29 protein-coding genes are annotated in these 40,853 nt (G+C 73.4%); 21 read left to right on the top strand and 8 right to left on the bottom strand.

The features are described from left to right. The 4 genes from ACOTKD_RS37570 to ACOTKD_RS37555 all read left to right on the top strand — a co-directional run. Positions 1-200, top strand: a 200-nt coding sequence (locus ACOTKD_RS37570; protein ID WP_424893502.1) for a flavodoxin-dependent (E)-4-hydroxy-3-methylbut-2-enyl-diphosphate synthase, incomplete at its 5' end; no start/stop codon positions are given. A gap of 237 nt (positions 201-437) precedes the next feature. Then, on the top strand, positions 438-1,283 hold the full coding sequence (locus tag ACOTKD_RS37565) for a GNAT family N-acetyltransferase (protein ID WP_424893501.1): 846 nt from the start codon (positions 438-440) through the stop codon (positions 1,281-1,283). A 44-nt stretch (positions 1,284-1,327) separates the two neighbouring features. Then, positions 1,328-1,861, top strand: a complete 534-nt coding sequence (locus tag ACOTKD_RS37560; protein ID WP_424893500.1) for a GNAT family N-acetyltransferase — start codon at positions 1,328-1,330, stop codon at positions 1,859-1,861. Positions 1,862-2,069: 208 nt separating this feature from the next. Continuing rightward, a complete protein-coding gene (locus ACOTKD_RS37555) occupies positions 2,070-3,767 on the top strand; it encodes a proline--tRNA ligase (RefSeq protein ID WP_424893499.1) in 1,698 nt (565 codons plus the stop codon). Between the two features lie 456 nt (positions 3,768-4,223). Here ACOTKD_RS37555 and ACOTKD_RS37550 read toward each other — a convergent pair whose 3' ends face one another. Genes ACOTKD_RS37550 through ACOTKD_RS37540 form a run of 3 tightly spaced genes read right to left on the bottom strand, consistent with a single transcriptional unit; the run spans position 4,224 to position 6,270 of the window. Beyond that, positions 4,224-5,153: an aminoglycoside phosphotransferase family protein gene (locus ACOTKD_RS37550; protein ID WP_424893498.1), complete on the bottom strand. Its 930-nt coding sequence runs from the start codon at positions 5,151-5,153 to the stop codon at positions 4,224-4,226. Between the two features lie 29 nt (positions 5,154-5,182). After that, entirely contained in the window at positions 5,183-5,692 is a 510-nt protein-coding gene (locus ACOTKD_RS37545; protein WP_424893497.1) for a ferritin-like domain-containing protein, read from the bottom strand. Next, on the bottom strand, positions 5,689-6,270 hold the full coding sequence (locus tag ACOTKD_RS37540; RefSeq protein WP_424893496.1) for a hypothetical protein: 582 nt from the start codon (positions 6,268-6,270) through the stop codon (positions 5,689-5,691). The genes ACOTKD_RS37545 and ACOTKD_RS37540 overlap by 4 nt, the downstream gene beginning before the upstream one ends. A 169-nt stretch (positions 6,271-6,439) precedes the next feature. Here ACOTKD_RS37540 and rimP point away from each other — a divergent pair, with 169 nt between their 5' ends. From rimP to ACOTKD_RS37495, 9 genes are all read left to right on the top strand, one after another. Continuing rightward, on the top strand, positions 6,440-6,985 hold the full coding sequence (rimP, locus tag ACOTKD_RS37535) for a ribosome maturation factor RimP (protein ID WP_424893495.1): 546 nt from the start codon (positions 6,440-6,442) through the stop codon (positions 6,983-6,985). Between the two features lie 2 nt (positions 6,986-6,987). Beyond that, positions 6,988-7,989, top strand: coding sequence for a transcription termination factor NusA (nusA, locus tag ACOTKD_RS37530; protein ID WP_424893494.1), 1,002 nt, complete (start codon positions 6,988-6,990; stop codon positions 7,987-7,989). Between the two features lie 119 nt (positions 7,990-8,108). Further along, on the top strand, positions 8,109-8,390 hold the full coding sequence (locus ACOTKD_RS37525) for a YlxR family protein (RefSeq protein ID WP_424893493.1): 282 nt from the start codon (positions 8,109-8,111) through the stop codon (positions 8,388-8,390). Between the two features lie 183 nt (positions 8,391-8,573). Further along, positions 8,574-11,621: a translation initiation factor IF-2 gene (gene infB / locus ACOTKD_RS37520; RefSeq protein ID WP_424893492.1), complete on the top strand. Its 3,048-nt coding sequence runs from the start codon at positions 8,574-8,576 to the stop codon at positions 11,619-11,621. A 147-nt stretch (positions 11,622-11,768) separates the two neighbouring features. Beyond that, positions 11,769-12,065, top strand: coding sequence for a DUF503 domain-containing protein (locus ACOTKD_RS37515; RefSeq protein ID WP_106679766.1), 297 nt, complete (start codon positions 11,769-11,771; stop codon positions 12,063-12,065). Between the two features lie 51 nt (positions 12,066-12,116). Then, positions 12,117-12,566: a 30S ribosome-binding factor RbfA gene (gene rbfA / locus ACOTKD_RS37510; RefSeq protein WP_106679768.1), complete on the top strand. Its 450-nt coding sequence runs from the start codon at positions 12,117-12,119 to the stop codon at positions 12,564-12,566. Beyond that, positions 12,563-13,465 carry a tRNA pseudouridine(55) synthase TruB gene (truB, locus tag ACOTKD_RS37505; protein WP_424893491.1) on the top strand — a complete coding sequence of 301 codons (903 nt, stop codon included), beginning with the start codon at positions 12,563-12,565 and terminating at the stop codon, positions 13,463-13,465. Before rbfA ends, truB begins: the two co-directional genes overlap by 4 nt. Before the next feature lie 382 nt (positions 13,466-13,847). After that, positions 13,848-18,023 (top strand): serine protease, encoded by a 4,176-nt coding sequence (locus tag ACOTKD_RS37500; RefSeq protein WP_424893490.1) that lies wholly within the window; start codon positions 13,848-13,850, stop codon positions 18,021-18,023. Between the two features lie 51 nt (positions 18,024-18,074). Continuing rightward, entirely contained in the window at positions 18,075-19,040 is a 966-nt protein-coding gene (locus tag ACOTKD_RS37495; RefSeq protein WP_424893489.1) for a bifunctional riboflavin kinase/FAD synthetase, read from the top strand. Positions 19,041-19,127: 87 nt separating this feature from the next. Here the strand turns inward: ACOTKD_RS37495 and ACOTKD_RS37490 are convergent, their stop codons facing one another. After that, positions 19,128-22,358: an SCO5717 family growth-regulating ATPase gene (locus ACOTKD_RS37490; RefSeq protein WP_424893488.1), complete on the bottom strand. Its 3,231-nt coding sequence runs from the start codon at positions 22,356-22,358 to the stop codon at positions 19,128-19,130. Positions 22,359-23,145: 787 nt separating this feature from the next. Between ACOTKD_RS37490 and ACOTKD_RS37485 the strand changes: the two genes are divergently transcribed. Then, positions 23,146-24,726, top strand: a complete 1,581-nt coding sequence (locus tag ACOTKD_RS37485) for a PQQ-binding-like beta-propeller repeat protein (protein ID WP_424893487.1) — start codon at positions 23,146-23,148, stop codon at positions 24,724-24,726. A gap of 93 nt (positions 24,727-24,819) precedes the next feature. Here the strand turns inward: ACOTKD_RS37485 and ACOTKD_RS37480 are convergent, their stop codons facing one another. Both ACOTKD_RS37480 and eccE read right to left on the bottom strand, forming a co-directional pair. Then, positions 24,820-25,587, bottom strand: a complete 768-nt coding sequence (locus tag ACOTKD_RS37480) for a hypothetical protein (RefSeq protein WP_424893486.1) — start codon at positions 25,585-25,587, stop codon at positions 24,820-24,822. After that, positions 25,587-26,867, bottom strand: a complete 1,281-nt coding sequence (gene eccE, locus ACOTKD_RS37475) for a type VII secretion protein EccE (protein ID WP_424893485.1) — start codon at positions 26,865-26,867, stop codon at positions 25,587-25,589. The genes ACOTKD_RS37480 and eccE overlap by 1 nt, the downstream gene beginning before the upstream one ends. Before the next feature lie 181 nt (positions 26,868-27,048). On the opposite strand from eccE, the gene eccB reads away from it, so the two are divergent. From eccB to ACOTKD_RS37455, 4 genes are all read left to right on the top strand, one after another. Next, the gene (gene eccB, locus ACOTKD_RS37470) at positions 27,049-28,668 is read left to right on the top strand and encodes a type VII secretion protein EccB (RefSeq protein WP_424893484.1); all 1,620 of its coding nucleotides are present in this window, start codon (positions 27,049-27,051) and stop codon (positions 28,666-28,668) included. A gap of 149 nt (positions 28,669-28,817) precedes the next feature. After that, positions 28,818-30,257, top strand: coding sequence for a type VII secretion-associated serine protease mycosin (gene mycP, locus ACOTKD_RS37465; RefSeq protein ID WP_424893505.1), 1,440 nt, complete (start codon positions 28,818-28,820; stop codon positions 30,255-30,257). Positions 30,258-30,509: 252 nt separating this feature from the next. After that, positions 30,510-30,896 carry a WXG100 family type VII secretion target gene (locus ACOTKD_RS37460; protein ID WP_424893483.1) on the top strand — a complete coding sequence of 129 codons (387 nt, stop codon included), beginning with the start codon at positions 30,510-30,512 and terminating at the stop codon, positions 30,894-30,896. Between the two features lie 76 nt (positions 30,897-30,972). Then, a complete protein-coding gene (locus ACOTKD_RS37455) occupies positions 30,973-31,281 on the top strand; it encodes a WXG100 family type VII secretion target (RefSeq protein ID WP_398383951.1) in 309 nt (102 codons plus the stop codon). Positions 31,282-31,405: 124 nt separating this feature from the next. On the opposite strand, the gene ACOTKD_RS37450 is transcribed toward ACOTKD_RS37455, so the two are convergent. Next, positions 31,406-31,636 carry a DUF397 domain-containing protein gene (locus tag ACOTKD_RS37450; RefSeq protein WP_106679788.1) on the bottom strand — a complete coding sequence of 77 codons (231 nt, stop codon included), beginning with the start codon at positions 31,634-31,636 and terminating at the stop codon, positions 31,406-31,408. A gap of 269 nt (positions 31,637-31,905) precedes the next feature. Then, positions 31,906-35,862, bottom strand: coding sequence for a type VII secretion protein EccCa (gene eccCa, locus ACOTKD_RS37445; RefSeq protein WP_424893482.1), 3,957 nt, complete (start codon positions 35,860-35,862; stop codon positions 31,906-31,908). Positions 35,863-36,102: 240 nt separating this feature from the next. Between eccCa and eccD the strand changes: the two genes are divergently transcribed. From eccD to ACOTKD_RS37430, 3 genes are all read left to right on the top strand, one after another. Continuing rightward, a complete protein-coding gene (eccD, locus tag ACOTKD_RS37440) occupies positions 36,103-37,557 on the top strand; it encodes a type VII secretion integral membrane protein EccD (protein ID WP_424893481.1) in 1,455 nt (484 codons plus the stop codon). A gap of 444 nt (positions 37,558-38,001) precedes the next feature. Beyond that, on the top strand, positions 38,002-38,289 hold the full coding sequence (rpsO, locus tag ACOTKD_RS37435) for a 30S ribosomal protein S15 (RefSeq protein ID WP_045934183.1): 288 nt from the start codon (positions 38,002-38,004) through the stop codon (positions 38,287-38,289). Positions 38,290-38,554: 265 nt separating this feature from the next. Further along, the gene (locus ACOTKD_RS37430) at positions 38,555-40,780 is read left to right on the top strand and encodes a polyribonucleotide nucleotidyltransferase (protein WP_359097251.1); all 2,226 of its coding nucleotides are present in this window, start codon (positions 38,555-38,557) and stop codon (positions 40,778-40,780) included. Positions 40,781-40,853 lie beyond the last annotated feature (73 nt).

The raw sequence follows: 40,853 nt of genomic DNA, 5'->3' as shown, positions 1-40,853 counted from the left end.
CGGGCGAGGCGCGTGAGGCGGATCTGGGGGTGGCCTCGGGCAACGGCAAGGGGCAGATCTTCGTCAAGGGCGAGGTCATCAAGACCGTGCCGGAGTCGAAGATCGTGGAGACCCTCATCGAGGAAGCCCTGAAGATCGCCGAGCAGATGCAGAAGGACGGCGTCGAGTCCGGCGAGCCCAAGATCAGCATCGCCGGCTGACCACTGCCCCGGCGCCCCGTGCACCTGTGCATGAGGCCGCCCCGTGCATCCCTGCACGAGCCGCTTCATGCGCCCGGCATGAGGCAGTGCCCCGCCTCCCGTCCAGTACGGGGCGGGGCACCGCTGTTTCCCGCCCCGTGCGGGCCGCGAAGGGGGTGCGCCCCGAGGCCTGGAGGTAGAGTTCCAAGACCTGTTTCCCATGGCCTCGGGCCCCGTGACGGTGAGGCAAAACCACACGTGCTGACGACGACCACCACCAAGGTCCTGGAGCCCGGCGACATCGAGGCCGCCTTGGCCGTCCTCGGCCGCGACCCCGTCGCCAACGCCTTCGTCGCAGCCCGCGTCCAGGTCGCGGGCCTCGACCCCTGGCGGCTCGGCGGCGAGATGTGGGGCTGGTACGCCGGCGGGCGCCTCGAATCCCTCTGCTACGCCGGCGCCAACCTCGTCCCCATCTGCGCGGGCCCCGAGGCCGTACGGGCCTTCGCCGACCGCGCACGCCGCGCGGGGCGCCGCTGCTCGTCCATCGTGGGCCCCGCAGAGGCCACCGCCGCGCTGTGGTCGCTCCTCGAGCCCCACTGGGGCCCCGCGCGGGAGGTCCGCGCCCATCAGCCCCTCATGGTCACCCGCTCCATGCCCGCCGACATCGAGCCCGACCCCCTCGTCCGCCGCATCCGCAAGGACGAGATGGAAGTGATCATGCCGGCCTGTGTGGCCATGTTCACCGAAGAGGTCGGCGTCTCCCCGCTCGCCGGCGACGGAGGCCTCCTCTACCAGGCCCGGGTCGCCGAGCTCGTCGGCTCCGGCCGCTCCTTCGCCCGCATCGAGGACGGCCGCGTCGTCTTCAAGGCGGAGATCGGCGCGGCCACGCCCCAGGCCTGCCAGATCCAGGGCGTCTGGGTCGCCCCCGAGCACCGCGGCCGCGGCCTCTCCGTCACCGGCATGGCAGCCGTCCTGCGCTACGCCCTCGCCGAGGTGTCGCCGGTCGTCAGCCTCTACGTGAACGACTACAACACCGCCGCACGGGCCGCCTACCGGCGTGTGGGCTTCGAGGAGACCGGCGCGTTCATGAGCGTGCTGTTCTGAGCCGCCCGGCCCGTGCGCGGGGTACGGGCGGGTAGCCTCCCCGCATGGATGACATCGTGGTCGGGCCGCTCGACCTCGCCGCGCGGGTCGACGACGCACTGGCCGTGCAGGCACTGGCCTTCGGCCTCACCGAGGAAGAGATCGCCGTACGGCGCCACATCGTGCTGCGCCACCTCGCCTCCCGCGGCTCCCGCGCCCTCGGGGCGACCACCGGCAGCGGGCGCCTCGTCGGCTTCGTCTACGGCATGCCCAACGACCGCGGCCACTGGTGGTCAGGAGTCGTCGAACCGTATCTTCGCGCCACCGGCACCGACGGCTGGCTCGACGACTCCTTCGTCATCACCGAGCTGCACGTCCACCCCGACTTCCAGAAACGGGGCATCGGGCGGTCCCTCATCACCACGATCACCGACAGCGCCGCGGAGCCCCGCTCGATCCTCTCGGCCATCGACACCGAATCCCCTGCCCGCGCCCTCTACCGCAAGCTCGGGTACCGCGACCTGGCACGCCCCGTGCACTTCCCCAGCGCGCCCAGCCCGTACGTGGTGATGGGGGCACCGCTGCCGCTGCTGGGCTGATGGGCGGACGGAAGCGGGCGGGACGTGCTGCTCCGATCATGGGACGCCCCCACGGTCCGGCCGGCCCGCCCCATGCCGCTCTGTTGGGGTGTCCAACGATTGCCGCATGAGGCGGCTGATGCCGACGTCACCGAGAACTCGTTTCAGGGGTGCCCCCGGCTCCCGCTAGGCTCCTGGCAATTCCCTACGCCCTGCCAGGAGACCGACCATGGCCCATGTCCAGCGCATGTCCACGACACTGCTGAAGACGCTGCGCGACGACCCTGCCGACGCGGAGACCGCCAGCCACAAGCTGCTGGTCCGCGCCGGCTACGTCCGCCGCTCGTCCGCCGGTGTCTGGACCTGGCTGCCGCTCGGCAAGAAGGTGCTGGACAACGTCTCGCGCGTCGTGCGGGAGGAAATGGACGCGATCGGGGGCCAGGAGGTCCTGCTGCCCGCGCTGCTGCCCAAGGAGCCGTACGAGGCGAGCGGGCGCTGGGAGGAGTACGGCGACCTCCTCTTCCGCCTCAAGGACCGCAAGGGCGCCGAGTACCTGCTGGGTCCCACGCACGAAGAGATCTTCACCCTCACCGTCAAGGACCAGTGCACGTCCTACAAGGACCTGCCCGTGATCCTCTACCAGATCCAGACCAAGTACCGGGACGAGGCGCGTCCCCGCTCCGGCGTGCTGCGCGGGCGCGAGTTCCAGATGAAGGACTCCTACTCGTTCGACACCACCGACGAGGGGCTCGCCGAGTCCTACCGCCTGCACCGCGAGGCGTACACCCGCATCTTCGAGCGCCTCGGCCTCGACTACCGCGTCGTCTCGGCCGTCTCCGGCGCCATGGGCGGTTCGGCGTCCGAGGAGTTCCTGGCGCCCGCCGCAGCGGGCGAGGACACCTTCGTGGACTGCCCGCAGTGTGACTACGCCGCCAACACCGAAGCCGTGACCGTCGCCGTGAGCCCCGCGGACCCCGCCGGCCACGGCCCCGTCGAGGAGCTCGACACCCCGGACACGCCCACCATCGAGACGCTCGCGGCCCACCTCGGCGTGCCGGCCTCCGCGACCCTCAAGAACCTCCTCATCAAGGTCGACGGTGAGATCACCGCCGTCGGCGTGCCCGGCGACCGCGAGGTCGACCTCGGCAAGCTGGGCGAGCACCTGGCGCCCGCCGTCGTCGAACTGGTCACGGCCGAGGACTTCGAGGGCCGGCCCGAGCTCGTACGGGGCTACGTCGGCCCGCAGGGCCTCGGGCTGCGCTACATCGCCGACCCGCGCGTGGCGCCCGGCACGGCCTGGATCACGGGCGCCAACAAGTCCGGCAAGCACGTCCGCAACGTGGTGTGCGGCCGGGACTTCGAGGTCGACCAGTACCTCGACGTCGTCGTGGTCGAGCCGGGCGACCCCTGCCCCTCCTGCGGGGCGGGCCTGGAGATCGGGCGGGCGATCGAGATCGGCCACATCTTCCAGCTGGGCCGCAAGTACGCCGACGCGTTCGGCCTCGACGTCCTCGGGCAGAACGGCAAGCCGGTCCGCGTCACCATGGGCTCGTACGGCATCGGCGTCTCGCGCGCCGTGGCGGCTCTCGCGGAGCAGACGCACGACGAGGCTGGCCTGTGCTGGCCCCGCGAGGTCGCGCCCGCCGATGTCCACATCGTCGCCGCGGGCAAGGCCGTGCAGACCGAACTCGCCCTGGAGCTCGCCGACAAGCTGGGCTCGGCGGGCGTCCGGGTCCTCGTCGACGACCGCGGCGGTGTCTCCCCGGGCGTGAAGTTCACCGACGCCGAGCTGATCGGCGTCCCGACCATCCTGGTGGTCGGCCGTGGCGCGCCTCAGGGCATCGTCGAGCTGAAGGACCGCCGCACCGGCACCCGTGAGGAACTGCCGGTCGCCGAGGCGATCGAGCGCCTCAGCGCCCTCCGCTGACGTTTCGTCGGAGACGGTCGGGGCCTCGTGCCCCGACCGCATGGGGCGGGCCGGCGGACCCGCATGGGGCCGCCATTGCGACGGCGCGTGCAACGCGCCGCCCGCCTGCATGAGGTGCTCCCGCATGAGGCGCCGTATCTGCCGCATGGGGCGCGGCGCGTGAGGTAGTGCCCTGCATGGGGCAGCGCCCCGCGTGAGGTAGTGCCCTGCATGGGGCAGCGCCCCGCGTGAGGCAGCGCCCTGCATGAGGCAGTGCCCCGCGTGAGGCGGCGCCTCGCATGAGGCCGCGGCGCATGAGGCGCAGGGTTGAGCAACGTGGCATGGTCGAAGCGCCTCACCCGGCCCCGCCTCATGCCCGCCTCATGCCCGCCCGTGCACCCTCGCTCGGGCACCTGCCTCTGCCCTCAAGCCCCTGCTTCTGCCCCCGGGCCTCCGCCCTGGCCCGTGCCCCGCCCCTCAGAGCATCCCCGCGAACTCCAGCAGGAGTTCGCCCCGTGCGCGGGAACCGCTGGAGAGTTCCCGGACGCCCGCTTCGGCGGCGCGGAAGAGGGTCCAGCCCCGTAGCCGGTTGTTGTCGACGTCCAGGGCGTCGGCCAGCTTGGCCACACGCCGGCGGGCGATGGCCGCGGCACCGGGGGAGGCCATCAGGGTGTCGACGCGGTCGAGAGCGAGCCACGCGAGGTCGTAGGCGCGCTCGCCCACCAGCGGCCTGGGGCCGACGGCCAGCCACGGCGCCCGGTCGCCCGCAAGCACCTTGCCCTGCTGGTAGTCGCCGTGCAGTAGGGACGGCGCCTCGTCGGAGTCGGCCGTCAGGGCGTCCCGCAGTTCGAGGGCCTCGTCGACGACGGCCCGCGCGTCGGCGGCCCACGGCGTCTCGGACTGTTTCCGCAGCGCGCCCGCCAGCTCTGCCGTGTGGTCGGCCACCGTCGTGAAGGCGTGATCCTCCGCGGGCCGCACCCACAGCCGCTGCAGCGTCGCTGTCGCCTCCAGGACGGCCTTCGGCTCCGCAAGGGACCGCAGGCTCACACCGGGCCGCAGCCGCTCCAGGAGGAGCGCGCCCGCCTCAGGCTCGGCGCGCAGCACCCGGACCGCCCCCAGGCCGTTCCAGTGCGCGAGCGCCGCCTGTTCCAGGGCGGCGGCCCCACCCGGCTTCTCCAGCTTGAGCACGGCGCCCGTGCCGTCCGCCCGGTGCGCAAGGACGACGACGCTGCTCCGACCGCCCGGCTGGTGCACCCGTTCGGGCGTCAGCTCCCAGCGCTCCGCGAAGTCGCGCACCTGTTCCGGCAGCGACGCGAGCCACTGGTGGGCGGCCTCGTCCGCCGGCTCGGAGCCCAGGGCCCGCACCAGCCGCTCCGGTGGTGCGAAGCGGTCGTCGGCGTTGCTCATCCCCGTGCTGTCCTTTTCGTCTTTGCTGGTCAGGTGCGGTCCGGTGAACCGCTCGGCTGGTCCGGAGCGTTGCGTTCAGTGAGCCCAGGGAAGGCTACGCCGCCGCCGTGCCAGCGCACGGCGCGCACTGCCGCCTCCCGCAGCGCACCGGCGGCCTCGACTCGTAGGGCACCGCCTGCGGCACCCACGAGATCGGCGTACACGGCCGCGACGCGCGCCTCCAGCTCCGCCGCCAGCCGTACGGCGGAGTCCGCGTCGGTGACGGCGAACGGGAGTGCGTATCCGGCGGCCGCGGCTTCCGGCACGCCGCCCAGGTCCCGCACGGCACGGCTCATCGCATCCCGTCGCGCGCGGTGCGCGTCGTGCGCCTCACGCGCCTCCGCCGCCCGTTCCTGCGCGACACGCGCGCCGACGACCCCGTAGCCGTACACGGAGGCATGCTCGGCCCCCAGCGCGGCCTGTGCGGCCTGCAGCGCCCTCCGTGCGGCGGGGTCCTTCGGGGCATGAGGGCTCGCGGTCTCGGTCTCGGTCTCGGTCATGCGTCACTCCCCAGCAGGTACGCGTGGGCCGCGCCGGCGGCAGCCACGGAGGCGAGCAGCCGGGCGAGTTCGGGCGAGGCGGAGCCGAGGGCCTTGGTGCGGCTGTCCGCCGTGCGCCGCTCGGCGTCGGCCAGCGCCGCCAGGGCGGCCTTCTCGTCGCCCGGCACGCCGTCCGCATGGGGCGGTGGGGAAGAGTCGGCCGGTGAACGGCCCGAGGGAGACGGAGAGAGCGACGGAGACGAAGGAGAGGAAGAGCCCGAGGCTCCCCGCGCCGCGCCGAACGCCTCCGCATGGCGCGCCACCGCCCCGCGCAGCGGACGCAGCCGCTCCGCGAGCCCCCCGTGCACCGCGATCGTGGCGTCGTAGCGCGCCAGCAGTTCGCGCGAGGCGCGCCCCGCGGCGTCCCGCAGCCGCTCGTCGCCCGAGCGGCCCGAGGCGTCGGAAGGCGCCCCCGTGCCGCCGGAACAGCCGGTCAGCAGCCCCCCGCCGGCGGCCCCCAGCAGAGCCGCCGCGCCCCCTGCCAGTACCCTGCGTCGGTGCGGGCCGGCCGGGCCCCGCGTCGTCGTCGTGAACGCCACGTTCCTCTTTCCGCCGGTCGGGTCATGATCACCGCACGTGAGCGTACCGGCGCGCCACCCGATGGCCGCGGACGAGGCACCGAATCGTCAGTCGGCTGCCGGAACAGATAGGCTTTGACCTGACACGCGACTTTCCCACAACAGCACACGCGGCCGAGGAGTCACCCGGATGAGCACCACCCAGAGCGAGCGGCTGCGCGAGCTGCTGGCCCCTCTCGTGAGCGCGCGGGAGCTGGATCTGGAAGAGATCGAGGTGACCACGGCGGGCAAGCGGCGTGTGCTGCGCATCGTGGTGGACTCCGATGCGGGTGTCGAGCTGGACGAGTGCGCGGAAGTCAGCCGCGCCGTCTCCGAGAAGCTCGACGAGACGGACGCCATGGGCGGCGCCCCGTACGTTCTGGAAGTCACCTCTCCCGGTGCCGACCGTCCCCTGACCGAGCACCGCCACTACGTGCGTGCCACCGGCCGTCTGCTCAAGGCGCAGCTCACCGAGGGCGGCGAGCTCGTGGCCCGCATCATCGCGGTGGACGACGAGGGGCTGGACCTGGAGGTCCCCGGGGTGAAGGGCCGCAAGCCCACCTCGCGGCGACTGGCCTTCGGCGAGATCGCCAAGGCCCGCGTGGAGATCGAGTTCAACCGTAAGGCCGCGGAGAAGACCGCAGGCACGGCGGCAGTGACCGCCGACGAAACCGACGAGAGCCAAGAGGAGGCGTAGCCGTGGACATCGACATGAGTGCCCTGCGGGGTCTGGTGCGAGAGAAGGAGATCTCCTTCGACCTGCTGGTCGAGGCGATCGAGTCGGCCCTCCTCATCGCCTACCACCGCACCGAGGGAAGCCGCCGCCGCGCCCGTGTGGAGCTGGACCGCTCGACCGGTCACGTGACGGTGTGGGCCAAGGAGGACCCGCAGGACCTGGAGGAGGGCGAGGAGCCCCGCGAGTTCGACGACACGCCGTCCGGTTTCGGCCGGATCGCCGCGACCACCGCCAAGCAGGTCATCCTCCAGCGTCTGCGCGACGCCGAGGACGAGATCACTTTCGGTGAGTTCGCGGGCCGTGAGGGCGACGTCGTCGCGGGCATCGTCCAGCAGGGCAAGGACCCGAAGAACGTCCTGGTCGACATCGGCAAGCTGGAGGCCATCCTGCCGGTGCAGGAGCAGGTCCCCGGCGAGGAGTACAAGCACGGCACGCGCCTGCGCACGTACGTCGTACGGGTGGCGAAGGGCGTGCGCGGCCCGTCCGTCACGCTCTCGCGCACCCACCCGAATCTGGTCAAGAAGCTCTTCGCCCTCGAGGTGCCGGAGATCGCCGACGGCTCCGTGGAGATCGCCGCCATCGCCCGTGAGGCCGGCCACCGCACCAAGATCGCGGTCCGCTCCACGCGCTCCGGCCTCAACGCCAAGGGCGCCTGCATCGGCCCCATGGGCGGCCGGGTCCGCAACGTCATGGCGGAGCTGCACGGCGAGAAGATCGACATCGTCGACTGGTCGGACAACCCCGCCGAGCTGGTGGCCCACGCTCTGTCCCCCGCACGGGTGAGCAAGGTCGAGATCGTGGATCTCGCCGCGCGCTCCGCCCGGGTGACCGTGCCCGACTACCAGCTCTCCCTGGCGATCGGCAAGGAGGGGCAGAACGCCCGCCTGGCCGCGCGCCTCACCGGGTGGCGCATCGACATCCGCCCGGACACCGAGCAGCCCGACCGGGAATCCGGCCGAGCCTGATCACGTTCACCACACCGGGGTCCGCGCTTTGTGCGGGCCCCGGCATCGTGGCCGAAACGCATACGTGCCCGATCACTGCCCCCCAGGGGTGGGACGGGCGCGGGGAGGTAGACTGAAGAGTGTCTGGCCGGACGCATGCCCGCGCATGCCCTGAGCGAACCTGTGTGGGATGCCGGGAGCGAGCGGCCAAGGGCGATCTGCTGCGGATCGTGATGATCGAGGGCGCCTGCGTCCCCGACCTTCGCGGTACGCTGCCCGGCCGGGGTGCCTCTGTGCACCCCACACTGGTCTGTCTCGACCTGGCGGTGCGCCGCCGGGCGTTTCCCAGGGCCTTCAAAAGCCCGGGGCCGCTCGACACGGCGGAACTGCGCCGGTGCGTCGAACAGATCGAACAGCAGTAGATCGGCCCCGCACCGCGCGGGGATGGCCCCACTGTAAGAAGCACGGCACGGGTAACCGTGCGGTCAGGTACCTCGCGAGTTGGAAGTAGGTCGAGATTGCGATGAGCACTCGATGAGTACGCGATGAGTACGCCCATGAAGTAGCGACGGTCCGGTGGACACCCCGGACCTAGAAGGAGCGAAGTGGCTAAGGTCCGGGTATACGAACTCGCCAAGGAGTTCGGAGTGGAGAGCAAGGTCGTCATGGCCAAGCTCCAAGAACTTGGTGAATTCGTCCGTTCGGCGTCCTCGACGATCGAGGCGCCGGTTGTCCGCAAGTTGACTGACGCACTGCAGGGACCCGGCGGCGCCGGCAAGCCCGGTGCGAAGCCCGCGGCGCCGCGCAAGTCCGCGGCCCCCAAGCCGGGTGCCCCCACTCCGGGTGCGCCCCGTCCCGCCGCCCCCAAGCCGGCGGCGGAGGCAGCTGCCCCCAAGCCGTCCCCGGCCGCGCCGACCCCCGGTCCGCGTCCGGGCCCGAAGCCTGCCCCGGCGGCTCCGGCCAAGCCGGCCCCGGTCACCCCGGTGCCCGCTGCGGAGTTCTCCGCTCCGGCGCCGGCCCAGCAGGGTCCGTCCGCGCCGCGCCCCGGCGCGACCCCCGGTCCGCGTCCCGGCGGCGCCCGCCCCGGCCCCGCCGGTCAGCGTGACGGCGGCCGTCCCGAGCGCGGTCCGCGTCCCGGTGGTGCGGGCGAGCGCGCCCCGCGTCCCGGTGGCGCCCGTCCGGCCGGTCCCCGTCCGGGCAACAACCCCTTCACCTCCGGCGGCTCCACGGGCATGGCCCGTCCGCAGGCCCCCCGTCCCGGTGGCGCTCCGCGCCCCGGTGGCCAGGGTGCCCCGGGCGCTCCGCGTCCGCAGGGTGGTCCCGGCGGTGCTCCCCGTCCGCAGGGTCCGGGCGGCGCCCGTCCGACCCCGGGCGGCATGCCCCGTCCGCAGGGTGCCCCCGGTGGCGCCCCGCGTCCCGGTGGCGCTCCCTCCGGCAACCGCCCGAACCCGGGCATGATGCCGCAGCGTCCGGCTGCTGGCCCGCGTCCGGGCCCCGGCGGCGGCGGTCGCGGTCCCGGCGGCGGTGCCGGTCGTCCCGGCGGCGGTGCCGGTCGTCCGGGCTTCGCCGGTCGTCCGGCCGGTCCCGGCGGCGGCGGTCGTCCCGGTGGCGGCGGCGGCTTCGCCGGTCGTCCCGGTGGCGGTGGCCCCGGCGGCGGTGGCGGCGGCTTCGGCGGCGGTCGTCCCGGCTTCGGTGGCCGTCCCGGCGGTCCGGGTGCCCGTGGCGGCACGCAGGGCGCCTTCGGCCGTCCCGGCGGTCCGGCCCGTCGTGGCCGCAAGTCCAAGCGTCAGCGGCGCCAGGAGTACGAGGCCATGCAGGCCCCGTCCGTGGGCGGCGTGATGCTGCCCCGCGGCGGCGGCGAGACCATTCGCCTGTCGCGCGGTGCCTCCCTCACCGACTTCGCGGAGAAGATCGGCGCCAACCCGGCGTCGCTCGTCGCCGTGATGATGAACCTCGGCGAGATGGTCACGGCCACGCAGTCCGTCTCGGACGAGACGCTGCAGCTCCTCGGCGGCGAGATGAACTACACCGTTCAGATCGTCAGCCCCGAGGAGGAGGACCGCGAGCTGCTCGAGTCCTTCGACATCGAGTTCGGTGAGAACGAGGGCGGCGAGGAGATGCTCGTCGCGCGTCCGCCGGTCGTGACCGTCATGGGTCACGTCGACCACGGTAAGACGCGACTTCTCGACGCGATCCGCAAGACCAACGTGGTCGCGGGCGAGGCCGGTGGCATCACCCAGCACATCGGTGCCTACCAGGTCTCCACCGACGTCAACGACGAAGAGCGCAAGATCACCTTCATCGACACCCCGGGTCACGAGGCGTTCACCGCCATGCGTGCCCGTGGTGCCAAGTCGACCGACATCGCGATCCTCGTGGTGGCGGCCAACGACGGTGTCATGCCGCAGACGATCGAGGCCCTGAACCACGCCAAGGCGGCCGACGTGCCGATCGTGGTCGCGGTCAACAAGATCGACGTCGAGGGCGCCGACCCGACGAAGGTGCGCGGTCAGCTCACCGAGTTCGGTCTGGTGGCCGAGGAGTACGGCGGCGACACGATGTTCGTCGACATCTCCGCCAAGCAGGGTCTGAACATCGACAAGCTGCTCGAGGCCGTCGTCCTCACCGCCGACGCCGCGCTCGACCTGCGCGCCAACGCGGAGCAGGACGCGCAGGGCATCGCGATCGAGGCCCACCTCGACCGTGGCCGCGGCGCCGTGGCCACCGTGCTCGTCCAGCGCGGTACCCTCCGCGTCGGTGACACGATGGTCGCCGGTGACGCCTACGGCCGTGTTCGCGCCATGCTCGACGACAAGGGCCAGAACGTCGAGGAAGCGGGTCCGTCGACCCCCGTCCTCGTCCTCGGTCTCACCAACGTCCCGGGCGCCGGCGACAACTTCCTCGTCGTCGACGAGGACCGCACGGCCCGCCAGATCGCCGAGAAGCGCGCTGCGCGCGAGCGCAACGCCGCCTTCGCCAAGCGCACCCGCCGGGTGTCCCTCGAGGACCTCGACAAGGTGCTCAAGGCCGGTCTGGTCCAGGACCTCAACATCATCATCAAGGGCGACGCGTCCGGTTCGGTGGAGGCTCTCGAGTCCTCGCTGCTCCAGCTCGACGTCGGCGAAGAGGTCGAGATCCGGATCCTGCACCGCGGTGTGGGTGCGGTCACCGAGTCCGACATCAACCTGGCGACCGGCTCCGACGCCATCGTCATCGGCTTCAACGTCCGCGCCGAGGGCCGTGCCACGCAGATGGCCGAGCGCGAGGGCGTCGACGTCCGGTACTACTCGGTCATCTACCAGGCGATCGAGGAGATCGAGGCGGCCCTCAAGGGCATGCTGAAGCCGGAGTACGAAGAGGTCGAGCTCGGTACGGCGGAGATCCGTGAGATCTTCCGCTCGTCCAAGCTGGGCAACATCGCGGGTGTCCTCATCCGTTCCGGCGAGGTCAAGCGCAACACCAAGGCGCGCCTCATCCGCGACGGCAAGGTCATCGCGGAGGAGCTCAACATCGTCGGCCTGCGTCGCTTCAAGGACGACGTCACCGAGATCCGCGAAGGCTTCGAGGGCGGTATCAACCTCGGAAACTTCAACGACATCAAGATCGACGACGTCATCGCGACGTACGAGATGCGCGAGAAGCCGCGCGGCTGAATCGCATAGCTCGACCCCGGGGCCGGTCGGCGGAGCATATTCCGTCGATCGGCCCCGGCCGTTGCGTGTACGGTTCGAAGAGCTCGTACACCGACACGTACCGGCAGGTACACCTCACGCCTCCCGGGTGGGCCTCACCCGTCACGCATGTATGCAGGGACTCTGTCCTTCGACCTCCTCCTCGGCGACGTACGGTCGCTGAAGGAGAAGCGCTCCGTCGTCCGCCCGATCATCGCCGAGCTGCACCGCAAGTACGCGGTGAGCGTGGCGGAGGTCGGCGACCAGGACCTCTACCGCCGGGCGACAATCGGCGTGGCGGCGGTCTCCGGGGACGCGGGGCACCTCACCGACCTACTGGACCGCTGCGAGCGCTGGGTCGCCGCACGTCCCGAAGTGGAGCTGCTCTCGGTCAGGCGGCGGTTCCACGGCGACCACGACGACTGAGCGCGTCACCGGCGCCACAAGCACAATGGACAAGAAGAAGGAGACGGACCAGTGGCCGACAACGCGCGTGCGAAAAGGCTGGCGGACCTCATCCGCGAGGTGATCGCCCAGAAGCTGCAGCGCGGAATCAAGGACCCGCGGCTCGGCTCGCATGTGACCATCACGGACACCCGGGTCACCGGCGACCTGCGGGAGGCTACGGTCTTCTACACGGTCTACGGGGACGACGAGGACCGCGCCAGCGCGGCCGCCGGGCTGGAGAGCGCCAAGGGCATCCTGCGCTCGGAGGTCGGCCGTGCGGCCGGCATCAAGTTCACGCCGACCCTGACGTTCGTGGCGGACGCCCTCCCGGAGAACGCCCGCACCATCGAGGACCTCCTCGACCGGGCCCGCGCCTCCGACGCCCAGGTGCGCGAGGCGTCCTCGGGCGCCGCGTACGCGGGCGAGGCCGACCCGTACCGCAAGCCGGGCGAGGACGACAAGGACGCTGCCGGCGAATGAAGCACAAGGAGACCCCGCCGGACGGCCTCGTCATCGTCGACAAGCCGGCCGGCTTCACCTCGCACGACGTCGTCGCGAAGATGCGCGGCATCGCGCGGACGCGGCGCGTGGGCCACGCGGGGACGCTCGACCCGATGGCGACGGGCGTCCTCGTGCTCGGCATCGAGCGGGCGACCAAGCTCCTCGGTCACCTCGCGCTGACCGAGAAGGAGTACGTCGCGACGATCCGCCTGGGGCAGAACACCGTGACGGACGACGCCGAGGGCGAGATCACGTCCTCCGCGGACGCCTCGGGTGTCACGCGTGAGGCGATCGACGCCGGCGTGGCCAAGCTCACCGGCGCCATCATGCAGGTGCCGTCGAAGGTCAGCGCGATCAAGATCGACGGCAAGCGGTCGTACAAGCGGGCGCGCGAGGGCGAGGACTTCGAGATCCCCGCCCGCCCGGTGACCGTCTCGTCCTTCGCGGTGCACGCCGTGCACCCGGCCGAGGCCGCGGACGGCACCCCTGTGCAGGACCTGCTGGTCTCCGTCGTCTGCTCCTCCGGTACGTATGTGCGGGCCCTTGCCCGCGACCTGGGGGCCGACACGGGCGTGGGAGGCCACCTGACGGCCCTGCGGCGCACGCGCGTCGGCCCGTACGGGCTGGGCGACGCCCGCACGCTGGACCAGCTCCAGGAGGAGCTCACCGTCATGCCCGTCGCCGAGGCGGCGGCCGCGGCGTTCCAGCGCTGGGACGTCACGGAGGAGCAGGCGCGCCTGCTCGGGAACGGCGTGCGGATACGGGTCCCGCTCTTCGAGACGACGGGGCCGATCGCGGCCTTCGGTCCGGACGGGCGTCTCCTGGTCCTGCTGGAGAACCAGGGCGGCCGGGCGAAGAGCCTGGCGGTCTTCGGGTAGCCCCGGGGGTTCACCACCCCCAGGGGCCTTCGGCCGGCCCCGGGCTGTGCATGAGGCGCAGCGCGGGGCCTCGGCATGCGCCGGGGCGTTCGCGTATGCATGAGGCGTTCGCGCACCCATGGGGCGTTCGCGTACCTATGAGGCGTTCGCGCACCCGAAGGCCCCACTACCGTGGGGCGGGGGGCTGCCGTCCGGCGCTCCCGCCCCACGATCCCCCTCCTCACAGCTGTCTATCCACACCGCACCCACAATTCACCCCAATGGGCAGGCGCTCGGAGTGAACGGCGGGAGTGGAAGGGGGCGCGTTCCCGCTGTGATCTGGTCCTGCCGATCATCCCCTGCCTACCGTCGGTGGCAAGTGCACGGCGGGGAGGTTCGGCGGATGAGCGGTCGGCGGACTGATGCGGACGAGTTCCTGGTACGCATCAGAGACCTCGCCGGGAGGCCGCGCGGTACGGGCTTCATCGCCGACGACCGCGGCACGATGATCACCAGCCATGAGGCCGTCGACGGCCTCGCGCGCCTCGTGCTGCTCGCCCCCGGCGACCGTACGTGCCTGGTGGGCGCCGACGCGGTGACGTCCCTCCCGGGCTGCGACCTGGCACTGGTGCGCACGGAGGGGCTCGGAGTGGCCCCGTTGCCCGTAGCGGCCGCGGAGCGTATCGAGGACGGGGCGGGTGTCCGGCTGCGGGCGGGGCACTGGCAGCGCGCCCAGGTCATCGGAGAGGCGCTCGTCACCTACACGGCCACGGACCGCTTCCACCTGCTCGACGCCGCCGTCGAGCTCTCCTTGGGCGAGCGCGACGGCCTCAGGCTCGGCGAGGAGGCCACCGGAGGGCCGGTCCTGGACGCCCGCACGGGCACAGTCGTCGCCGTCCTCGGTACCGCGCTCCATGCGGAACGCCGGTCCGGAGGTTTCGCGATCCCGCTCCGTGCGGCGGCCGCGGCCACCCCGGACGGCCCCCTGGCCGTCCTGCTGGAACGGAACGCGGCCACGGTCCCCGCCTTCGGCCCCGACCTCAACCTCGCGGGAGCCCTCCAGCTCACGGCGACCTCGCTCGGCCCGATCATCACGGCGCGCGACTGGCGCGACCCCGTGGAGCGCCCGGAGATCGCCCGCGAGTTCGCCCGCTTCCTGGAGCAGGACGAAGAGGGCGGAGAGGCCGCCGGCACGGAAGGCGCCGACGCCGACGCTCCCGCCGACACCGGCGAGCGGATGCCCGAGGACGCCGAGCGGACGCCCGCCCCCGAACCGCCGCCCGACGAACCGGGGCCTGCCCCGGCCGGCACGGGGACCCCGGGCGTCGTGGTGGTGACCGTCCCGCCGAGCGCCTGGCGGGGCACCCCGGGCGGCGGCCCCGGCGGGCGCTGGATCGGGGACCTGCCCGGCGCACGGAACCCCGCCGACCCGCTGGACCCCCCGGCGCCCCATGCCCCGGACGAACCGGCGCCCGCGGACAGCCCCGCGCCGGCCGTCCTCGGGCTCGTCGGGGGCCCCGGGACCGGTCGCACGACCGAGCTCCTCTCCCTCGCCGCGCGGCGCGCACGGGGCCCCGAACCGGCCCCCACCCTCTGGCTGCGCGGCGCGGACCTGGAGGAGGGCGACAGCAGCCTGCGGGACGCGGTCGCGCGCGCCCTCGCGGCCGCCGCGCGGATCGTCACGGCCTCCGCAGGCGCCGCCGGAACGGTGGGGGACCCCGCCGAGGCCACTCCCGAGGCCGTGGCCGCCCTGGGGCACCGCGTGGGGCGGCCCCTCCTCGTCGTCCTGGACGGCCCCGAGGAGGTTCCGCCCGTCCTCGCGCACGCCCTGCCGGCCTGGACCGCGGCGACCGCCCAGTGGCTGGAGGAGACCTCCGCGCGCCTCATCGTCGCCTGCCGCCCCGAGCACTGGGAGACGGCCGGCGACCTCTTCCCGCGCACGGCACTCCACGTGTCGGCGGCCTCCGCCACCCCGCGCAGTCTCCCGCCGTGCGTGAGCCTGACCGACCTCGGCCCCCTGCAGGCCGAGCGGGCCCGCGCCCTCTACGGCATCCCGCCCGACGCCATCCACCACACGGACGCCGCCCACCCGCTCGCCCTCCGGCTGCTCGCCGAGGTGCGGGCGGCGCTCCCGGACGGCACCGCGCCCGCCGGCCGGCCTTGTGAGGACGGGGCGCGGCCCCCCGATCGCTGGGACGTCTTCTCCGCCTACCTGGACCTCGTCTGCCTGCGCATCGCCGTCCGGCTGGCCGCCGGGCGCCGCCCCGCGCTGCGCGGCACGGCGGTGCGCAGGCTCGCCGCGCGCGTGGCCGGCCAGGTGCATGAGGCGGCCCGCCGGTGCCTCGGCCCCGGGCAGGGCGAGCTGGAGCGCGAGGCATTCGAAGAGCTCTTCCCGTGGCGCAACGGCTGGGCCTCCGCCGTCCTCACGGAGAGCCTGCTCGTCCCGGCCGGCACCGGCTACCGCTTCGCGCACGAGGAGTTCGCCGACTGGCTGCAGGGCGCCCACCTCGACCTCGACGCCGCCCTGCACACCCTCGTCCACCGCTGGTACGAGCCGGAGGACGGTACCGGCGAGCACGACGCCCGCCTGCCGTCCCGGCCGGGCGGCGGGCCCGCGCCGGAGGGCCACGTGCCGCCGCCCCCCGGATCCAGCCGCGCCCCGCGCTCCACGGCCGCACGACGCCGCAGCCGCCGCGCGGCCCGGCAGAAGGCCCGCAAGCCGCTGCCCGTGCCCCGCCACCGCATCGGCCCCGTCCTCCAGGCCCTCCTGCTCCTGGCGCGGCGCTCCGGCCCCGACGCCCTCGCCCGCCGCCTGGGCGCCCTGGTGGACGCCGTGGCCGCGCTCCCGCCGTCGGAGCAGCCCGCGGCCCCGGACGACGGGGGCCGCCCCGCCCTGCCCGACCCCGCCTGGTGGGCGGCCCACCTCCTCGGTGAGACCCTCCTGCGCGTCCCCGACGCCACCCCGTACCTGGGCGCCCTCCGGCTCCTCGCCGAGCGCCTCACGGCGCGCTCCCTGGCACTCGGCGGCTTCGACAGCGGAGCCACGGGGTCCCTGGGCGGCCTCGCCGAATTCGGACCCTGGTTCTGGCTCCGGCTGCCCCTCGGGCTCGCCGAGCGGCTCGACCTGCTGCGGCTGCTGCTGCCCGCCGACGCGCCGCCCCCCGGCCAGAGCCCGTACCAGCCCCATGCCCTGGAGAGCTCCGCGCCGGGCCCCGTGCAGGCCCAGCAGCCGCCCCAGCCGCCCCACACGGACCGCTTCCTGCCCGCGGTCATGACCGTCCTCGCCGAAGAGCCGTGCGCCGCGCAGGCGCTGCTGTGCCGCTGGTTCTCCGACGAACGCCCCCTGCAAGCCGCCCCGTACGGAGATCACCTCAGGCTCACGGTCTCCACCGCCGCCCAGGTCCTGCTCCACACCCACCGGCACCGCGCCGTCGACGACCTCGCCGAGGCACTCGTGGACGCCGCCCACCCCCGCGCCGACGAGCTCCTCGCCGCCCTCGCCGAGGACGAACCGTCCGCCATCTGCCGCGCCGTGGACCGGTGGGCCCACGACGACCGCATCGAGCGGCACGTGGCGGCGGCCGCGTACGCCCTCAAGGCCGCACCCCACGTGATCACCGCGGCCGACCGCGAGCTGCTGCGCTACGCCGCGCTCGCCCTGCTGGCCCGCCCCGCGGAGGGCGCCCTGCACGGCACGGCGCTCGCCCTGCTCGTCCGCGACCGGGAGACCCGCGCCAAGCACCTCCAGCGCGCCCTCGCCCTCTTCGCGGCGTGCGACCCCCACCTCCCGGCCGGCGCCCTCGCCCCCGCCCTGACCACCCACCCCGAACCCGTCCTCGCCGCCTACCGCGCCCGGCTCTACGTACGCGGCGAGGGGCCCGGAGACGTGCTGCGCACCCTCGCCGAGGTCACGACCCCGGCCCTCGCCCGTAGGGCGGCGGCCCTCGTCCAGGAGTACGTCGAGCACCATCCGGAAGGCGCGGAGCTCGCCGCCGCCTTCGTGGACCGCCGGCTCGAGGACGGCCCCGCGGCCCGCTCCGTCCTCTTCCCGCTCGTCGTCCACCTGCTCAGCAGCCGCCCGCCCCAGGTGCGCCGCGCCCTGGCCCCCGTCCTGGCCTTCCCCGGCACACCGCTGTCGAGGCCCCTGCGGCAGGAACTGCTGGAGGTCCTGCTGGAGCGCGAGCAGTACGGGCCCTTCGAACGTGACGTCACCGTGCTGGACGCCCTCCTGCGCGCGGTGGCCGCGGGCGCTGCCGAGCGCACCGAGGCCCGCACCCGCGACCTCGTGCACCGCACCGGTCTGCTGATGGCCCGCAGCCCCGAGGGGGCGGCCTGCTTCGACCGCCGCATGGTGCAGCTGGCCCGGGAGATCCCCGTCTTCGGGGAGCAGGTGCTCCGCTGGCTGCGCTCCGCGCCCGCGCAGTGGGCCGTCGTGGTGGGCCCGCGGGCCCGCATCAAGCTCACCGCCTGGGCGGGGGACGAGGGCCCCGCGGAGCACGCGGGCCGTGCGGACTCCCCTGACCTGACAGTCACAGGACCGGCCGATGCGGGGCGCCGAGAACCGGCATGGCACTCTTAGTCCTGCGTAATCAACAGACAAAAGTTCGGGTTCGGGCGAGGAGCGGGCACAGTGCAGCGCTGGCGTGGCTTGGAGGACATCCCCCAGGACTGGGGGCGCAGCGTCGTCACCATCGGCTCGTACGACGGGGTGCACCGAGGGCACCAGCTGATCATCGGGCGGGCCGTGGAGCGGGCGCGCGAGCTCGGCGTGCCCTCGGTCGTGGTGACCTTCGACCCGCACCCGAGCGAGGTCGTCCGGCCGGGCAGCCACCCGCCGCTGCTGGCGCCGCACCACCGCCGTGCGGAGCTCATGGCCGGGCTGGGCGTCGACGCGGTGCTGATCCTGCCGTTCACGGCCGAGTTCTCGAAGCTCTCGCCCGCCGAGTTCGTGGTGAAGGTGCTGGTCGACAAGCTGCACGCCAAGCTCGTCGTGGAGGGGCCCAACTTCCGCTTCGGCCACCGGGCGGCGGGCACCGTCGACTTCCTCGCGGAGCTCGGCGCCACGTACGACTACGACGTGGAGGTCATCGACCTCCACGTCAGCGGCGAGGCGGGCGGCGGAGAGCCGTTCTCCTCCACCCTGACCCGCCGTCTGGTCGCCGAGGGCGACGTCGCGGGCGCGATGGAGATCCTCGGCCGCCCGCACCGCGTCGAGGGCGTCGTGGTCCGCGGCGCGCAGCGGGGCCGGGAGCTCGGCTACCCGACGGCCAACGTCGAGACCCTGCCCCACACCGCGATCCCCGCCGACGGCGTCTACGCCGGCTGGCTGACCGTGGGCGGCGAGTCGATGCCGGCGGCGATCTCCGTCGGCACGAACGTGCAGTTCGACGCGACGGAGCGGACCGTCGAGGCGTACGCCATCGACCGGACCGACCTCGACCTCTACGGGCTCCATGCGGCCGTGGACTTCCTGGCCTACCTGCGCGGCATGGAGAAGTTCGAGTCGATCGAGGCCCTGCTGCTGTGCATGGCGGGCGACGTGAAGCGGGCGCGGGACCTGGTGGCGGCGCACGAGAAGGAGAAGGACGCCGCCTGACGGCCGGGCGCCCTGCCGGAGATGTGAGGAGGGCCCCATGCGGCGATCGCCGCATGGGGCCCGCCGCGTGTTCAGCTCCCTGCGGGGCTACTGCTGCGGGGAGCCGTACCCGCCCGGCGCGCCGGGCTGCCCCTGCTGGGGGTACGGGCCGGGCTGCTGGGGCGGCTGCGCGCCCCCGTACGGGCCCTGCGGGCCGTAGGGGTGGTACGGGCCGGGAGCCGGCCGGCCGGGCTGCTGTGCCTGCTCCGGGGCGTACGGGGCGGCGGGCATCTGCCCCATGGGGGCGGCCTGCTGCGGCTGCTGCTGCGGTGCGGGCTCCCCGCCCCACACGCCGCGCTGCTGCTGGGCCCGGGTGAAGTCCTCCGCGACCATGGCCGAGAGGTTGAAGTACGCCTCACGCGTCTTCGGCCGCATCATCTCCAGGTCGACCTCGGCGCCGGTCGCCAGGTGCTCGTCGAACGGGACGACGACCACGCCGCGGCACCGCTGCTCGAAGTGCGACACGATGTCCTCGACCTTGATCATCTTGCCGGTCTCGCGGACCCCGGAGATGACCGTGACGCTGCGCGAGACGAGATCGGCGTAGCCATGCGCATGGAGCCAGTCGAGCGTGGTGCTGGCACTGCTCGCGCCGTCGACGGACGGCGTGGAGACGATGATCAACTGGTCGGCGAGGTCGAGGACGCCGCGCATGGCGCTGTAGAGGAGGCCGGTGCCCGAGTCGGTGAGGATGACCGGGTACTGCCGGCCCAGCAGGTCTATCGCCCGCCGGTAGTCCTCGTCGTTGAAGGTCGTGGAGACGGCCGGGTCCACGTCGTTGGCGATGATCTCCAGGCCGGAGGGCGCCTGCGAGGTGTACCGGCGGATGTCCATGTAGCTGTGCAGGCTGGGGATCGCCGAGACGAGGTCACGGATCGTCGCGCCCGTCTCGCGCCGCACGCGGCGGCCCAGCGTGCCCGCGTCGGGGTTGGCGTCGATCGCGAGGATCTTGTCCTGGCGCTCGCTGGCGAGCGTCGCGCCGAGCGCGGTGGTCGTGGTCGTCTTGCCGACGCCGCCCTTGAGGCTGATCACGGCGATCCGGTAGCAGGAGAGGACGGGCGTACGGATCAGCTCCAGCTTGCGCTGCCGCTCCGCCTCCTCCTTCTTGCCGCCGAACTTGAAGCGGGGCGTGGCGATCTGCTTCTTCGGCTTCGGCTTGCTGCGCAGCAGCCGCTCCGAGGACAGCTCCATGGAGGCGGTGAACCCGAGCGGGGCCCCGTGCACGGAACGCTGCCGCTGCTCCGGCGTCACTGTGGGCCAGCCCCCGGCGCGCGGGTCGTTGGGCAGCCCGCCCTGTGCTCCGTCCGCGGCGGGGGGGAGGGCGTTGCCGTCGGCGTACGGGTACGGGTAGGGGGCGGGTGCTGCCGCCGCCTCATGCCCGCCTGTGGGGCCCTGCTGTGCCTGCACGGCCGGGGGCAGCGCGGGAGAGCCGCTGAAGCCGTTCTGGGCGTGGGGGAGTTGCTGCGCGTCGGCGTGGGGCGCCGGTGCCGCGACGGGCTGCTGGGCGTCGGGACGCGGGGTGCCGTCGAGGGGCGGCGGTACGGGGGCGCCGTTCACGTCGGCGCGAGGGGCACCGTCGAGCGCAGGGGGCACCGGGGCGTGAGGCGCCGGGGCCTGGGGCACGGGGGCGTCGGGGCGCGGGTACCCGTAACCGCCCTGCAGCGCCTGGGCGTTCGGTGCGGGCGGGGCCGGCGGCATGGGGGCCTCATGCGGGCCGGTGAGGCCCTGCGGCGACGGGGCGGCCGTGCTCTGCGCGGAAGGCAGGACGGCGGGCTGCTGCGCCTGCGCATGGGGAGCCTGAGGGAAAGCATGGGGCGCCGGTGCGGGCACCCCGTGCGCCTCAGGGCGCGGGTAGCCGTAGCCGTCCTGCGGTGCCGGAGCGGCCGCATACGGTGCCGGTGCCGCGGGGAGCTGCTGGGCGTCGGGCCGCGGGGAGCCGTCGAGGGGCGGCGGCACGGGGACGCCGTTCGCGTCGGGGCGCGGGTAGCCGTAGCCGTCCTGCGGCGCCGGGGCGTTCGGCGCGGGAGGCGCCGGTGTGGTCCGGACGTCCGGCTGCGGGAGAGGCGGCACCGGCGGGTAGGAAGCCGGGACTGCTCCGTGCGGAGGCACGGGGGCGCCACCGGCCCCGTGCGCGGCCGCCTGGGGCTCCGCAGGAGCCTGCTGCGCCTCTCCGGCAGAGGGCACGCCGGAACCGCCCTCGTGGGCCTGAGGCGCGCCGTACGGGGCCGGGGCGGGCGGGAGGCCCTGCGGGGCCGCGTGAGGCGGCGCAGCGGCGTCGGACGGCGGCTGCGCCTCCGGTGCCGGTGCCGGTGCCGCCGGGGCGAAGTCCGGGGGGAGCGGGGGCAGCGCGGCCTGGGGGACCGACGGCGGGGCCCACGGGGCCCCCTGCGCGTCCTGTCCCGCCTCAGCCGACGGGACAGCCCCATCAGCAACCCTGTCCCGCAGAGCGGTAGCGGAGAACCGCATGGTGCCCTCGGGGCGTGAGGCGGTGCGCTCGGCCCCGGAGGCGGCGGGGTCCGCGCTCTCGGAAGCCGGTGCCGCCCCCGAGCCGCCTTCGGCAGCCGGGGAACCGGCAGCAGTCATGGACGAGGCCGCTCCCGAGGCCTGTTCGGCTTCCGCCTTACGGTCCTCGCCGGCAGCGCTGCCGGCGGAGGAAGTGCTGTCGTCCGCCGACGGGTTCACACCGGCCCCGGCGCGGGCCGGTGCGTCGTGGCCGCCGTCGGCCTCATGCGCCTGCCCCGTGCCCGCTTCGGCATCGGCCCCGTGCGGGCCGGCCGAGCCGGCGTCACCCGACGCGGAGGCGTCACCCGCGGCAGGCGCCGCGCCGGTGAGGTTCCCGGGATGCGCTGCCGGGTTCTGTGCACCGGGCACCACTGCGGCAGGCTGCACAGCCACGGCCTCTTCCTGCACCGCCGCCGCGGAGAACCGCATCGTGGCGGGGCTGTTGGCTCCCTCTCCCGCGGAAGGAGCGGAGGGGAAGGAGGAGGCCCCGGTGGCGGATCCCGTGCGGTCGTCGCGGTCCCCGGGCACCGACGGCGGCATCCGCAGCGGTTCACCCGAAGGCGGGGGCGGCAGGACCGGCTGCCCGTCACCCCCGGCGCCGCTTTGCCCCGCCGCCGGCGTCACAGCGGAGGAGGCGTTCTGCGTGTACCAGGCAGGGGGCGTGTAGTCGATGGTGAACTCGCCCGTGCTGTCGGTTTCCTGCTCGTGACCGGCGTCGGACCGGTCCTCGCCGGCTGCGGACCCGCCTGCGCGGATCTCGTCCCGATCGCTGCTCACATTGCCTCCTGGTGTGGTCTAGCGCCCATGAAATGCCTGTCGGGCCCGACCGTTCCCGTCGTCCGACCGCCCGGGGGTCCCCCGTTTGCAATAGGGGATGCCGTGGAGGTCCCCCGTCCGTACACCTGCCCAGCCTAATCGCCATACGCACCGCCGGGGCAGGCCCGCCCCCACCCCACCGGCCGCCCCGTGGGTCACCTGCGGCCCCCGTGCCGGAGCAACCGGACCGGTGGGGCGCGGGAGTCGGGTGATACAAAGATTTCCCGCTCGAGTGTCACAACAGCGCGGGATCCACGCCCGATTCGCTCCTTTCCAGCTGAATGGTCAATGCATTCCGCCCGGATCGCGGGGGGAGGCAGAACGCGCGCCGGACCCCGCACACAAGAGGTATGCGCTGATGGTCCAGCCGCCCCAGCCCCCACCGATGCCGCCGAACGAGCCTCCGAAGGGCGGATCCGGCGCACCGCAGGACCCGGCCCCGAAGACTCCGCAGCAGCCGCCTCAGGCCCCACCCGCGGGCGTGCCTCAGGCTCCGGCCCCGGATGCGCCTCATGCCGCGCCTCAGGTCTCACCCGCGGATGCGTCTCACGCAGCGCCCGAGGCCCCGGCCCAGACTGTGCCTCATGCCGCGCCTCAGGCCCCGGCCCCGGATGCGCCCCATGCCGCGCCCCAGGCCCCGGCCAAGACTGCGCCTCAGGCTCCGCCCCAGGCCCCTGCCCCGCAGCCCGTCCAGCCGCCTCTGCCCCCAGCTGCTCCCCCCACGCCGCCTCCGCCCGGTGTCCCGCCCGTGCAGCCCGCATGGGGCGGCCCCACGACACCCGGTGCCCCGTCGGCCCCCGCCCCCTTCCCCCCGCCGAACCCGAACCCGTACGCGCAGCAGCCGCAGCCGGGCCCGTACGGCGCCTATCCGCCCCCCGGGCAGCCCTTCGGCGCCCCGCCGCACCCCATACCCCCCGCCGGCGCCCCGGGCGGGAAGAGGACGGCCGTCATCATCGGCGCGGCCGTCGCCGTCCTGCTCGCCGCCGGAGGCGGCGTATGGGCCCTGACGAGCGGCGGCGGAGGCCCCGACGGGCCGCAGGCGCACCACAGCGCCTCGCCCGCGCCGAAGGAGAGCACCGGCGGCGACAGCGGCGGCACGGCGGCCCCGCGCGACGGCGAGGACGATCCCAACGAAGGCCGCCGGGCCGGCGAGGCCAAGGTCCTCGTCAACCAGAACGGCCCTCAGGTCGAGCGCGCGGGCTCCGCGGTCCCCGGGGTGTGGGCGTTCGGCGACTACGTCGTCAAGACCGTCCAGGAGAAGGTCATCGCCTACTCCACGTCCGACGGCAAGGAGAAGTGGACCATCGCGCTGCCCAAGAGGGTCTGCGCGGCGCCCGCGAACGTCACCGACGACGGCAAGGTCGTGGTGGCGTACGACAGCGGTGAGAAGGACTCCTGCGGCAACTACGCCATGCTCGACCTCAAGGAGGGCAAGAAGGGCTGGGACAAGCCGATCCCCAAGTCCGGCGGGTTCGCCAAGAGCTTCATCGGCCTCGACATGGCCCTAAGTGGCAACGCCGTCGGCGCCGCGTGGTTCGGCGGCTCCGGCATGGTCCGGGTGAGCGACGGGGAGCCCATCCCCACCCCCGGGCTGGAGGCCGGCTGTTCCGTCGACGGCTTCGCGGGCGGCAAGGCGATGCTGCGCTCGTGGCAGTGCGTCAGCGACAGCACGTCGCACATCGAGAAGCTCGACACCTCCACGGGCAAGCCGGTGTGGACGTACGACGGCCGCAAGGGGCTCATGACCAAGAAGATCTACTCCACCGAGCCGGCCGTCGTCTCCCTCGCGTCGGAGGACAAGAAGTCCGGCGGCGTCATCGCCCTCAAGGACGGCAAGGAGCGCTCGGTCATCGACCTCGGCAAGGAGGCGTACACGCCGACCTGCGGCATGTCGATCATGGGGCACGACCTGGGCGGCTGCCAGGGCGTCGCCGCGAGCGACAGCACCCTCTACCTGCCGACCGGGGGCGAGAACAGCTACTCGGACGGCAATGAGATCCACGCCTTCGACCTCGACACCGGCAAGCGCAAGTGGGCGTCGAAGAAGACCAAGCCCGAACTCATGCCGATCCGGGCGGAGGGGGACAAGGTCTTCGCGTACCAGAGGCCCTCGTACGACAAGGCCGGCGCCGTGGTGAGCGTCGGCCCCGACGGCGAGCCGAAGGCCGTGCTGCAGGCCCCGCAGGCCACTCTGCAGGCCGAGAACCGGTTCTTCGGCGCCAAGTACTTGTACGAGGGTGACCGCCTCGTGATCGCCACCACGCGTCTGTCGGGCAGCGGTTCGGAGGGCGGCGAGGAGAAGCTGCTCCTCGTCCTCGGCAAGGGCTGACACGGCCGGCCGGTCCGGCGGACCGGTCGCACGGCCGAAGGGGCGCGCCCCCGCCGGGGCGCGCCCCCTCGGCGCAATCGTTGGCCGGGTCCGTCAGTCCATGCGGCGCGGGGCGCCCAGCAGCCCCGTCTCGGCCTCCGTCGCCCGCACGTCGACGTACGTCCACGTCCTCCGGGCGCACCACAGCGTCACCGTCTCCGGAAGCGTGGGCAGCGCCTCGACATCGGCCTGAGGCAGCCCCAGGAGCCGGCCGAGCAGCTCCGCCTCCTGCGGCGAGACCCGCTGGATGCCGACGACGTCGGCACCGCCCAGCAGGCGCGGGGCGTCCGGCCCCACGTAGGGGAGCAGCGTCAGGACCGACTGCCAGGGCGCGGTCACGACCCGGCCCCGGGGCGGCCGCACGCCGCAGTCGCGCACGACCAGCACCGGGCTGTGCACCGACGGGCCCTGCGGCGGCACCCGGCCGACGTCGTGCAGGGTCACGCACGGCTGCCCGCCGTTGGCGGCCTGGGCGAGCGTGGTCCACAGCCCGCGGCGGCCGGTCTCCACGGCGATGCGCGCCCCGGTGCCGGCCGTGCGCAGGGCGATCACCTGGGCCGTCCAGGCGCCGCCGATCAGGACGGCGTCGAACGGCACGGGGCGGGCCACCCCGAGGACCGCGGGCGCCTCATGCGGGTCGGTGCCGATGACCACACCGTCGTCACCGACGGGCAGCGCCAGCGCCTCGAACTCCTCGGCAGCGAGCTCGTGCCGGCCGCGGCGCGGCCCGAGCAGCCCGCGCCCGGCCCGGAGCCACCCCGTACGGGCGGTGGAGGGCGAACCGGGAGCCGCAGGGGAGGGGGAGGGGGTAGTGACGGCCATCAGCGCGTGCCTCCCAGGGGCAGAGTGGCGAGCATGCCGGGCACCTGTTCGTGGTCGAGCCGCACGAGGCCGGTCCGTGCGGTGCGCGCCGCACGCTCCAGCTCCCGTCGTGTCGCGGCGAGTTCGTCGGAGCTGCGTCCCGTCACCCGGATGTGCGCGGTCATCGTCGGCGCATGGCGCCCGTTGCGCAGGCCTCCGCGCCCCAGCGTCAGGCTCAGCGTCGTCGACAGGGCGGGCAGCGAGGTGAGCATCGCGGCGAGCTGCGGCAGCGGCACGGCTCCCGGCCCGAGCTGCGGCCAGCGCGCCAGCCAGTACGTCGTGTGCCAGCGGTCGTCGCACCGCAGTGCCCGGGAGCTCTCCAGCGTGCGCCGTGCGGGCGTGGCGGACCGTGCGGCCTGCGCGGAGGCCACGGGGTTGATGTCCGCCGCCGTGGCCAGCGCGGCCGTCAGATCCTCCTCGGACAGCAGCACCGCCCGGAACCCGGCCCCCTGCAGCCGGCTCGCCAGCTGGTCCGCCGCGCGCAGCACACAGCGGCGCGCGCCCTCCTCGCCCCCGCCGCGCGCCTCGACCGCCTCCGGGCACAGCTCGGGATCGAGCTTGAGCGCGACCCACGTCGTCCTTACCGCAGGGGCCCCCGACAGGGCCTGGAGCGGCGCGTAGTTCCGCGCGGCCAGTGCCTCCGAGGGCAGGTGCGGGGCCGGCGCCGGCAGGGTGTTCTGCACCGCCTGCACGGACTCCAGCCGGATGCCGTCGACGTCCAGGGCGTCCCGCAACAGGGCCAGCGGCAGCGCCTTCTCGGTCCGCATGGGGCGCAACGGCGCGTCCACGGCGTCGACGCGCAGCACAGCCGTCACGAACGTGCCGTCCCCCACGAGTCCGACCGCACGCTGCCCGCGGTCCGTGAACGTGCTCGTCCGCAGAGCCGGTTCGCACTCCACGACCGGAGCGATCGCCGGGTCCGTGCCCGCTGCCGCCGGTGCCGCGCGCCGGACGCGGGCACGCAGCGTCAGCGACGCCAGCAGCGACTCGGCCACCGGCCGCTGACCCAGCGGCACCAGCGCGAGCAGCACCAGCACCACGGCCACCACGGCAGCCGGCGCGAGCAGCAGCGGACCGGCCGCCCACCCGAGCAGCACGAGGCCCGCGGCGACCTCGATCAGCACCAGCTGCTGCAGGCGCACCGGGCCGCTGCCCCCGCCCCGCGCCGCGGCCCGCGGGGCGACTGCGATCGCCCCGGGCGCGCCATTGCCCCGCGCCCGCACCTGCGTTGCGGCACCCATGCCCGTCACAGCCCCCTCAGCCGTCTCCGGCCGCCTTTGCGGACCGACCGGGAATCCGATCAGCGGCATGCCCTGACAGCCGCGCTGATCCCTACCGGCATAGTAGGGGCCGGTACGACAACCCGACCAAGCGCAGCGCCTGTCGACCGACGCCGACGACCAGAGGAGAGAGCGGCTACACATGGCATCACGGCGGGATGAGCTCAACGCCTACATCTTCGCGAGGAAGCGCACGATCGCGGCCTTCCTGCAGCCTTCGCCCAACGGGACGGAGGAGGGAGCGCCCCGCCCCCTGCGCGCGGTCCTGCCCGGCCTCGTCGCCGGGGCGGTGCTGATCGCCGGTTTCGGCGCCTGGGGCATGTTCCGGCCGACCGCGCCCAAGGGCTGGGACGACGAGGCCGCGCACGTCATCGTCGGCAGCCAGTCCACCACCCGCTACGTCGTCCTGACGACGGACGGCAAGAAGCAGCTGCACCCCGTCCTCAACTTCGCCTCCGCGAAGCTGCTCCTGGCCCCCGACAAGTCCAGCGTCATCAAGGTGAAGGAGGACGAGCTCGACAACGGCCACATCCCGCGCGGCCCCACGCTCGGCATCCCGTACGCCCCCGACCGCATGCCCGGCGCCGACGAGGCGGGCAAGCAGAAGCAGTGGGCCGTCTGCGAGCAGCCCGGCGGCACGGGGCGGACCACCCAGAAGGCCGTCTTCCTCTTCGCCGGGCGCGACCCGAAGCTGAAGAAGCTCACCGGCGAACAGCGCCTGCGCGGCAACCAGGCCCTGTACGTGGAGGGGCCGGACGGGGCCCGCTACCTCGTCGACCCCCAGGGCACCAAGTACCTGCTCGGCGGTGACGACTGGCGGTCCGCCGATGCCTCGGACCACAACCTCCTGCTCCGCTCCGTCTTCAACGACGGGGCCCGGCCCCAGCCCGTCACCAAGGACTGGCTGGACACCCTGCACGACGGCGCGCCCATCGTCTTCCCGGAGACCGGTGGCGACGTCGGCGCGAACGCGGGCATCGGCACCCTGCCGGGCAAGGCCGACCGCGTCGGCACCGTCCTCGAGGCACCCACCGGCAGCGGCACCCAGAACTACGTCGTGCTCCGCGGCAAGGTCCAGCGCGTCTCGCCACTCGTGGCCAAGCTGCTCCTCAACAGCAGGAAGCTGGCGGAGCTCGGCCAGGCCGGCGTGCCCGAGCGGGTGAGCGCGGCCGCCTTCACCCCGGCGGAGGACGAGTTCTACGGGCAGTACCACTGGCCCGCCACGGTGCCCCGGCAGGCGAACTTCACCGGGGCCGGCGACGCCGCCAAGAACACCGTGTGCAGCATCTTCGGGGGCATGTCCGCGGGCGGCACCCCCGAACTCGCCACCTGGGCGGGCACCGAGTACCCGGCGACGATCCCGGACGGCGCCACCAGCGCGTACGTCACCCCGGGCTCCGGGCTCCTCTACCGGCAGGTCACGGGGCGCCAGACCAACAGCGGATCGGTCTTCCTCGTCACCGACACGGGGCTGCGCTACGCGGTCCAGTCCAACAGCGACAGCGGCGCGGGCAAGTCGAAGATCGGCGAGAAGCCCACCCCGTCGGCGGGCCCGGACGGCTCGGCCGAGGCGCCGCATGAGGCCCCGCACGGGGCGGCGGACACCGCCGGATCCGCCGGCCCCGCCGAGGCCGACCAGGCACGCACCAGGCTCGGCTACGGGAAGGTCGATCCCCTGCCGGTGCCGGCGAACTGGTCGCAGTTCCTGCCGACGGGGCCGCGCCTGGACACCAACAGCGCCAAGCAGCCGCAGGGATCGTGAGACAGCCGATGCCACGAACGACCACATCACTCGCTCTTGCGCTCTCGGCGGCACTCACCGTGAGCGTGACGGCCGCGTCCGCCGCCGCGGCGCCGTCCCCTGCCGCCGGGAGGCGTGCCGTACCCCCGCATGAGGCCTCCCCCGTGCCGGTGAACCTGGACGGCAGCGGTGAGTGCACCTACCCCGCCAAGCCCATCAAGGGCACTCCTTGGTCCCTCCAGCGGATCCTGCTCGACCGCCTCTGGCAGGACACCAAGGGCCGGGACAGCGCCGGCCGGCCGGTCCGCGTGGCCGTCATCGACACGGGCGTCGACGTCAAGAACCCGCAGCTGAAGGGCGCCGTCGACGCCGAGAGCGGGGCCGACCTGCTCACCGGCATGCCGGAGGCGGCCAAGGACGGCACCACGGCCGGCGGCCCCAAGGACGGGACCGGAGTGAGGGCGGACGCCAAGGACGCGCCCCAGGCACCCGCACCGGGGCCGTCCCCCAGCCCCTCCGCGGGCGCGAAGGACCGCAAGAAGGACAAGAGCACGCCGTCGCCCGGCGCGTCGCCGAGCCCCTCGGCGGGCGACAAGAACGCGTCCGGGAAGCCGGAGAAGTCCCCGGAGCCGAGCCCGTCCAGGAGCCCTGAGAAGAGCCCGGAGAAGCCGCCGGAGAAGGAGCCCGAGAAGCCGAAGCCCGATCCGACCCTCGACCTCGTGGGCCACGGCACCAAGGTCGCGGGCATCATCGCGGCCCGCCCGGCCCCCGGCAGCGGTTTCGTCGGCATCGCACCCGAGGCGGTCGTCATCCCGATCCGCCAGAACGACGAGAAGGGCACGGGCACCTCCCGCACCCTCGCCCAGGGCATCGGCCTGGCCGTCGCCGCCGGAGCGCGCGTCATCAACATCTCCCAGGACACGACGAAGGCCCTGCGCCCCGACTCCGACCTCGAACTCGCCGTCAAGGACGCCCTGGACAAGGACGTCGTCGTGGTCGCCTCGGCGGGCAACGACGGCCTCAGCGGCGAGGTCAAAGAGACCTACCCCGCCGCGTACAAGGGCGTCCTGGCGGTGGCCGCGTCCGACCGCAACAACGAGCGCGCGTCGTTCTCGCAGCCCGGCGAGTTCGTGGGCGTCGCCGCGCCCGGCGTCGAGATGGTCTCCACCGTCCCCCTGGGCGGCCAGTGCGTCGACAACGGCACCAGCTTCTCCGCCCCGTACGTGGCCGGCGTCGCCGCCCTCATCCGCGCCAAGCACCCCGACTGGAAGCAGCACCAGGTCGTGGCCCAGATCGAGCAGACCGCGGAACGCGCCACCAACGGCCACGACCGCTACATCGGCTGGGGCGTCGTCGACCCGGTCCGCGCCCTCACGGAGGACGCCCACCCGCTCGACCGCGTCACCCCGGCCAAGCCCCAGGCGCGCAACGTACGGGCCCCCGACGTGGCTCCGCTCGCCGCGGGCGAGTCCCCGCAGCAGCGGAAGGAACGCCTCGCCACGTACGTCCTGGGAGGGGCGGCCGTGCTCGTCGCGACGATCGCGGGAGCGGCCGTCGTGGCCCGGGACCACCGCCGGCGCCGGGGGCTGTCCGGCCCGCGAGATCTGTGACGGTATGTCACGGCCGCAAAGGGACCTGGTATGTACGTGGTTGGGGCACGGGTCGCGAGTGGCTAGAGTGATATGAGCGCCCTCGCGGCGCTCCAGGGGGAGGGCTCGAGGTGGTGACCGGACGGCGGGCGAGCCGACCACGGGACGGTGCACGGAACGCGATCCGGCGCCGGCGTCGCCCCGCCCCGCACCACCGGTGTCCGGCGTCATTTACACATTCGGAAGACAGGCCCTTCGGGGGAAAGGCGGAACATGTCGGAGAACGACAGCCATAAGGTCACTGACGAGGCGTTCAAGAAGTTCACGGACGCCATCGACAAGACCAGCGGGCATTTCTCGGCCAACCTGCGCCAGCTGGCGAACGTCATCGCCACGCTGGACGGCGGCTCGTGGAAGGGCGAGGCCCACCAGGCCTTCCGCAAGGCGCAGAGCGACCTGAACGACGACCACGACCGCGTGCGCCGGATGATCGACCGGGTGCGGGAGGCCGTCGTCCTGACGCACCGCGCCTCCGGGGCGACCGACGCGGAGATCGCCGCCCAGATGAAGGGCGTCAACGTCCACGGCGGCGGCTCCGGGCACGGCGGCGCCGGCGGCGGTCAGAACACGCCGCCGCGCAGCGCGATCGACCTCCACTGAACCGGCCCGGGCGCCCGCGCCCGACGGTTCCGATCCACTTTCGACCGATGAACGACACCACAAAGGGTGGGGACACATGGCAGACCAGGGTGGAGAGCTTGTAGTCCGCTACGGCTCCCTGCAGACCGCGCACGACGACATCAAGAAGGCCGCGGGCGTCATCGAGCGGGAGCTTGAGGACATGCGCCAGGCTGTGGAGAACGTTGCAGCCGGCTGGCACGGCGAGGCCCACCAGATGATGCTGCAGGTGGATGCCGAGTTCCGTAAGCGGAGCGCGCACATTCAGGCGACGCTCAAGCAGGTCGCGGACCTCGTCCTGAAGGGCGGCGAGCACTTCCACGCGACCGACAAGAAGGCCTCGCAGCTCTTCGACATCAGCTACTGAGCCGGGCCGCGCAGCCGGCCGCTGAGCCGGCCGCCGGCGGGCCGCATGACAGCAGGCAGGGGGTGGACAGCCGGGAGACCGGCCGTCCACCCCCTCGCGTGCTTCTCCGCCGGATCACACCGGATTACTGGAGATCGAACTCGCCGTCACGCGCACCCAGCACGAAAGCCCGCCACTCGGCCGGCGTGTAGCGCAGGACGGTTTCGGGGTCGGTCGAGGACCGCATCGCCACCGCACCATCGGAGAAGTAGGCGATCTCGACGCGCTCCTCGTCGTCCTTGGCCTCGGGCGCGCTCAGCCATTCGAGACCGGAGATGTCACGGGCGTAGAGCTCGTCCTTCTCGTGTTCGTCCATGGGGCAGGGGCCGCCTTTCGGTGCGCAATTCCGCCGGATTTCCGTGGACGCCACGCCAGTTGACGTCCACGGGGCAACAGTCGTGAGCAGCGTACTCCGGATGGATCCACCACAGAGTTGGTTCCGGGACGGTACTCGCAGAATGCCCGTGGCGCGGCACGAAGTGGTATAGGGCAGGTGGTCCGGGCCGTTCGTGCCGGGGGCGGCGGTGAATTCGCCGCCCCGTGCCTCACGCCGCCTCACGCCGCCCCGCGACGCCGCCCCGTGCCTCACACTTCCTCGGGCAGCCACCCCACCTGCACCAGCGGCACACCCCGCTTGCGCGACACGAAGTACCCGCGCCCCGGCGGCATCTGGTGCGGCCGCACTCCGCCGAGCAGGTCGCCCTCGCCCGGGTCGCCGGACAGGAGCACGCCCTGGGCGCCCAGCTCCTTCACCCGCTGCATGAAGGTCTCGTACATCGACCGGGACGCGCCCGCCGAGCTGCGCGCGATGATGAAGCGCACGCCGACGTCGCGCGCGAACGGCAGGTTCTCGGTGAGGACGGCGAGCGGGTTGCCGCTGCCGGCGGAGACGAGCTCGTAGTCGTCGATGATGACGAAGAACCGCGGGCCCGACCACCAGCTGCGGTCGCGCAGCTGCTGCGGGGTGATGTCGGGCTGCGGGGCGCGCCGCTCCATGAGGCGGTTGAGGGCGTCGGCGTGCACCGTCAGGGCCGAGGCGATCGGCGCGTACTCCAGCAGGTGCGTGCCGGGGACGACGTCGAGGAGCGTCCGGCGGTAGTCGCCGACCACGATCTTCGCCTCGTCGGGGCCGTACCGCTCCGTGATCTGCTTGGCCAGGAGGCGCAGCAGGGCCGTCTTGCCGGACTCGCTCTCGCCGAAGACGAGGAAGAACGGGTCCGTCTCGAAGTCGACGAAGACCGGCTCCAGGTTGGTCTCGTCGATGCCGAAGGCCACGCCGTGCTGCGGCTGCTCGAAGCCCTTGGGCAGGTCGTCGGCGCGCAGCCGGCGCGGCAGGAGCCGCACTCCGGGCGCACCGGGGCCGCTCCACGCCTCGCTCACGGCGCGCACCATGGCGGCGGTGCCGTCGGTGAGGGTCTCGGGGTCGCTGCCGGAGTCGATGCGGGGCACGGCGGCCATGAAGTGGAGCTTCTCGGGGAGCTGGCCGCGACCGGGCACCCCGGCGGGGACGTTGGCGGCGACCTTGCGGTCGAACTCCGAGTCCATGGTGTCGCCGAGGCGCAGTTCGAGCCGGTTGAGGAGCTGGTCCTTGAGGGAGGCGCGCACCTCCATGTTGCGGGAGGCGGTCACCACGACGTGGACGCCGTAGCCCAGGCCGCGCGCCGCGATGTCGGCGACGAGGCCCTCCAGCATCTCGTACTCCTGCCGGAAGTTCGCCCACCCGTCGACGATGAGGAAGACGTCGCCCCACGGCTGGTCCGTGATCTCGCCCGAGGCCCGCAGCCTCCGGAACGTGCCGATCGAGTCGATGGCGTTCGCCCGGAAGTACTCCTCGCGGCGGGCCAGGACGCCCGAGACCTCGGCGACCGTGCGGCGCACCCGCTCGGGGTCGAGCCGGGACGCCACGCCGCCCACGTGCGGCAGGCCCTCGATGGCGCTCATGCCGCCGCCGCCGAAGTCCAGCCCGTAGAACTGCACCTCGGCCGGGGTGTGCGTCAGCGCGAAGCCCGCCACCAGCGTCCGCATCAGCGTCGACTTGCCGGACTGCGGACCGCCGACGACGAGCATGTTGCCCGCCGCGCCCGAGAAGTCGCGGTAGAGCACGTCCCGGCGCTGCTCGAAGGGCTTGTCGACCAGGCCGAGCGGGACGCTGAGACGGCCCAGGCGCGGGTGTCCGGGCGCCGTGAGGCCGCGGCCCGGCACGGCGGAGAGGGGCGGCAGGAGCTCGTCGAGGGCCGCGGACCGGTCCAGCGGCGGCAGCCACACCTGGTGGGCCGGCGGGCCCTGGCCCTCCAGCCGGCGCACGATCACGTCGAGGACCGTGTCCGCCAGCGCGTCGTCGCCCGGGGCGGGCGCCGACGGCGTCACGGGCGCCGGGGCGCTGTAGGTGACCGGGACCGGGTCGGCGGTGAACAGCACGGGGCGGCGCTCGATCGGCAGCGGCCCCGTGCGGGGCCCCGTGCGGGCTTCCGAGCGGTACGTGCCCGAGACGTACGCCGCCTTGAAGCGCGTCATCTCGTCCGTGCCGAACTTCAGGTAGCCGGAGCCCGGCACCGACGGCAGGTGGTACGCGTCCGGAACGCCGATCGCCGTGCGCGACTCCGCGGCCGAGAACGTCCGCAGGCCGATCCGGTACGACAGGTACGTCTCCAGGCCGCGGAGCCGGCCCTCCTCCAGCCGCTGCGAGGCCAGCAGCAGGTGCACGCCCAGGGACCGGCCGATGCGGCCGATCTGGATGAACATGTCGATGAAGTCGGGCTTGGCCGTCAACAGCTCGCTGAACTCGTCGATCACCAGAACGAGTGACGCCAGCGGCTCCAGCGCGGCACCGGCCGCCCGGGCCTTCTCGTAGTCGTGGATGTTGGCGTAGTTGCCCGCCGACCGCAGCAGCTCCTGCCGGCGCTGCAGCTCACCGGTGATCGAGTCGCGCATGCGGTCGACCAGCGTCAGGTCGTCGGCGAGGTTGGTGATCACGGCGGCCACGTGCGGCATCTCCGACATGCCCGCGAACGTCGCACCGCCCTTGAAGTCGGCCAGGACGAAGTTCAGCGTCTCGGAGCTGTGCGTGACCGCGAGCCCCAGGACCAGGGTGCGCAGCAGCTCGGACTTGCCGGAACCGGTCGCGCCGACGCACAGCCCGTGGGGCCCCATGCCGTCCTGCGCGGCCTCCTTCAGGTCCAGCATCACGGGGGCGCCGTCCTCGCTGACGCCGATCGGCACCCGCAGCCGCTCCGCCGCCGACCGCGGCCGCCACGTGCGGGCCACGTCCACCGAGCCCGCGTCACCCAGCCCCAGCAGATCGGTGAAGTCCAGGTTGGCCAGCAGCGGCTCGTCGCCGTCGCCGCCCCCTCCCATCCGCATCGGCGCCAGCTGCCGGGCGAGTGCCTCCGCGGACTCCATGGCGAGCGTGTCCGGCACCCCCTCGTAGACCGCGACCTGCGACATCAGCCGCAGCGAACCCGGCTGCACGACCACCGACAGCCCGCCGCGCGGCTCGCCCAGATCACCCGTCACCACCTCGACGACGGTCACGCCCTGCAGCCCCTCGGGCGCCGCGAACGCCGAGTCCGCCGGCACCGGGGCGCCGTCCAGTACGACCACCACGTGCGGCTGGTCCAGCACCGGCTGGCCGTCCCGGCTGAACCGCGTACGGCCCTCCAGGCGCGGCCGCAGCAGGTCCTCCAGCTCCGTCAGGTCGTCCCCGATCAGCCGCCTCGCGCCGGCCCCGTCCACCGCCCCGGGCACCTGCACGTGGGGCAGCCACTTCGTCCACTCCCAGTACGACGCCGCGCCCCGTGCCGAGACCACGGCCACCACGAGGTCCTCCGGCGAATGCAGCGTCACCAGCTGCGCCACCAGGGCCCGCGCCACCCCGTGCACCGACTCCGGGTCGCCCGACAGCGTCACGTGGTAGAAGGCGCGCAGCGACAGCGCCACCGGCATGCCGTCCAGCGAACCGTGCGTCGCCAGGAACTGCTGCATCGCGCCCGTCGTCAGCGGCTCCAGCTCGTCTATCGGCGCCGTCTCGGGCGCCACCAGCGGCGTCGCGAGCTGCTGCGTGCCCAGCCCGATGCGGACCTGCGCGAAGTCGTCGTCGCTCGCCCGCCGTTCCCACAGCCTCGTGCCCTCGGCCACCACCGACCACAGCTGGTCGGGGGAGGGGTGCAGGTAGAACTGCGCGTCCCGCTGCGCCTTGGCCGTGCGCTGCACGGTGCGCCGGGTCTGCGACAAGTACTTGAGGTAGTCGCGGCGCATGTCCGCGGTCTGCCCCTGGGTGCCCTGCCGGTGCCGGACGATCATCGCGACGGTCATGCCGAACGTCGAGCACATCATCAGCACGCCCATGATCTTCATCATGGGGGCGGCGCCCGGCATGAAGAAGTACACCATCGAGGAGGCCATGCCGAGCGTCGGCAGCAGCTGCATCAGCAGCCCCTCCTGACGGCCCCTCGGCAGCTCCGGCGGCGCCTCCAGGACGACCTCCTCGCCGGGCACCTCCGGCGGCAGGGCCCGTGGGGGACGACTGACCACGATCTGGCTCACCGGATGCCTCAACCCCTCCGCACGGCAAGAACAGTTCCGCGTGGTACCGCCTGTCGCCCCGACGGCGACGGCCCCCCTGCGCGGAACGGTGATCCTATCGGCGTACGCGCAGAAGCCCCCCGATAGGGTGGCCGCACAGTCGCGCACAGCCGCGCGCGGGCCCGTACGCACGGGGCGGGAACAGCCGCCCGCGGAGCACGGCCGCGCACCGTGAACCAAGTGAATCAAGGGGCCTGATAGGTGAGTACGTCCGCTGCGACCGGCTTCTGCCGAGTGACCGTCGTCGCGCCCGACAGCCGGATCGACGTCGCCCTGCCGGACGACGTCGCCGTCGCCGACGTGTACCCGGAGATCCTGCGTCTGACCGGCCAGACCCAGCCGGCCGGCACCCCCACCGGCTACCACCTCGTACGCCGCGACGGCACCGTCCTCGACAGCGCCCGCTCGCTCGCCGCCCAGCGCGTCCTGGACGGCGACCTGCTCGCGCTGCGGCCCTTCGCGGAGTCCCTGCCGCCCGCCGTGCACGACGACGTCAGCGACGCCGTCGCCTCCGCCGTCACCCGCGACCACACCCTCTGGCACGACGGCCTCCTGCGGGCCTGCGGCCTGGCCGGCGGGGCGCTGCTGCTCGCCCTCATGGGCCTCGCCCTGTGGTTCGCCGACCCCGCCCGGCACGACATGCACGGCCTGCCGGGCGCCGTCGCAGCCGCCGTCGGCGTGCTGCTGACGGCCTTCGCGGGCGTACGGGCCCGGGTGTACGCGGACCGCGGGTCCGCCGTCGCCCTGGGCCTCGCCGCCCTCCCGCACGTGATGATCGCCGGGGCGGGGATCCTCGCCCCCGCCCCGGGCGAGGGGGCGGGCCGGCTGCAGTTCCTGCTGGGGTGCGCGGCCGTGCTCGTCGCCGCCGCCGTGCTCGTTGCCGTCATGCCGGCGGGCGACGCCCCCTTCGTCGCCGCCCTGGCCGCCGCGGCCACCGGCACCGTGGCCGGCTTCTGCGCGGTCCTCACCGAGGCCCGCCCGGCCGACGCCGCCGCCGTCTGCGCCGTCGTCGCCATAGGGGCCATCGCCTTCCTGCCCGGCCTCTCCGCCCGCGTCGCCCGCCTCCCCATCGGCTACGCCGCCCCGCGCTCCGCGGTCACCGCGGACCGGCCGGCCTCCCGCGGCAGCACCCCGCAGGCCGACCCCGTGGACGCCACGCGCATCGCCGCCCAGGTCCGCCGCGGCCACGAACTGCTGCTCGGCCTCGTCGGCGGCTGCGCGGCCGTGGTGACCGGCTCCACGGCCGTCCTGGCCTTCGCCCCGGGCAGCGCCCCGTGGCCCCGGCTCCTCGCCCTCACCGCCGGCCTGGCGATGCTGCTGCGCGCCCGCCTCTTCCGCTACACCGCCCAGGTCGCCGCCGTCCTCGGCGCGGGCCTCGCGGCCCTCGTCCTGCTCGTCCTCGGCCTCTCCCTCATGCCTCCCACCGGTGCGACCGGCGGCTCCCTCGACGTCCGCACGCTCTGGCTGGCCGCCGCCGTCACCCTCGGTGGGGCCCTGCTCACCGCCGTCGCGCTGATCGTCCCCGCTAAGGGCCTGTCACCCTTTTGGGGGCGCGTCTCCGACCTGTCCGAGAGCACCCTGCTCCTGGCGCTCGTACCCTTGTGCCTGGCGGTCCTCGACCTGTACTCGGCGGCCCGCAGCCTTTCGGCGGGCTGACGCGCTGCATGGGGCGCGCCTTGCCGCATGAGGCGCCCGCACGGGGCCCGTACAGCCGGCGCCCCGGGCCCCGCATGAGGCAGTGCATCATGAGGCAGTGCATGAGGCCCCGCACGGGGCGGCGCCCGGGCCCCGCATGAGGCGGCGCCCGGGCCCCGCATGAGGCGGCGCCCAGGCCCCGCATGAGGCGGCGCCCAGGCCCCGCATGAGGCGGCGCCCCAGGCCCCGTATGAGGCCCCGCGCCGCCCCCGCCCCTCCACTGCCTCCGCCGCTGGTCCGGGCTGGTACTCTGTGCAACGGCCGTTTGTGTACGCGCCTCCGGAGTGCCTTCACCGGCCTCTGGGGACAGCGCCCAGCGGACCCCGCCTCCCGAGTTACGGAAGCTCCCCTGAGTAAGAGACCAGGGGCACTCGGTGGCCAAAAGACACTCAGAAGGAGTATCGCGTGTCGCTCGACGCCGCTACGAAGAAGCAGATCATGGCCGAGTTCGCCACCAAGGAGGGCGACACCGGCTCCCCCGAGGTCCAGGTTGCGATGCTCACCCGCCGCATCTCGGACCTGACCGAGCACCTGAAGCAGCACAAGCACGACCACCACTCGCGTCGTGGCCTGCTGCTCCTGGTCGGCCAGCGTCGCCGCCTGCTGCAGTACCTGGCCAAGAAGGACATCACGCGCTTCCGCGCCCTGGTCGAGCGCCTCGGCATCCGCCGCGGTGCCGCCGGCGCCAAGTAAGACACCGTGAAGGGAGCGGTTCCCACCGTCTGGGGGCCGCTCCCTTTGCGTATCTCGTGGACAGCAGAAGCTTTGTAGTCTGGTTTCCACGACGGCATCCGTGCCGAACCGTACGAGGAGGAGCGCTCAGCTCGCCGCCGGTCCTCGGTAGTGGCCCCCGGATCAGGGAAATCCGGGTGCTTCGATCGAAGACCGGCCAGCACAGACGCTCCTCCGCCACCGTCCCCGCCACACGGGCGGGGACGCAGACGAGGAGATATCCCTGGTGGAGAACGAGACCCACTACGCCGAGGCCGTCATCGACAACGGCGCCTTCGGCACCCGCACCATCCGCTTCGAGACGGGCCGCCTGGCCAAGCAGGCCGCCGGTTCCGCCGTGGCGTACCTGGACGACGACACCATGGTGCTGTCGGCCACCACCGCTTCCAAGAAGCCCAAGGACCAGCTCGACTTCTTCCCCCTGACGGTGGACGTCGAGGAGCGGATGTACGCAGCCGGCAAGATCCCCGGCTCCTTCTTCCGCCGCGAGGGCCGCCCCTCCGAGGACGCGGTCCTCACCTGCCGTCTGATCGACCGGCCGCTGCGCCCCTCCTTCAAGAAGGGCCTGCGCAACGAGATCCAGATCGTCGAGACGGTCATGGCACTCAACCCCGACCACCTCTACGACGTGGTCGCGATCAACGCCGCCTCCTGCTCCACGCAGCTCGCGGGCCTGCCCTTCTCCGGTCCGATCGGCGCCACCCGCGTCGCTCTGATCAAGGGCCAGTGGGTGGCGTTCCCGACCCACACCGAGCTCGAGGACGCCGTCTTCGACATGGTCGTGGCCGGCCGCGTCCTGGAGGACGGCGACGTCGCGATCATGATGGTCGAGGCCGAGGCCACCGAGAAGACCATCCAGCTGGTCAAGGACGGCGCCGACGCCCCCACCGAGGAGGTCGTCGCCGCCGGTCTCGAGGCCGCGAAGCCCTTCATCAAGGTCCTGTGCCGCGCCCAGTCCGAGCTCGCCTCCCAGGCCGCCAAGCCCGAGGGTGAGTTCCCGGTCTTCCTGGACTACCAGGACGACGTCCTGGCCGCCCTGACCAAGGCCGTCCGCGACGAGCTCGCCCAGGCGCTCACCATCGCCGGCAAGCAGGAGCGCGAGACCGAGATCGACCGCGTCAAGGAGCTCGCCGCCGAGAAGCTCCTGCCGGAGTTCGAGGGCCGCGAGAAGGAGATCTCCGCCGCGTACCGCTCGCTGACCAAGTCCCTGGTCCGTGAGCGCGTCATCAAGGAGAAGAAGCGCATCGACGGCCGTGGCGTGACGGACATCCGCACGCTCGCCGCCGAGGTCGAGGCCATCCCGCGCGTCCACGGCTCCGCCCTGTTCGAGCGTGGCGAGACCCAGATCCTGGGCGTCACCACCCTCAACATGCTCCGCATGGAGCAGCAGCTGGACACCCTCTCCCCGGTGACCCGCAAGCGCTACATGCACAACTACAACTTCCCGCCGTACTCCGTCGGCGAGACCGGCCGCGTCGGTTCGCCGAAGCGCCGCGAGATCGGCCACGGCGCCCTGGCCGAGCGGGCCATCGTGCCCGTGCTGCCGACGCGCGAGGAGTTCCCCTACGCCATCCGCCAGGTCTCCGAGGCGCTGGGCTCCAACGGCTCGACGTCCATGGGCTCGGTCTGCGCCTCCACCATGTCGCTGCTGAACGCCGGTGTGCCGCTGAAGGCCCCCGTCGCCGGCATCGCCATGGGCCTGATCTCCCAGGAGATCGACGGCAAGACGCACTACGTCGCCCTCACCGACATCCTCGGTGCGGAGGACGCCTTCGGCGACATGGACTTCAAGGTCGCCGGCACCAAGGAGTTCGTGACCGCCCTCCAGCTCGACACCAAGCTGGACGGCATCCCGGCCTCCGTCCTGGCCGCGGCCCTCAAGCAGGCCCGCGACGCGCGTCTGCACATCCTCGACGTGATGATGGAGGCCATCGACACGCCGGACGAGATGTCCGCCTACGCCCCGCGGATCATCACCGTCAAGATCCCGGTGGACAAGATCGGTGAGGTCATCGGCCCCAAGGGCAAGATGATCAACCAGATCCAGGAGGACACCGGCGCCGAGATCACGATCGAGGACGACGGCACCATCTACATCGGTGCCGCCGACGGCCCCTCCGCCGAGGCCGCCCGCGCCACGATCAACGGCATCGCCAACCCGACCATGCCGGAGGTCGGCGAGCGCTACCTGGGTACGGTCGTCAAGACCACCACCTTCGGTGCCTTCGTCTCCCTCATGCCGGGCAAGGACGGCCTGCTGCACATCTCGCAGATCCGTAAGCTCGCCGGCGGCAAGCGCGTGGAGAACGTCGAGGACGTGCTCGGCGTGGGCCAGAAGGTCCAGGTCGAGATCGCCGAGATCGACCAGCGCGGCAAGCTCTCCCTCATCCCCGTGATCGAGGGCGAGGACGGCGACAAGGCCGACGAGACCAAGGACGAGTCCGCCAAGTGACGTCCCGTAGTACACGGAAGACGGCCCGCACCTCCTCGGAGGGGCGGGCCGTCGCCCGTACCCCAACGCTTCG

This window comes from Streptomyces sp. XH2 (genome assembly GCF_049725035.1).
Classification (GTDB): domain Bacteria; phylum Actinomycetota; class Actinomycetes; order Streptomycetales; family Streptomycetaceae; genus Streptomyces; species Streptomyces roseoverticillatus.
Note: the sequence above shows the minus strand (reverse complement) of the source record. Positions and strands in the feature narration are given on the sequence as shown.

Coding starts and splice junctions, on each gene's coding strand:
- ACOTKD_RS37560 (WP_424893500.1), top strand. CDS start 1,328: ATGGATGACATCGTGGTCGGGCCGCTCGACCTCGCCGCGCGGGTCGAC.
- ACOTKD_RS37480 (WP_424893486.1), bottom strand. CDS start 25,587: ATGGCCGTCACTACCCCCTCCCCCTCCCCTGCGGCTCCCGGTTCGCCC.
- ACOTKD_RS37450 (WP_106679788.1), bottom strand. CDS start 31,636: ATGGACGAACACGAGAAGGACGAGCTCTACGCCCGTGACATCTCCGGT.
- eccB (WP_424893484.1), top strand. CDS start 27,049: ATGGCATCACGGCGGGATGAGCTCAACGCCTACATCTTCGCGAGGAAG.
- ACOTKD_RS37555 (WP_424893499.1), top strand. CDS start 2,070: ATGGCCCATGTCCAGCGCATGTCCACGACACTGCTGAAGACGCTGCGC.
- ACOTKD_RS37455 (WP_398383951.1), top strand. CDS start 30,973: ATGGCAGACCAGGGTGGAGAGCTTGTAGTCCGCTACGGCTCCCTGCAG.
- ACOTKD_RS37515 (WP_106679766.1), top strand. CDS start 11,769: ATGTATGCAGGGACTCTGTCCTTCGACCTCCTCCTCGGCGACGTACGG.
- ACOTKD_RS37550 (WP_424893498.1), bottom strand. CDS start 5,153: ATGAGCAACGCCGACGACCGCTTCGCACCACCGGAGCGGCTGGTGCGG.
- rimP (WP_424893495.1), top strand. CDS start 6,440: ATGAGCACCACCCAGAGCGAGCGGCTGCGCGAGCTGCTGGCCCCTCTC.
- eccE (WP_424893485.1), bottom strand. CDS start 26,867: ATGGGTGCCGCAACGCAGGTGCGGGCGCGGGGCAATGGCGCGCCCGGG.
- ACOTKD_RS37460 (WP_424893483.1), top strand. CDS start 30,510: ATGTCGGAGAACGACAGCCATAAGGTCACTGACGAGGCGTTCAAGAAG.
- ACOTKD_RS37545 (WP_424893497.1), bottom strand. CDS start 5,692: ATGACCGAGACCGAGACCGAGACCGCGAGCCCTCATGCCCCGAAGGAC.
- ACOTKD_RS37500 (WP_424893490.1), top strand. CDS start 13,848: ATGAGCGGTCGGCGGACTGATGCGGACGAGTTCCTGGTACGCATCAGA.
- truB (WP_424893491.1), top strand. CDS start 12,563: ATGAAGCACAAGGAGACCCCGCCGGACGGCCTCGTCATCGTCGACAAG.